Annotated in this window: 57 protein-coding genes and 2 tRNA genes (1 of these 59 only partly in view); 34 read left to right on the forward strand and 25 right to left on the reverse strand. The window is 59.8% G+C overall.

Features of this window, described 5'->3' with window-relative positions; all coding sequences use genetic code 11:
• Nucleotides 1-101, reverse strand: the start of a protein-coding gene (gene dinG / locus ACI77H_RS12335; protein ID WP_407012154.1) for an ATP-dependent DNA helicase DinG. The gene continues 2,044 nt to the left of window position 1, outside the view; 101 of the gene's 2,145 nt are visible here — the first part of the coding sequence; its start codon is at nucleotides 99-101; its stop codon lies off the left edge, out of view.
• 99 nt (nucleotides 102-200) lie between these two features.
• Between dinG and ACI77H_RS12340 the strand changes: the two genes are divergently transcribed.
• Nucleotides 201-665 (forward strand): CopD family protein, encoded by a 465-nt coding sequence (locus ACI77H_RS12340; RefSeq protein ID WP_407012155.1) that lies wholly within the window; start codon nucleotides 201-203, stop codon nucleotides 663-665.
• A gap of 119 nt (nucleotides 666-784) precedes the next feature.
• On the opposite strand, the gene ACI77H_RS12345 is transcribed toward ACI77H_RS12340, so the two are convergent.
• The 4 genes from ACI77H_RS12345 to ACI77H_RS12360 form a co-directional block, all read right to left on the reverse strand.
• Nucleotides 785-1,543, reverse strand: a complete 759-nt coding sequence (locus ACI77H_RS12345) for a collagen-like protein (RefSeq protein WP_407012156.1) — start codon at nucleotides 1,541-1,543, stop codon at nucleotides 785-787.
• Nucleotides 1,536-1,814 (reverse strand): DUF1145 domain-containing protein, encoded by a 279-nt coding sequence (locus ACI77H_RS12350; RefSeq protein WP_407012157.1) that lies wholly within the window; start codon nucleotides 1,812-1,814, stop codon nucleotides 1,536-1,538. Before ACI77H_RS12350 ends, ACI77H_RS12345 begins: the two co-directional genes overlap by 8 nt.
• A 148-nt stretch (nucleotides 1,815-1,962) precedes the next feature.
• Entirely contained in the window at nucleotides 1,963-2,673 is a 711-nt protein-coding gene (locus tag ACI77H_RS12355) for an OmpA family protein (RefSeq protein ID WP_407012158.1), read from the reverse strand.
• 90 nt (nucleotides 2,674-2,763) lie between these two features.
• Nucleotides 2,764-3,459 carry an OmpA family protein gene (locus tag ACI77H_RS12360; protein ID WP_407012159.1) on the reverse strand — a complete coding sequence of 232 codons (696 nt, stop codon included), beginning with the start codon at nucleotides 3,457-3,459 and terminating at the stop codon, nucleotides 2,764-2,766.
• Nucleotides 3,460-3,648: 189 nt separating this feature from the next.
• On the opposite strand from ACI77H_RS12360, the gene ACI77H_RS12365 reads away from it, so the two are divergent.
• The 4 genes from ACI77H_RS12365 to ACI77H_RS12380 are packed head-to-tail and all read left to right on the forward strand — an operon-like array spanning nucleotide 3,649 to nucleotide 5,369.
• A complete protein-coding gene (locus ACI77H_RS12365; protein ID WP_407012160.1) occupies nucleotides 3,649-4,146 on the forward strand; it encodes a DUF6231 family protein in 498 nt (165 codons plus the stop codon).
• 4 nt (nucleotides 4,147-4,150) lie between these two features.
• Nucleotides 4,151-4,627, forward strand: coding sequence for a YchJ family protein (locus ACI77H_RS12370; RefSeq protein WP_407012161.1), 477 nt, complete (start codon nucleotides 4,151-4,153; stop codon nucleotides 4,625-4,627).
• A gap of 47 nt (nucleotides 4,628-4,674) precedes the next feature.
• Nucleotides 4,675-5,169 (forward strand): LEA type 2 family protein, encoded by a 495-nt coding sequence (locus ACI77H_RS12375; RefSeq protein WP_407012162.1) that lies wholly within the window; start codon nucleotides 4,675-4,677, stop codon nucleotides 5,167-5,169.
• Nucleotides 5,166-5,369, forward strand: coding sequence for an SEC-C metal-binding domain-containing protein (locus ACI77H_RS12380; RefSeq protein WP_407012163.1), 204 nt, complete (start codon nucleotides 5,166-5,168; stop codon nucleotides 5,367-5,369). Before ACI77H_RS12375 ends, ACI77H_RS12380 begins: the two co-directional genes overlap by 4 nt.
• Nucleotides 5,370-5,545: 176 nt before the next feature.
• Here ACI77H_RS12380 and ACI77H_RS12385 read toward each other — a convergent pair whose 3' ends face one another.
• Nucleotides 5,546-6,103: a cysteine hydrolase family protein gene (locus ACI77H_RS12385; RefSeq protein ID WP_407012164.1), complete on the reverse strand. Its 558-nt coding sequence runs from the start codon at nucleotides 6,101-6,103 to the stop codon at nucleotides 5,546-5,548.
• A gap of 146 nt (nucleotides 6,104-6,249) precedes the next feature.
• Here ACI77H_RS12385 and ACI77H_RS12390 point away from each other — a divergent pair, with 146 nt between their 5' ends.
• The 11 genes from ACI77H_RS12390 to pdeM all read left to right on the forward strand — a co-directional run bounded on the left by ACI77H_RS12390 (nucleotide 6,250) and on the right by pdeM (nucleotide 20,218).
• Nucleotides 6,250-6,894, forward strand: coding sequence for a glutathione binding-like protein (locus tag ACI77H_RS12390; RefSeq protein ID WP_407012165.1), 645 nt, complete (start codon nucleotides 6,250-6,252; stop codon nucleotides 6,892-6,894).
• A 232-nt stretch (nucleotides 6,895-7,126) separates the two neighbouring features.
• Nucleotides 7,127-9,577, forward strand: coding sequence for a penicillin acylase family protein (locus tag ACI77H_RS12395; RefSeq protein WP_407012166.1), 2,451 nt, complete (start codon nucleotides 7,127-7,129; stop codon nucleotides 9,575-9,577).
• A 155-nt stretch (nucleotides 9,578-9,732) separates the two neighbouring features.
• Nucleotides 9,733-10,767, forward strand: coding sequence for a ligase-associated DNA damage response exonuclease (locus ACI77H_RS12400; RefSeq protein ID WP_407012167.1), 1,035 nt, complete (start codon nucleotides 9,733-9,735; stop codon nucleotides 10,765-10,767).
• Nucleotides 10,764-12,452, forward strand: coding sequence for an ATP-dependent DNA ligase (locus ACI77H_RS12405; RefSeq protein WP_407012168.1), 1,689 nt, complete (start codon nucleotides 10,764-10,766; stop codon nucleotides 12,450-12,452). Before ACI77H_RS12400 ends, ACI77H_RS12405 begins: the two co-directional genes overlap by 4 nt.
• A 307-nt stretch (nucleotides 12,453-12,759) precedes the next feature.
• The gene (locus ACI77H_RS12410) at nucleotides 12,760-13,542 is read left to right on the forward strand and encodes a transporter substrate-binding domain-containing protein (RefSeq protein ID WP_407012169.1); all 783 of its coding nucleotides are present in this window, start codon (nucleotides 12,760-12,762) and stop codon (nucleotides 13,540-13,542) included.
• 56 nt (nucleotides 13,543-13,598) lie between these two features.
• Complete coding sequence (locus ACI77H_RS12415; protein ID WP_407012170.1) at nucleotides 13,599-14,327, forward strand: ABC transporter permease; 729 nt, start codon at nucleotides 13,599-13,601, stop codon at nucleotides 14,325-14,327.
• Complete coding sequence (locus ACI77H_RS12420; protein ID WP_008030066.1) at nucleotides 14,324-15,034, forward strand: ABC transporter permease; 711 nt, start codon at nucleotides 14,324-14,326, stop codon at nucleotides 15,032-15,034. Before ACI77H_RS12415 ends, ACI77H_RS12420 begins: the two co-directional genes overlap by 4 nt.
• Before the next feature lie 12 nt (nucleotides 15,035-15,046).
• Nucleotides 15,047-16,165 carry a succinylglutamate desuccinylase/aspartoacylase family protein gene (locus tag ACI77H_RS12425; protein ID WP_407012171.1) on the forward strand — a complete coding sequence of 373 codons (1,119 nt, stop codon included), beginning with the start codon at nucleotides 15,047-15,049 and terminating at the stop codon, nucleotides 16,163-16,165.
• A gap of 13 nt (nucleotides 16,166-16,178) precedes the next feature.
• Nucleotides 16,179-16,943, forward strand: coding sequence for an ABC transporter ATP-binding protein (locus tag ACI77H_RS12430; RefSeq protein WP_150639900.1), 765 nt, complete (start codon nucleotides 16,179-16,181; stop codon nucleotides 16,941-16,943).
• A 141-nt stretch (nucleotides 16,944-17,084) separates the two neighbouring features.
• Entirely contained in the window at nucleotides 17,085-19,562 is a 2,478-nt protein-coding gene (locus ACI77H_RS12435; RefSeq protein ID WP_407012172.1) for a ligase-associated DNA damage response DEXH box helicase, read from the forward strand.
• Nucleotides 19,562-20,218: a ligase-associated DNA damage response endonuclease PdeM gene (pdeM, locus tag ACI77H_RS12440; protein WP_407012173.1), complete on the forward strand. Its 657-nt coding sequence runs from the start codon at nucleotides 19,562-19,564 to the stop codon at nucleotides 20,216-20,218. The genes ACI77H_RS12435 and pdeM overlap by 1 nt, the downstream gene beginning before the upstream one ends.
• Before the next feature lie 26 nt (nucleotides 20,219-20,244).
• Here pdeM and ACI77H_RS12445 read toward each other — a convergent pair whose 3' ends face one another.
• On the reverse strand, nucleotides 20,245-20,454 hold the full coding sequence (locus tag ACI77H_RS12445) for a hypothetical protein (protein WP_407012174.1): 210 nt from the start codon (nucleotides 20,452-20,454) through the stop codon (nucleotides 20,245-20,247).
• Nucleotides 20,455-20,560: 106 nt separating this feature from the next.
• Complete coding sequence (dcd, locus tag ACI77H_RS12450) at nucleotides 20,561-21,127, reverse strand: dCTP deaminase (protein ID WP_007904652.1); 567 nt, start codon at nucleotides 21,125-21,127, stop codon at nucleotides 20,561-20,563.
• Between the two features lie 354 nt (nucleotides 21,128-21,481).
• Here dcd and ACI77H_RS12455 point away from each other — a divergent pair, with 354 nt between their 5' ends.
• Entirely contained in the window at nucleotides 21,482-21,691 is a 210-nt protein-coding gene (locus tag ACI77H_RS12455; protein ID WP_002554837.1) for a cold-shock protein, read from the forward strand.
• A gap of 110 nt (nucleotides 21,692-21,801) precedes the next feature.
• On the opposite strand, the gene ACI77H_RS12460 is transcribed toward ACI77H_RS12455, so the two are convergent.
• On the reverse strand, nucleotides 21,802-22,809 hold the full coding sequence (locus ACI77H_RS12460; RefSeq protein WP_407012175.1) for a DUF481 domain-containing protein: 1,008 nt from the start codon (nucleotides 22,807-22,809) through the stop codon (nucleotides 21,802-21,804).
• A 220-nt stretch (nucleotides 22,810-23,029) separates the two neighbouring features.
• Here ACI77H_RS12460 and ACI77H_RS12465 point away from each other — a divergent pair, with 220 nt between their 5' ends.
• The 4 genes from ACI77H_RS12465 (at nucleotide 23,030) to ACI77H_RS12480 (ending at nucleotide 27,803) form a co-directional block, all read left to right on the forward strand.
• Complete coding sequence (locus ACI77H_RS12465) at nucleotides 23,030-23,383, forward strand: MGMT family protein (RefSeq protein WP_407012176.1); 354 nt, start codon at nucleotides 23,030-23,032, stop codon at nucleotides 23,381-23,383.
• A 43-nt stretch (nucleotides 23,384-23,426) separates the two neighbouring features.
• Nucleotides 23,427-24,986, forward strand: coding sequence for an AmpG family muropeptide MFS transporter (locus tag ACI77H_RS12470; protein ID WP_407012177.1), 1,560 nt, complete (start codon nucleotides 23,427-23,429; stop codon nucleotides 24,984-24,986).
• 130 nt (nucleotides 24,987-25,116) lie between these two features.
• Complete coding sequence (locus ACI77H_RS12475) at nucleotides 25,117-26,832, forward strand: proline--tRNA ligase (protein WP_407012178.1); 1,716 nt, start codon at nucleotides 25,117-25,119, stop codon at nucleotides 26,830-26,832.
• A 17-nt stretch (nucleotides 26,833-26,849) separates the two neighbouring features.
• Nucleotides 26,850-27,803 (forward strand): hypothetical protein, encoded by a 954-nt coding sequence (locus ACI77H_RS12480; RefSeq protein ID WP_407012179.1) that lies wholly within the window; start codon nucleotides 26,850-26,852, stop codon nucleotides 27,801-27,803.
• Between the two features lie 62 nt (nucleotides 27,804-27,865).
• Here ACI77H_RS12480 and dinB read toward each other — a convergent pair whose 3' ends face one another.
• Nucleotides 27,866-28,927 carry a DNA polymerase IV gene (gene dinB / locus ACI77H_RS12485; RefSeq protein WP_407012180.1) on the reverse strand — a complete coding sequence of 354 codons (1,062 nt, stop codon included), beginning with the start codon at nucleotides 28,925-28,927 and terminating at the stop codon, nucleotides 27,866-27,868.
• Between the two features lie 298 nt (nucleotides 28,928-29,225).
• On the opposite strand from dinB, the gene ACI77H_RS12490 reads away from it, so the two are divergent.
• The 4 genes from ACI77H_RS12490 (at nucleotide 29,226) to ACI77H_RS12505 (ending at nucleotide 33,917) form a co-directional block, all read left to right on the forward strand.
• Nucleotides 29,226-29,302: transfer RNA gene (locus ACI77H_RS12490), tRNA-Met, on the forward strand.
• A 324-nt stretch (nucleotides 29,303-29,626) separates the two neighbouring features.
• Nucleotides 29,627-29,703: transfer RNA gene (locus ACI77H_RS12495), tRNA-Met, on the forward strand.
• Nucleotides 29,704-29,979: 276 nt separating this feature from the next.
• Nucleotides 29,980-32,622 carry a bifunctional lysylphosphatidylglycerol flippase/synthetase MprF gene (gene mprF, locus ACI77H_RS12500; protein WP_407012181.1) on the forward strand — a complete coding sequence of 881 codons (2,643 nt, stop codon included), beginning with the start codon at nucleotides 29,980-29,982 and terminating at the stop codon, nucleotides 32,620-32,622.
• The gene (locus ACI77H_RS12505; protein ID WP_407012182.1) at nucleotides 32,622-33,917 is read left to right on the forward strand and encodes an AcvB/VirJ family lysyl-phosphatidylglycerol hydrolase; all 1,296 of its coding nucleotides are present in this window, start codon (nucleotides 32,622-32,624) and stop codon (nucleotides 33,915-33,917) included. The genes mprF and ACI77H_RS12505 overlap by 1 nt, the downstream gene beginning before the upstream one ends.
• A gap of 251 nt (nucleotides 33,918-34,168) precedes the next feature.
• Here the strand turns inward: ACI77H_RS12505 and ACI77H_RS12510 are convergent, their stop codons facing one another.
• A complete protein-coding gene (locus tag ACI77H_RS12510; protein WP_407012183.1) occupies nucleotides 34,169-36,070 on the reverse strand; it encodes a potassium transporter Kup in 1,902 nt (633 codons plus the stop codon).
• Nucleotides 36,071-36,359: 289 nt separating this feature from the next.
• Between ACI77H_RS12510 and rimO the strand changes: the two genes are divergently transcribed.
• From rimO to tsaA, 6 genes are all read left to right on the forward strand, one after another.
• The gene (gene rimO, locus ACI77H_RS12515) at nucleotides 36,360-37,697 is read left to right on the forward strand and encodes a 30S ribosomal protein S12 methylthiotransferase RimO (protein ID WP_010462684.1); all 1,338 of its coding nucleotides are present in this window, start codon (nucleotides 36,360-36,362) and stop codon (nucleotides 37,695-37,697) included.
• A 110-nt stretch (nucleotides 37,698-37,807) separates the two neighbouring features.
• Nucleotides 37,808-38,281, forward strand: a complete 474-nt coding sequence (locus ACI77H_RS12520; protein WP_407012184.1) for an acetyltransferase — start codon at nucleotides 37,808-37,810, stop codon at nucleotides 38,279-38,281.
• A gap of 192 nt (nucleotides 38,282-38,473) precedes the next feature.
• Nucleotides 38,474-39,184 (forward strand): rRNA pseudouridine synthase, encoded by a 711-nt coding sequence (locus ACI77H_RS12525; RefSeq protein ID WP_150630761.1) that lies wholly within the window; start codon nucleotides 38,474-38,476, stop codon nucleotides 39,182-39,184.
• 75 nt (nucleotides 39,185-39,259) lie between these two features.
• Nucleotides 39,260-39,736: a DUF1456 family protein gene (locus ACI77H_RS12530; protein ID WP_407012185.1), complete on the forward strand. Its 477-nt coding sequence runs from the start codon at nucleotides 39,260-39,262 to the stop codon at nucleotides 39,734-39,736.
• A gap of 189 nt (nucleotides 39,737-39,925) precedes the next feature.
• Nucleotides 39,926-40,696 carry an SDR family oxidoreductase gene (locus tag ACI77H_RS12535; RefSeq protein WP_407012186.1) on the forward strand — a complete coding sequence of 257 codons (771 nt, stop codon included), beginning with the start codon at nucleotides 39,926-39,928 and terminating at the stop codon, nucleotides 40,694-40,696.
• 183 nt (nucleotides 40,697-40,879) lie between these two features.
• Nucleotides 40,880-41,578, forward strand: coding sequence for a tRNA (N6-threonylcarbamoyladenosine(37)-N6)-methyltransferase TrmO (tsaA, locus tag ACI77H_RS12540; RefSeq protein ID WP_407012187.1), 699 nt, complete (start codon nucleotides 40,880-40,882; stop codon nucleotides 41,576-41,578).
• Nucleotides 41,579-41,765: 187 nt separating this feature from the next.
• On the opposite strand, the gene fpr is transcribed toward tsaA, so the two are convergent.
• On the reverse strand, nucleotides 41,766-42,545 hold the full coding sequence (fpr, locus tag ACI77H_RS12545; RefSeq protein WP_003443014.1) for a ferredoxin-NADP reductase: 780 nt from the start codon (nucleotides 42,543-42,545) through the stop codon (nucleotides 41,766-41,768).
• Nucleotides 42,546-42,667: 122 nt separating this feature from the next.
• Here fpr and ACI77H_RS12550 point away from each other — a divergent pair, with 122 nt between their 5' ends.
• Complete coding sequence (locus tag ACI77H_RS12550; protein WP_407012188.1) at nucleotides 42,668-43,594, forward strand: LysR family transcriptional regulator; 927 nt, start codon at nucleotides 42,668-42,670, stop codon at nucleotides 43,592-43,594.
• Here the strand turns inward: ACI77H_RS12550 and ACI77H_RS12555 are convergent.
• From ACI77H_RS12555 to ACI77H_RS12565, 3 genes are all read right to left on the reverse strand, one after another.
• Nucleotides 43,591-43,953 (reverse strand): diacylglycerol kinase, encoded by a 363-nt coding sequence (locus ACI77H_RS12555; RefSeq protein WP_407012189.1) that lies wholly within the window; start codon nucleotides 43,951-43,953, stop codon nucleotides 43,591-43,593. The genes ACI77H_RS12550 and ACI77H_RS12555 overlap by 4 nt on opposite strands.
• A gap of 75 nt (nucleotides 43,954-44,028) precedes the next feature.
• Nucleotides 44,029-44,679 (reverse strand): response regulator transcription factor ErdR, encoded by a 651-nt coding sequence (gene erdR, locus ACI77H_RS12560; protein ID WP_407012190.1) that lies wholly within the window; start codon nucleotides 44,677-44,679, stop codon nucleotides 44,029-44,031.
• Between the two features lie 210 nt (nucleotides 44,680-44,889).
• Nucleotides 44,890-45,633, reverse strand: a complete 744-nt coding sequence (locus ACI77H_RS12565; RefSeq protein WP_407012191.1) for a tRNA-uridine aminocarboxypropyltransferase — start codon at nucleotides 45,631-45,633, stop codon at nucleotides 44,890-44,892.
• A 186-nt stretch (nucleotides 45,634-45,819) separates the two neighbouring features.
• On the opposite strand from ACI77H_RS12565, the gene ACI77H_RS12570 reads away from it, so the two are divergent.
• Complete coding sequence (locus ACI77H_RS12570) at nucleotides 45,820-46,248, forward strand: PA3611 family quorum-sensing-regulated virulence factor (protein WP_407012192.1); 429 nt, start codon at nucleotides 45,820-45,822, stop codon at nucleotides 46,246-46,248.
• Here the strand turns inward: ACI77H_RS12570 and ACI77H_RS12575 are convergent, their stop codons facing one another.
• Nucleotides 46,249-46,443, reverse strand: coding sequence for a hypothetical protein (locus ACI77H_RS12575; protein WP_407012193.1), 195 nt, complete (start codon nucleotides 46,441-46,443; stop codon nucleotides 46,249-46,251).
• Between the two features lie 366 nt (nucleotides 46,444-46,809).
• On the opposite strand from ACI77H_RS12575, the gene ACI77H_RS12580 reads away from it, so the two are divergent.
• The gene (locus ACI77H_RS12580; protein WP_407012194.1) at nucleotides 46,810-47,928 is read left to right on the forward strand and encodes a TIGR00730 family Rossman fold protein; all 1,119 of its coding nucleotides are present in this window, start codon (nucleotides 46,810-46,812) and stop codon (nucleotides 47,926-47,928) included.
• Between the two features lie 44 nt (nucleotides 47,929-47,972).
• Here the strand turns inward: ACI77H_RS12580 and recX are convergent, their stop codons facing one another.
• From recX to ACI77H_RS12625, 9 genes are all read right to left on the reverse strand, one after another.
• The gene (recX, locus tag ACI77H_RS12585) at nucleotides 47,973-48,440 is read right to left on the reverse strand and encodes a recombination regulator RecX (protein ID WP_150630771.1); all 468 of its coding nucleotides are present in this window, start codon (nucleotides 48,438-48,440) and stop codon (nucleotides 47,973-47,975) included.
• 8 nt (nucleotides 48,441-48,448) lie between these two features.
• Nucleotides 48,449-49,501, reverse strand: coding sequence for a recombinase RecA (gene recA / locus ACI77H_RS12590; protein WP_007907270.1), 1,053 nt, complete (start codon nucleotides 49,499-49,501; stop codon nucleotides 48,449-48,451).
• An 83-nt stretch (nucleotides 49,502-49,584) separates the two neighbouring features.
• Nucleotides 49,585-50,085, reverse strand: coding sequence for a CinA family protein (locus ACI77H_RS12595; protein ID WP_407012195.1), 501 nt, complete (start codon nucleotides 50,083-50,085; stop codon nucleotides 49,585-49,587).
• Nucleotides 50,086-50,165: 80 nt separating this feature from the next.
• Nucleotides 50,166-50,699 (reverse strand): lysis protein, encoded by a 534-nt coding sequence (locus tag ACI77H_RS12600; RefSeq protein ID WP_407012196.1) that lies wholly within the window; start codon nucleotides 50,697-50,699, stop codon nucleotides 50,166-50,168.
• The gene (locus ACI77H_RS12605) at nucleotides 50,681-51,244 is read right to left on the reverse strand and encodes a glycoside hydrolase family 19 protein (protein WP_407012197.1); all 564 of its coding nucleotides are present in this window, start codon (nucleotides 51,242-51,244) and stop codon (nucleotides 50,681-50,683) included. The genes ACI77H_RS12600 and ACI77H_RS12605 overlap by 19 nt, the downstream gene beginning before the upstream one ends.
• 49 nt (nucleotides 51,245-51,293) lie before the next feature.
• Nucleotides 51,294-52,310, reverse strand: coding sequence for a phage late control D family protein (locus ACI77H_RS12610; RefSeq protein WP_407012198.1), 1,017 nt, complete (start codon nucleotides 52,308-52,310; stop codon nucleotides 51,294-51,296).
• Nucleotides 52,311-52,319: 9 nt separating this feature from the next.
• Nucleotides 52,320-52,532, reverse strand: coding sequence for a tail protein X (locus ACI77H_RS12615; RefSeq protein WP_407012199.1), 213 nt, complete (start codon nucleotides 52,530-52,532; stop codon nucleotides 52,320-52,322).
• Nucleotides 52,525-52,908 carry a phage tail protein gene (locus ACI77H_RS12620; protein ID WP_407012200.1) on the reverse strand — a complete coding sequence of 128 codons (384 nt, stop codon included), beginning with the start codon at nucleotides 52,906-52,908 and terminating at the stop codon, nucleotides 52,525-52,527. Before ACI77H_RS12620 ends, ACI77H_RS12615 begins: the two co-directional genes overlap by 8 nt.
• Nucleotides 52,908-54,509, reverse strand: a complete 1,602-nt coding sequence (locus ACI77H_RS12625) for a glycine zipper domain-containing protein (RefSeq protein ID WP_407012201.1) — start codon at nucleotides 54,507-54,509, stop codon at nucleotides 52,908-52,910. The genes ACI77H_RS12620 and ACI77H_RS12625 overlap by 1 nt, the downstream gene beginning before the upstream one ends.
• Between the last annotated feature and the right edge of the window lie 58 nt (nucleotides 54,510-54,567).

Consider the following 54,567-nt stretch of genomic DNA (forward strand, 5'->3'; position numbering starts at 1 on the left):
GCGATCATCAGGCGTTGGCCGTAGCGCGGTTTGAGGCTCTTGGCTTCGAGAAAACGCGAGTAGGCGCCCTGGATCGTGGTTTTGAGTTCGGTGCTGATCATGGATTGTCGGGCGCAAAAAACGCTGGATAAATTTTCAGTGGTTCGGTTCGGCCGCTATCATACCCCGCTAATTAATCCCGCGCAGAACGGAGTACCCCAATGACACCTTTTGGCATCGTTTACACCCTGCATGTCCTGTCCGCCCTCGTGTGGGTCGGCGGCATGTTTTTCGCCTGGATGGTCCTGCGCCCCGCCGCGATGAAGGCGCTGGAAGGCCCGGCTCGGTTGAAGCTGTGGGTCGCGGTGTTTCAAGGTTTTTTCCGCTGGGTCTGGGTCGCGGTCGTGCTGTTGCCGATCAGCGGCGTCGGCATGATTCATCTGCAATACGCCGGTTTTGAAACCGCACCGCGTTACGTGCAGGTGATGATGGGGTTGTACGTGGTGATGACCGCGCTGTTTATCCGGATTCAGGCGTTGCTGTTGCCGCAATTGCGCACGGCGGTGACGGCACAGGATTGGCCGACGGGGGCTGCGGTGCTGGGGAAGATTCGCAAATTGGTGGGAATTAATCTGATAGTGGGGTTGGGGTTGGTGGCGATCGCCTCAGCGCGGCCGATGTTTTAAAAGCATCGTCGGAACGCCGCCCGGAGCCGGCTCGCTTCCACAGAGACTGGTGTGATCCCTGTGGGCGCGAGCCGGCTCGCGATGGCAATCGATCAGACGACGAAATTTTCCGAAACGACTTACAACCGCTGAACCGTCACCGCCCCCGCCGCACCCGCAGGCCCCGGCTGGCCGTCAACCCCAGGTTTGCCGCTCTTGCCGCCATCGGCCTTGTAGACGAAGCAACCCTTGGCCTTGCCGCCCGCCCCCGGTTTACCGCCAGGACCGGCCAAACCACCCGCGCCGCCAGCGACCTGAACCTTGATCTGCTCTGCCGGATAGTCACGCGGCACTTCCAGCCTGACCAGCGCCCCCGGCGCACCCGGCTGACCGTCGCTGCCATTGCTGCCATCGGCCCCGCGACCAGCCTGGCCCCAGGTGCAACCCGGCGCCTGGCCGTTGGCGCCATCGAGGCCGACAAACCCCGGAGCGCCTGCACCACCGCGTGCGTCGACCAACAACTGCGGTGCGTTCAGTGCCTTGATCTGCACATTCAGGTTGCGTCCCGAGCGGGCCGCCTTGAGGTAGGTACCCGGCGCGCCGCGAGCGGTGATCTGACTGCCTTCGGACAATTGGGCACGGCTGACCTTCAATTCCAGCGCTGTTTCGCCGGGCACGATGGCAATCCGCGCTTCACGCCCCAGGTGCAATTCGCCGACGGTGACCTCGGTCACGTTCGAGGGAATCAGCAACGTGCCGTAATCGGCCACTTCCAGGCGTTCCAGCTGCAAGGTGCTGGCGGTATTGGGCAAGCGCATCAGCGAGTTGGTTTCAACGCTGACCACTTGGGCACAGGCGAATGGGCTGACGAGTGCGGCGAGCAGACAGAGTTTACGCATGGGAAGCCTTCGGTACGGCAGGAGCCGGAATGGTTTGCAGGTGGAAAACACCGAAAAAGAGAACTTTCAAGCGATCACGCCACGGGTGGGCGCGACCTCTGAGACTGCGGAAACAGAACACCGCCTCAAGCAGATGAAGGCACCCCAACAGACCGCCGGCCAGATTGACCAGCAGGTGCAGCGGATGGACAAACGGCGTCATCAGATTGACCAGCACCACCAGCCAGAACAGCAGGGTCAACAGCTTCCCCAGCCCCCAAAACACCTTCATACGCTCCCCCGTTGAGAATTATTCTTTGGGCGCACAGTAACGGCTTCCACGCGGGATAAGCCAGAGGGCAACGGAAAATTCTTCATGAAGACCGCCGAATGGCCGTCGGTGCCACTGCAATCATTGGCCGACGGCTCTATCACGCGGCTCAGCGGTTGATGTGCAACTCCACGCGACGGTTTTTCGCGCGGCCTTCTTCTGTTTCGTTATCGGCCAAGGGCTGGCCTTCGCCCCGGCCTTCGCTGGTGAGTTTGTTCGGCGCCAGGCCCATGCCCAGCAAGTAGGCCGCCACACTGCTGGCGCGTCGTTCCGAGAGTGCCTGGTTATAGGCGTCGGAACCCACGCTGTCGGTATGGCCGATCACTTTGATGCTGACCACATCGGCGCTTTGCAATTTGGGCATGAACGAATCGAGCTGACTTTGCGCCGAGGGCGTCAGGTCGGACTGGTTGAACGCAAACAACACGTCGCCTGCATCGCTCAGGGTGATGACTTCGGATTCGGCTGGTTTCACGCTGGCCGGGTACTGCGGCAGTGGACAACCATGATGTTCGACCGGGGTATTGGCCGGTGTATCCGGGCAGCGATCACGTCGATCGAAGACCCCATCTTCGTCTTCGTCGCCATCCTGGGCGTAACAGATCAAGCCACCGGTCAAGATACCAAGCGCCGCTCCGCCGGCCGCCCAACCGCTACTTTCGATAGCGCCCAGGCCTCCACCGACCAGGCCGCCGATGACGCTGCAGATTGGCCAGGTGCGTTGATTGAGGGGGGCGGTGCCATCGCTGTGAGTAGCGCAACCGGTCAACAGGCTGCCCAGCAGCAGAACCGGCAAGACGGTCCTTGTGAGAACGCTCATGGTGAAAGCTCCTGTGTTACCGGCCGATGCCGGTTACACAGGAGTAAAGACCCGCATCCGCGACTGCACAAGCCGCGGAGCATGAGGGGATCAGCGGTTGATTTTGATTTCCGTGCGACGGTTCAGCGCACGGCCGTCGGCGGTTTTGTTATCGGCCACCGGCTGGCTTTCACCGGCACCCGTCACAGACACGAAGCTGCTGCGTGGCACACCACTTTGGACCAGGTAGTCCACGACCGAGTGAGCGCGGCGATCCGACAGTTTCTGGTTGTAGGCATCACTGCCCACGCTGTCGGTGTGACCGGACACGGTCAACTGAGCGGTGGAAGATTCCTGTTTCAGGCGCGTGGCGATTTTGTTGAGTACATCTTTGTCAGAAGCGGTGAGTGTGGCTTTGTCGAACTGGAAGTGAACATCGCGGATGACGATGGTTTCTTCCTTGACCACAACCGCCTGCTCAACCACTGGCGCAGGGACTGGTGGAGGGCAGCCATCGGCATCGACCTGCACGCCTTTAGGTGTACCCGGGCACTTGTCGCGACTGTCCCGCACGCCATCGCCGTCTTCGTCGCCATCACCATGCACCCAGCAATAGGCTGCGGCCAAACCGCCGACTGCCAAAGCGCCATACCCCGCCCATGCCGAACTCTCGGTCGCGCCGAGGCCTGCACCGACTACACCACCGACTGCCGCACAGGTCGGCCAGTCGGTTTTCTGCAAACCTGCGCAACCAGTCAACACACTGGTTAGCAGAACCAAGGGTAATGCTGTCCGAACTATGCTCATCTAGTTTTCTCCTGAGGGATCGGCTTAGAACCGATTCAGGGAGTAAAGACCCGAGTTTTAATCTCCGCCAGCATTAGGCCACTGCCGTTTTGTCCCGTGTTCGCGGCTGATCGAGACTTTTGGCGCTATGGCGCTCTATGTCTGGACCTTCGGGCAGGCTAGTCTTGGCGCTCTGATTGAGGATTTTCGATGATTGCAGGTATTTCTTCGCGCACGCCCCAGCAGGCGCTGGCCGCTTTGCTGGATCGTTATGCCCCGCCGCGCCTGTTGCTGATCGGCGCGAGCGAATTCCCGGCGCTGGAAGCGTTCAGACTGGCGCACCCGGACAGTTGCGTCGCCCACGCCGCGCCCGGCCCGTTGCCGGCCGAACTGGCAGCGCGCCGCTTTGATCTGGCGCTGGTGGTCGACTGCCTCGAACACTTGCCCAAGCGCGATGGCCTGAATTTGCTCGGCGGTATCCGCAATCTCAATGCCAGTCGCATTGCGGTGCTGGCGGATTTGCCGGCCAGTGGCTGGCAGGAAACGGATTTTTTCTCCCTGGCCCTGCAAGCCAGCGAACGTTTCCAGCGCGAGGAGCAAGTACTGACTCTGTTCACCTACGATCTGCTTGACTACAAACAAGTCCCCGACTGGCTCAACTCACGGTTCTGGGCCAATCCGGAAAACTTCGGGAAATACTGGTGGTAACGCAATGATTACATCCATTTGCCCTTGCGGCAGCGGCACCCTGCTCGACGCCTGCTGCGGTCATTACCATGCCGGGCATCCGGCGCCTTGTGCCGAAGCGTTGATGCGTTCGCGCTACAGCGCTTACGTGTTGGGCCTGATCGATTACCTGGTTACGACCACCCTGCCCGCACAGCAGGACGGCCTTGATCGTCAGTCCATCAGCGACTGGAGCGCGCAAAGCACCTGGCTCGGCCTGGAAGTGGAAAGTGCCGAGGTGTTCGGCGGTCAACCGGAACACGCGTTCGTCACCTTCACCGCGCGCTGGCACGACGGCAGTGGCGAACACAGCCACCGCGAGCGCTCGTCGTTCGTGCAGAACACCGGCCACTGGTACTTCATCGACCCCACCGTGCCACTCAAGGTCGGGCGCAACGACGCCTGCCCGTGTGCCAGCGGGCAGAAGTTCAAGAAGTGTTGTGCGGGGTATTTCACCAGTTGAGGTGATCAGTGAAGGGTTAGACTGGGGGTCAAGGGAGAAACACCACCATGATTACCCGGCGACTCGCACTTTTCCTACTTACCCTGCTCCTGTGTCTCGGGCTCGGCGGCTGTGCGTCCTGGTTCAGCGACGATGAGCCGGAACCGCAAGTGCATCTGGTCAAGGTCGAAGTAGTCCGGGCGAAACTGATGGAGCAACGCTTTCTGTTGTTCTTTCGCGTCGACAACCCTCGCGACAGCGACCTGACGGTGCGCGGCCTCGAATACCGGATTCACCTGGGCGACATGCTGCTGACCGAAGGCGAGCACGAACACTGGTTTACCGTCAGCCCCAAGCGCAGCGCGTATTTCAAAGTGCCGATCCGCACCAACCTGTGGCCGAAGGTGCGGGATCTGGTGAAACTGTTGAAAAAACCCGAGCGACCTATCCCCTATCGCCTGGAAGGTGAGCTGGAAACCGGTGTGTTCATCGCGCATTACGTGCACCTGGCACGTAAAGGCGTGATAATCCCCGCCGATTTAATTCCGGAGCACACCCGATGACTCAGCAACCCCACGTCCATGGCCCTGACTGCAACCACGATCATGACCATCACGACCACCATGATCACGACCACGGCCACGGCCCGAACTGCGGCCACGCTCACCAGGAGCCGGTGCGCAACGCCCTGAAGGACGTCGGCCGCAACGACCCTTGCCCATGCGGCAACGGCAAGAAATTCAAGAAGTGCCACGGCGCTTGATGCTTCGGGCGAAAAAATTCTTCGCCTGTTGAATCGCTATCGCGGGCAAGCCCGCTCCCACAGGGTCCGTTTTGTACACAGTACCTGTGCCTGACGCGGATCAATTGTGGGAGCGGGCTTGCCCGCGATGGCGGCCGTACGTTCACCCTCCATTTGTCAGTTAACGCACGTGCTTTTCAGTTTGCGTTCAATACCTGCACCGTGCTGACGACCGTCGCATATTCCCCCTGCAGATTGCCCAGCGACATGGCATGCACGTCTTCGGCAGAACGGGCATTACCAAAGTAATCAGCCTTGTCGAAGGTGAAGCACGCATCCTCCGCCACCCACGTATCAAACCCCAGATTACCGGCCGTACGCGCCGTGGACTCCACCGAGTTGTGGGTCGCGACGCCCACGATGACCAACTGATCGATCCCCGCCTCGCGCAATTTCGCCTCCAGCGCCGTTGCACAGAACGCATCCGGCACCTGTTTCTGAATCAGTCGCTCGCCGGCCAATGGCTGGAACCGCTCCTGAAACTCCACCCCCGATTGCTGCGGCCAGAACACCGAGGCCGGTGAACGGGACAGGTGTTGCACATGAACGACCGGTCGCCCGGTTCGACGCCAGAGCCCCAGCAAATCCACAATCCGCGCTTCGGCCTGAGGATTATTTCGCCGGCCAAGCCTTGGTTCCAAAATGCCTTTTTGTTGATCGATGATGATCAGTGCCGCGTTGGTCTTGAGCTCCATGCCGACTTTTCTCACGCAAGGTCATTGAATTTCACTCACTTGAGCATCACCTCCTCCTACAGGCAAGCCCTCGATCGCAAACAGGACGACCTGATGCCCGCGGTTGCTGTCCGAACCTCACGATGCCTCTTGATGTGGAGCACTTCATGATCGACCTGTATTACTGGACGACCCCCAATGGCCACAAAATCTCGATTTTCCTGGAAGAAGCCGGCCTGCCCTACACCGTGCACCCGATCAACATCAGCCAGAACGAGCAGTTCCAGCCGCACTTTCTGAAAATCGCGCCGAACAACAGAATCCCGGCCATCGTTGACCATCAGCCCGTCGACGGCGGCGAACCTCTGTCGCTGTTCGAATCCGGGGCGATCCTGTTGTACCTGGCGGAAAAGACCGGCCAGTTCCTGCCCAAAGACTTGCACGGTCGCCAGCAGGCGCTGCAATGGTTGTTCTGGCAGATGGGCGGCCTGGGGCCGATGGCCGGGCAAAATCATCACTTCAGCCAGTTCGCCCCGGAAAAAATCCCTTACGCGATCAAACGCTACATCGACGAGACCGCGCGCCTTTATGGCGTACTCGACAAACAACTGGCGAACAACGCGTTTGTCGCCGGTAACGAATACAGCATTGCCGACATGGCGATCTATCCGTGGATCGTTTCCCACAAGTGGCAGAGCCAGAACCTCGAAGATTTCCCGAATGTGCTGCGCTGGTTCAACCACATTCAGAATCGGCCGGCGACGGTGAAGGCGTATGCGCTGGCGGCGAAGGTCAACCCGCCTAAATCCTGAGCGGTTGACGCAAGTCCTCTGTAGGAGCTGGCTTGCCGGCGATGGCGATTTCAAGGACGCCATCGCTGGCAAGCCAGCTCCTACAGATGTTCGGTGTTCACGTGGCAAAGGGTGCGATGTTTGTTCGTTCGGCAGACAAATCCGGAAATAACCCCAACCCCCGCTTGCGCGGCCACCTCCTGCTCTCTAACGTAGCGCCTTTACTGACGCTACCCCCCGCAGGAGCTTTGCCATGGCCTCGCCAGCCCTTACACATTTTCTTCCCCGGTTCGGCGTTGCCGCAGCAGTGGCCGGTGTTTTGAGCCTGTCCGGTTGTCAGACCTGGAGCGCCCAAGACACGCTCCCGCCAACCATCGGCGTGCAGCCGCTCAAAGGTCTGGCGCAAAACGTTTCGGTGCGCCGCAACGCCATGGGCGTACCGTTGATCGAAAGCAGCAGTTTCCACGATGCGCTGTTCACCCTCGGTTACGTGCACGCGAGCGACCGCATCACGCAAATGGTCACTCTGCGCCTGCTCGCCCAAGGGCGGTTATCGGAGATGTCCGGTTCGGACCTGCTGGACGCCGACCGCTACATGCGTGCCGTCAACCTGAAGAAAAGCGCCGGCGAGTTGTACAAGGCCTCTTCGCCGCGCCTCAAACGCTTCTTCGAAGTCTATGCGCGCGGGGTCAACGCCTACTTGTTCCGCTACCGCGACAAGTTGCCCGCCGACCTCGCCGCCACCGGCTACAAGCCCGAATATTGGAAACCGGAAGATTCGGCGCTGATTTTCTGCCTGCTGAACTTCAGCCAATCGGCGAACCTGCCCGAGGAGATTTCCTCACTGGTGCTCGCCCAATCGGTCACCACCGACAAACTCGCGTGGCTGACACCGTCCGCCCCCGACGAAAAGCTGCCGGTGGCCGAAACCGAAAAACTTCAAGGCATCAAGCTCAACGGGGCGATTGCGGGTCTTGCCGAAATCAGTAAAGCGACCAACCAACTGTCCGATCTGAATCTGCTGGGCGCCACGTCATCGAACAACTGGGCGATCGCCCCGCAACGCAGCCGCAGCGGCAAAAGCCTGTTGGCCAGCGACAGCCATGGGCCGCTGGGCGTGCCGTCGTTATTCAGTTACGTGCAGATTCGTGCGCCGAAATACCAGGCGTCCGGCGTGACCATCGCCGGTTTGCCGATGGTGCTGGGCGGTTTCAACGGCAAAGTGGCGTGGAGCATGACCTCCGTCATGGGCGACAACCAGGACCTGTTCCTGGAAAAAATCCAACGCCAGGGCAACGGAATTTCCTACGAAGTCGGCGGCAAATGGCAGCCGGTTATCGTTCGCAACGAAACCTATTTCGTCAAAGGCCAGCGACCGATCCGCGAAGCGGTGTACGAAACGCGCCACGGGCCGCTGCTCAACAGCGCCCAAGGCACCGCACTGGGCAACGGTTTGGGTCTGGCGTTGCAAACACCGAACTTCACCGATGACAAATCGCTGGACGCATTTTTTGACCTGTCTCGCGCGCAGACCGTGGAAAAAGCCTCGGACGCCAGCCGTGAAATCCGTGCGATCACGCTGAACCTGGTCTTCGCCGACGCCAGCAATATTGGCTGGCAAGTCACCGGTCGTTACCCGAACCGCCGCGAAGGCGAAGGCCTGCTGCCATCGCCGGGTTGGGAAGGTCGTTACGACTGGGACGGTTACGCCGACCCGATGCTGCACCCGTACGATCAGGACCCGGCGCAAGGCTGGCTCGGCACCGCCAACCAGCGGGTCATCCCCCACGGTTACGGCATGCAGCTGTCCAATTCCTGGTCGGCACCGGAGCGTGGCGAGCGCATGGCCGAATTGGCCGGCGTGGGCAAACACGACACGCGCAGTGTGATCGCCATGCAATACGACCAGACCACCACGTTCGCCGCCAAATTGAAGAAGATGTTTGCCGCGCCGGGCATGGCCCAGCCGCTCAAGCAGGCCATTGAAGCCCTGCCGGTGGCTGATCGCGGCAAGGCGCGCGAAGCGTTTACCCGGCTGATGGCGTTCGACGGCAAACTCGCCGCGACCTCCGCCGATGCGGCGATTTACGAGTTGTTCCTGCAGGAAAGCGCCAAGCAAACCTTCCTCGACGAACTGGGCCCGGAAAGCAGCCCGGCTTGGAAAGCCTTTATCGCCAACGGTAAGTTGTCCTACGCGGCGCAGGCCGATCACCTGCTGGGTCGCGAAGACAGCCCGTTCTGGGATGACGTGCGCACGCCGCAGAAAGAGGATAAGCCGGCGATTCTCGCCCGCAGCCTTGCAGCCGCCATGACCGCCGGCGACAGCCAGTTGGGTGGCGATCACAAAGCCTGGCAGTGGGGCAAACTGCACCGCTATGAATGGAAGAACGCCAGTGGCCAGACCGTGCGCGGCCCGCTCGCGGCCGGCGGCGATCACACCACGCTGAACACTGCGGCGTTCGCCTGGGGCCAGGACTTCAACACCACGCTGGCACCGGCCATGCGCTTCATCGTCGATTTCGGCCAGGCCGAACCGCTGATGGGCCAGATCGGCACTGGCCAATCCGGCAACCCGGCCAGCCGGAATTACCTCGACAGCGTCGATCCGTGGCTCAAGGGGCAATACGTGAGTTTGCCGATGCAGTCGCAGAACTACGACAAGGTGTACGGGACCAAGCGGTTGACGCTGACGCCCGGAAAATAAGGGCCACCACCGTCAAAAATGTGGGAGCGGGCTTGCTCACTTTCGCGAGCAAGCCCGCTCCCACATTGGGACGTCACATCGCAATGAGGTTTCGATAGAACTTCTGACCTCGCCCAAACCTCATAGCTAACAAGTCCCTCCATTTTGGTAACAACATGGATCTTGTTATCGCGCGTCCCGAAGGTTTGTACTGCCCGGCCGGGGATTTCTACATCGACCCGTGGCGGCCCGTCGAGCGTTCGGTCATCACCCACGCCCACGGCGACCATGCCCGTGGCGGCAACCAGCATTACCTGGCGGCCGCGCCCGGTGAAGGCATCCTGCGTGCGCGACTGGGTCAGGACATCAATCTGCAAACCCTGGCCTATGGCGAACGGTTGCTGCACCACGGCGTCACCCTGAGTTTCCATCCCGCCGGCCATGTGCTCGGCTCGTCACAGGTGCGCCTGGAGTACGGCGGCGAAGTCTGGGTCGCCTCCGGGGATTACAAAATCGAAGCCGACGGCACTTGTGCGCCGTTCGAACCGGTGCGCTGCCACACCTTCATCACCGAATCGACCTTCGGCCTGCCGATCTATCGCTGGCAACCCCAGGCGCAGGTGTTTGCCGAGATCAATCAGTGGTGGCAAGCCAATGCCGCTGAAGACAAGGCCAGCGTGCTGTTCTGCTATTCCTTCGGCAAGGCGCAGCGGATTCTCCATGGCATCGACGCCAGCCTTGGCCCCATTCTGGTGCATGGTGCCGTGGAACCGCTGAACCGGGTGTATCGCGAGAGCGGCGTATATTTGCCGCCGACTCTCTACGCCGGCGAGGTCAAAAAGAGTGACCCGATCATGCGCAAGGCACTGGTGCTGGCCCCGCCCTCGGCGGGCGGTACGACCTGGATGCGCCGTTTCGGTGACTACAGTGACGGTTTTGCCAGTGGCTGGATGCGCTTGCGCGGCACGCGGCGGCGACGCGGTGTGGACCGCGGCTTCGTGTTGTCCGACCATGCCGACTGGCCGGGCCTGCTCTGGGCCATCGAGCAGACTGGCGCCGAGCGCGTGCTGGTCACCCATGGCTCGGTCGCGGTCCTGGTGCGCCATTTGCGCGAGCAAGGTCTCGATGCCCAGGGATTCACCACCGAGTACGGCGACGACGAAGAAGACATCACCGCCACCGAACCGGAAAGCGCCGAGGTGCTGCCATGAAGGCCTTTGCCGAGTTGTACGCCGAGCTCGATGCCACGACCTCCAGCAACGCCAAACTGGCGGCGATGCAACATTACTTCGCTCAGGCCGCACCGGAAGACGCCGCGTGGGCGGTGTACTTTTTGTCCGGCGGACGACCTCGCCAACTGGTCCCGGTGCGCATCTTGCGTGAACTCGCCGTGGCGTATTCCGGCCTGGCGCCGTGGTTGTTCGAGGAGAGTTATCAGGCGGTCGGCGATCTGGCGGAAACCATCTCGCTGGTGCTGCCCGAAGCGCCGCACAGCTCCACCGACGGACTGGCGGTGTGGATCGAAGACAAACTGCTGCCCTTGCGCGGCGAATCTCCCCATGTGCTCGCCGAACAATTGCCCAGACTCTGGTCGCAACTGGACCGCCCGGGCCTGATGCTCTGCATCAAACTGATCACCGGCAGTTTCCGCGTCGGTGTCTCCAAGTTACTGGTGACCCGCGCCCTGGCAGCGATGGCGCAGCTCGACAGCAAACGCGTGGCCCAGCGCCTGGTGGGTTACACCGACCTGTCCAACCGCCCGAGCGCGGCCAGTTACCTGAAACTGATCGCCGCCGAATCGGCCGATGAACACTCGCAACGAGGCGGTCAGCCGTATCCGTTTTTTCTCGCCCACGCGTTGTCGCAACCCGTGGAGCAATTCGAAACCCTGCTCGGCCCCCCCGGCAACTGGCAGGTGGAATGGAAGTGGGACGGCATCCGCGCCCAAGTGGTCAAGCGCGATGGACGGCTGTGGATCTGGTCGCGTGGCGAAGAATTGGTCACCGAGCGTTTTCCCGAACTCGACAGCCTGGTTCACGGCCTGCCCGACGGCACGGTGATCGACGGTGAAATCGTTGCGTGGAAAACCGCCCAACCGAACACCGAAGATGCCTTCGATCCACGGGCACCCACGCCGCCCGCAGTGCAACCGTTCGCCCTGCTGCAACAGCGGATCGGCCGTAAAACCCTGGGCAAGAAAATCCTCGATGAAGTGCCGGTGGTCGTACTCGCCTACGACTTGCTGGAATGGCAGGGTGCAGACTGGCGCAACCAGCCTCAAGCGGTGCGGCGCAACCAACTGGAACAGGTCATCGCACAGTGCAATAACCCGGTGTTACTGCCCTCGCCCGTGTTGACCGGAGAAGACTGGCTTGACCTCGCCCGCCAACGCGAAGCCTCCCGCAGCCTCGGTGTCGAAGGCATGATGCTCAAGGCTCGGGACGCGCTGTATGGCGTCGGTCGGACCAAGGACATAGGCGTCTGGTGGAAGTGGAAAGTCGACCCGTTCAGCATCGATGCGGTGCTGATTTACGCGCAACGCGGCCATGGTCGCCGGGCCAGTCTCTACAGCGATTACACCTTCGCCGTGTGGGACGGCCCGCCCGACGCCAGCGAACGCACGCTGGTGCCGTTCGCCAAGGCGTACTCGGGGCTCACCGATGAAGAAATGCGCCAGGTCGACAGCATCGTGCGCAAGACCACGGTCGAGAAATTCGGCCCGGTCAGCAGTGTCAAACCGAGCCTGGTGTTTGAATTGGGGTTTGAAGGGATTGCTTTGTCCAAGCGGCACAAGAGCGGGATTGCGGTGCGGTTTCCACGGATGCTGCGGTGGCGGCAGGATAAGTCGGTGGATGAGGCTGACAATCTTGCAACCTTGCAGAATTTACTAGGTTAACTCGATCCCCTGCAGGAGCGGGCTTGCCGGCGATGAACGATAACTCGATCATTCTGGGTCAGCGCGTTGAACCGATCGCCAGCAAGCCGGCTCCTACAAAAGCAGAGGTTCATGCTCAATAATGGTGCAGCCATTTACCGGCGCCCGTTTCCGTGCATAAATCCCGCCCAGCCATTTCCTGAATCACCTTTTAAAACGCTTGTTCGGCACTCTGGTTCGGAAATTGCTACTTTCATTAGGTCTTACGCTTTCCAGTAACAATAATTCTGCGCCACAAGCGCTCATATTGGTTCTTAGGGATTGAATAATGAAAAAAGCATTGCTGACCCTTTCTGCACTGGCGTTGTGCATGGCTGCCGGCTCCGCGCTGGCCAAGGAATACAAAGAACTGCGTTTTGGCGTTGACCCTTCCTATGCACCGTTCGAGTCGAAAGCGGCCGACGGTAGCCTGGTGGGCTTTGATATCGATCTGGGCAACGCCATCTGCGCCGAGCTGAAGGTCAAGTGCAAATGGGTCGAAAGCGATTTCGACGGCATGATTCCGGGCCTGAAGGCCAACAAATTCGACGGTGTGATCTCTTCGATGACCGTCACCCCGGCCCGCGAAAAAGTCATCGACTTCTCCAGCGAGCTGTTCTCCGGCCCAACCGCATACGTGTTCAAAAAAGGTTCCGGCCTGACCGAAGACGCCGCGTCCCTGAAGGGCAAGACCGTCGGCTACGAGCAAGGCACCATTCAGGAAGCCTACGCCAAAGCCGTACTGGACAAGGCCGGCGTGAAAACCCAGGCCTATCAGAACCAGGACCAAGTGTATTCGGACCTGAAGTCCGGTCGTCTCGACGCCGCGATCCAGGACATGCTGCAAGCCGAACTGGGCTTTTTGAAGTCGCCTCAAGGCGAGGGTTTCGAAATCAGCAAGCCAGTTGACAGCGAATTGCTGCCAGCCAAAACCGCTGTCGGTATCTCTAAAGGTAACAAAGACCTCAAGGCACTTTTGGATAAAGGTATCAAAGCGTTACACGACGATGGCACCTACGCCACCATTCAGAAGAAACACTTTGGCGATCTGAATCTGTACAGCGGCAAATAATGCCCGGCGCCCATCTCGCGATGGGCGCTTTTTTCATCCGATCAGGTTGCTGATTTATGTTCGAAAACCTCTTACAAAATCTGGGGCTCTCAGCCTTCAGCCTCAAGGGCTTCGGTCCGTTGCTGATGGAAGGCACCTGGATGACCATCAAATTATCGGCGTTGTCGCTGCTGGTGGCCGTGTTGCTCGGCTTGCTCGGCGCCAGTGCCAAACTGTCAAAAGTAAAACTGGTGCGCGTCCCGGCGCAGATTTACACCACGCTGATTCGCGGTGTGCCGGACCTGGTGCTGATGCTGCTGATTTTCTACAGCCTGCAAACCTGGTTGACGTCGTTCACCGATTTCATGGAATGGGAATACATCGAGATCAACCCGTTCAGCGCCGGGGTCATTACCCTGGGCTTCATTTACGGCGCGTACTTCACCGAAACCTTTCGTGGCGCGATTCTCGCGGTGCCACGGGGCCAGGTCGAAGCCGCTACCGCCTATGGCCTCAAGCGTGGCCAGCGGTTCTGGATCGTGGTGTTCCCGCAGATGATGCGTTTCGCCCTGCCGGGCATCGGTAACAACTGGATGGTGATGCTCAAGGCCACCGCGCTGGTGTCGATCATCGGCCTCGCCGACCTGGTCAAGGCTGCCCAGGACGCCGGCAAAAGCAGCTATCAACTGTTCTATTTCCTGGTGCTGGCCGCGGTGATTTACCTGCTGATCACCAGCGCCTCGAACTTCATCCTGCGCTGGCTGGAACGCCGCTACGCCGCCGGCTCCCGGGAGGCCGTACGATGATCGAACTCCTGCAGGAATACTGGAAACCTTTCCTCTACACCGACGGCTACAACATCACCGGCCTGGCCATGACCCTGTGGCTGCTCAGCGCGTCGATCTTCATCGGTTTTCTGGTGTCGATCCCGCTGTCCATCGCCCGGGTGTCGCCGCACTTCTACATTCGCTGGCCGGTGCAGTTCTACACTTACCTGTTTCGCGGTACGCCGCTGTATATCCAGCTGCTGATTTGCTACACGGGGATCTACAGCCTGGCCGCCGTGCGCGAGCAACCGATTCTCGATGCGTTCTTTCGCGACGCGATGAACTGCACCATCCTCGCCTTCGCCCTGAACACCTGCGCGTACACCACGGAGATTTTCGCCGGGGCGATTCGCAGCATGGCCCACGGTGAAGTCGAAGCGGCCAAAGCCTATGGCCTGACCGGCTGGAAGCTGTATGCCTACGTGATCATGCCGTCCGCCCTGCGTCGCTCGTTGCCTTATTACAGCAACGAAGTGATCCTGATGCTGCACTCGACCACCGTGGCGTTCACCGCGACCATCCCGGACATCCTGAAAGTCGCGCGGGACGCCAACTCGGCGACCTTCCTGACCTTCCAGTCGTTCGGCATCGCCGCGCTGATCTACCTGACCGTCACCTTTGCGCTGGTCGGCCTGTTCCGCCTCGCCGAACGCCGATGGCTGGCGTTTCTCGGGCCGACCCACTAGGACTCTTCGCACATGCGCCACCAGATACATGACCTGCTGGCCCCGCTGCCGGGGACCGCGCGACAGATTCATAGCTTCCACTTCGGCCCCACGTCGGCCCAAGGCAAGATCTACATTCAGGCGTCCCTGCACGCCGATGAAATGCCCGGCATGCTGGTCGCCTGGCACCTCAAGCAGCGCCTCGCCGAGCTGGAAGCCGCCGGCCACCTGCGCAGCGAAATCGTGCTGGTGCCGATTGCCAACCCGGTCGGCCTCGAACAAGTGCTGATGGATGTGCCGCTGGGCCGCTACGAGCTCGAAAGCGGGCAGAACTTCAACCGCTGGTTCGTCGACTTGAGTGAGGAAGTCGGCAATGAAATCGAAGGTCAGCTCGGCAATGATCCGCAGCGCAACCTCGAACTGATCCGCAGCAGCCTGCGTCGTGCACTGGCGCGCCAGACCGCCAGTACTCAACTGCAATCCCAGCGCCTGATCCTGCAACGCCTGGCCTGTGACGCGGACATGGTGCTCGACCTGCATTGCGATTTCGAAGCCGTCGCGCACCTCTACACCACGCCCGAAGCCTGGCCACAGGTCGAGCCGCTGGCCCGCTACATCGGTGCCGAAGCGAGTCTGCTGGCCACCGATTCCGGCGGTCAGTCGTTCGACGAATGTTTCACCCTGCTCTGGTGGCAGTTGAAAGAGCGTTTCGGCGAACACTTCGCCATTCCGCTGGGCAGCTTCTCGGTCACCGTCGAATTGCGCGGCCAGGGCGACGTCAATCACCCGCTGGCCAGCCTCGACTGCCAGGCGTTGATCGACTACCTGATTCACTTCGGCGCGATTGCGGGCGAACCGGCGCCACTGCCGGAACTGCCGTATCCCGCCACGCCGCTGGCCGCCGTCGAACCGGTGGCGACACCCGTGGGCGGTTTGCTGGTGTTCACCGCACTGCCGGGGGAATACCTGGAGGCCGGGCAACTGATCGCCGAAATCATTGACCCGATCAACGATCTCGTCACCCCCGTTCACTGCACCGTCGCCGGGCTGATGTACGCCCGCTCGCTGCGGCGCATGGCCACTGCTGGCATGGTGATCGCCCATGTCGCGGGCACCGAAGCCTATCGCAGCGGCTACCTACTTTCGCCTTGAGGATGCATGCCCCATGTACAAACTGACCATCGAAGGCCTGCATAAAAGCTATGGCGATCATCATGTGCTCAAAGGCGTGTCACTCAAGGCCAACACCGGCGACGTCATCAGCCTGATCGGCGCCAGCGGCTCGGGCAAAAGTACCTTTCTGCGCTGCATCAACTTTCTCGAACAACCCAACGACGGCGCCATGACCCTGGACGGTCAGAACATCCGCATGATCAAGGATCGCCATGGCATGCACGTGGCCGACGCCGATGAACTGCAAAAGATCCGCACCCGCCTGGCCATGGTGTTCCAGCACTTCAACCTGTGGAGCCACATGACCGTGCTGGAAAACATCACCATGGCGCCGCGCCGGGTGCTGGGTTGCAGCAAGCAGGAAGCCGAAGATCGCGCACGTCGTTATCTCGACAAGGTTGGCCTGGCTGCACGCGTGGCGGACCAGTACCCGGCGTTTCTTTCCGGGGGGCAGCAGCAACGGGTGGCCATTGCCCGTGCATTGGCCATGGAACCGGAAGTCATGCTGTTCGACGAACCGACCTCGGCACTCGACCCGGAGCTGGTGGGTGAAGTGCTCAGGGTGATTCAGGGCCTCGCCGAAGAAGGCCGGACCATGATCATGGTCACCCACGAAATGAGCTTCGCCCGCAAAGTGTCGAGCCAGGTGCTGTTTCTGCACCAAGGCCTGGTCGAGGAAGAAGGCGCGCCGGAAGACGTGCTGGGCAATCCGAAGAGCGAGCGGTTGAAGCAGTTCCTCAGTGGCAATCTCAAGTAACACGCACCCCTTGCCGGCGATGGCGCCCTTGAGATCGCCATCGCCGGCAAGCCGGCTCCTACAGGACCGTATTTCGTCACTAAACCTTTCGCCTGCTGGCGTGGTCACTGAAAGAACACTTTCAGAGCGCACACCGCCGGCATGGGAACCTCCCCCGACTTCGCAAAGCACTGGTTCACCGCCCGCGGCTGGAAACCGTTCGCCTTTCAGAAACAGGTATGGGCGGCCGTCAAACAAGGACAGTCCGGGTTGCTGCACGCGAGTACCGGTGCCGGTAAAACCTATGCGGTGTGGTTTGCCGCACTCAACCGCTTCGCCGCTTCAGTAGAACAACCTCAAAAACGCAAACCGGTGGCCCAACCGCTGACTGTGCTATGGATCACGCCTATGCGTGCCTTGGCCGCAGACACTGCGCGTGCACTGGAGGCACCGCTGCTCGACTTGCAGATCCCGTGGAGCGTCGGCCTGCGCACCGGCGACACCCGCAGCAGCGAACGCGCGCGGCAGAGTCGACGCCTGCCCACCACGCTGATCACCACCCCGGAAAGCCTCACCCTGATGCTCGCCCGGGCCGATGCGCAAACCGCGCTGTCGACCTTGCGCATGGTGGTGGTCGACGAGTGGCACGAGTTACTCGGCAATAAGCGCGGCGTACAACTGCAACTGGCCCTCGCCCGCCTGCGTCGGTGGAATCCTGAACTGATCGTGTGGGGCGTTTCCGCGACGCTGGGTAATCAGGCCCACGCAGAACAGGTCTTAATCCCACAGGGCGCTGGCGTCAGTGTGCAAGGGCAAAGCACCAAGGAATTGCGCGTCGACACGCTGCTACCGCCCGCCATCGACCGTTTCCCATGGGCCGGGCACATGGGTCTGAAGATGTTGCCGCAAGTCGTCACAGAGATTGAGTCCAGCCCCAGCAGCCTGGTGTTCACCAATACCCGTGCGCAATCGGAGATCTGGTATCAGGCGCTGCTGGAAGCGCGTCCTGACTGGGCCGGCTTGATTGCCTTGCATCACAGCTCGCTGTCACGCGACACCCGCGATTGGGTCGAGCGCGCCCTCAAGGACGGTCAACTCAAAGCGGTGGTCTGCACCTCCAGCCTGGACCTGGGCGTGGACTTTCTGCCCGTGGAGCGGGTGCTGCAAATTGGCTCGGCCAAAGGCGTGGCGCGCCTGATGCAGCGGGCGGGGCGTTCCGGTCACGCGCCGGGACGCGTCTCGCGGGTAACGCTGGTGCCGACTCACAGTCTGGAACTGATCGAAGCCGCCGCAGCCCGGGACGCCGTGGCGCAACGCCGGATCGAACCGCGTGAATCACCGCATAAACCGCTGGATGTGCTGGTACAGCATCTGGTCAGCATGGCGTTGGGCGGTGGGTTTATTCCTGACGAGCTGTACGAAGAAGTACGCGGTGCCTGGGCTTATCGCGACCTCACCGTGGCCGATTGGACCTGGGCGCTGGCGTTCGTACGTCACGGCGGACTTTCCCTGACCGCTTATCCGGATTACCGCCGGGTTGAACCGGATGAACAGGGCATCTGGCGCGTACCGGATGCGCGATTGGCTCGCCGCCATCGCATGAGCATCGGCACCATCGTCAGCGACGCGAGCATTCAGCTCAAGTTCTGGAGCAAGGGCGGCGGTGGAAAGCAGCTGGGCAGCGTTGAAGAGGGTTTTATCGCGCGGCTCAAACCCGGCGACGGATTTCTGTTTGCCGGCCGCTTGCTGGAATTGGTTCGGGTGGAAAACATGACCGCTTATGTCAAACGCAGCGCCGTGAAAAAAGCCGCCGTGCCGCGCTGGAATGGCGGGCGGATGCCCCTATCCAACGAACTCGCCCAAGCGCTGGTCGCGCGTTTCAGTGCCGCCGCGCAGGGCGAGTTCATCGGCCCGGAAATGCGGGCGCTGCGTCCATTGCTGGAAGTGCAGCAACGCTGGTCCGGACTGCCGACCTCGGAAACCCTGCTGGCCGAAGCGTTAAAATCCCGTGAAGGCTGGCATCTGTTCCTCTACCCCTTCGCCGGCCGCCAGGTGCACTTGGGATTGGCGAGTTTGCTGGCATGGCGGGTCAGTCAACAGCAGGCGGTGACGTTTTCCATTGCGGTCAACGATTACGGTCTGGAATTGCACAGCGCCACTGAAGTGGATTGGTTGCAGGTGTTGAACCCTGGGTTGTTGAGTGCTGAGCATTTGCTGCGGGACGTACTCGCCAGTCTGAATGCCGGAGAGCTTGCGCTGCGGCGCTTTCGGGAAATCGCGCGAATTGCCGGGCTGGTGTTTGCCGGTTATCCAGGTGCGCCTAAAAGCACACGTCAGGTTCAAGCCTCGAGCGGGTTGTTTTTTGAAGTGTTTAAACAGTACGACGCGGAGAATCTGCTGCTGGCCCAAGCTGGGGAAGAAGTCCTACGAGAGGAACTGGATATTCAACGCTTGGAGCAGATGTTGACGCACATCAGCCGCCTCAGACTCGACCTGCATCGGGTCAAACGTCCTACGCCCCTCGGCTTCCCACTGCTGGTGGAGCGCATGCGCGAGAGCATGAGTTCGGAAAAACTCGCGGACCGTATCAGACGCATGGTCGGTGACCTCGAGAAAACCGCCGAATCCGGGAAAGCCTGATGAGCACGCCCTATCCCGTGCGACTGGCTGGCGAAGAATTGTGGCTGCTGCCGGAAAAAGCCATCTACTGGCCGGCGCAACAAGCCTTGCTGATCGCCGATGTGCATTTTGGCAAAGCGGCGGCGTATCGCAGGCTTGGTCAACCGGTCCCGCAAGGCACTACGTCCCGAAACATCGCCGTGCTGGACGGCTTGCTGACGGCGCTGCCCTGTCGCCAACTGATTTTCCTCGGGGACTTCCTTCACGGGCCAGGTTCCCATGCGCCCCCCACGTTGAAGGCTCTGGCTGAGTGGCGGGCTCGGCACCCTGATCTGCCGATGACGCTGATTCGCGGCAACCACGACAAACGCGCCGGGGATCCGCCAACCTCGTTAGACATCCGTGTGGTGCCCGAACCGCTGCTCATAGGGCCATTCGCGTTGCAGCACGAACCTGACCCGCATCCGGAGCGACATGTGCTCGCCGGGCATGTGCATCCGGTTTATCGGCTGAATGGCAGAGGGCGACAAAGCTTGCGACTGGCGTGTTTCAGACTGGGAGAGCGCATCAGCCTGCTACCGGCTTTCGGTGCGTTTACCGGTGGGTGCCCGGTAGAACGGGATGAGATCTGCAGGATTTTCGTAATAGGCGACAACGAAATATGGCCAGTCGGCTGACTGGCCATTCGTCCAAAACCTGAAAATCACGCAACCGGAGCGGGAGGCGCTTCATCCGGCAGGGTCGGCTCACCGGGTTCGGTGGGTTGTTCGTTGGGGGTATCGGGATCAGGCTGACCGGGGATGCCCCCCGCCATGCTGATTGGCGGATGTGCCAACAAGGACCAGGCCAAAACGCCAACCTGATTGGGCTCAAGCCTTGCCAGTTCGGCACTTATTCGCGGATCGATCTTCATAGAGCACTCCTGAGCGATGGCCCCGTCCGCTGTGCGCGAACCGGGCAGTACACCCAATAGAGTGTCTACCCGCTCAGGAATTCCCGCGACCTGCCAGATGAATGGATCAGGTGCGTGGCAGGGTCACGCCGCGCTGGCCCTGGTACTTGCCGCCACGGTCCTTGTAGGACACTTCGCACTCTTCGTCGGATTCAAGGAACAGCATCTGCGCCACGCCTTCGTTGGCGTAGATTTTCGCTGGCAAGTTGGTGGTGTTGGAGAATTCGAGGGTCACATGACCCTCCCACTCAGGCTCAAGCGGGGTGACGTTGACGATGATGCCGCAGCGGGCGTAGGTGCTTTTGCCCAGGCAAATGGTCAATACGTTACGCGGAATACGGAAGTATTCGACAGTACTGGCCAGGGCGAAAGAGTTCGGCGGGATGATGCAGACGTCGCTGTGGATGTCGACAAAGCTGCCGGCATCGAAATTTTTCGGATCGACGATTGCCGAATTGATGTTGGTGAACACCTTGAAATGATTAGTGCAACGAACGTCGTAGCCGTAGCTCGACACGCCGTAGGAGATCACACGGCTATCGTCGCTGCCGCGCACCTGACGCTCGACGAACGGTTCGATCATGCCGTGCTCTTGCGCCATGCGGCGAATCCACTTGTCCGATTTGATGCTCATGGCGGGTGTCCTGAATAGCGAGGTGGAAAAAATCTGTCCGGCATCTTACCGGGCGCGCGCTTCGGGTTCAAAGACCGCGGCGCAATTCGCGTCGATCCCTCATAAATTCCGGCGTTTCACCGCAATACCATGCACCGTCAGTCACGAAATTAGAGAAACCTTTGCAGGAAGCATTGGCACGTTCCGGAAAAAGGGTTAAGGTGGCGCCACTGTGCTGCTTGTGTCACTGAGAATCTCTACACGATATGTTGAATTTCGATCCAACCATCTACAAGAATTTTTCCTGCTCTTTGCACTCAGTCTCGGCCAGGGTTCTTCCTGTGTCGCAGTTATCTTTGTTCAAGGAGTTACACCATGTCTAATCGCCAAACTGGTACCGTTAAGTGGTTCAACGATGAAAAAGGCTTCGGCTTCATCACTCCACAATCCGGTGACGACCTGTTCGTTCACTTCAAAGCTATCCAATCCGACGGCTTCAAAAGCCTGAAAGAAGGCCAACAGGTTTCTTTCATCGCTACCCGCGGTCAGAAAGGCATGCAAGCTGAAGAAGTTCAAGTTATCTAACTTGTACTTGCTTTAGTAAAAAGCCCCGCCCTCAAAAGCGGGGCTTTTTTGTGCCTGTGTGTTTTGCAGGCAAAAAAAATCGCAGCCCCATGGCTGCGATTTTTTGCGTCTTACCAGGCCACACCGAACCCTGCGGTGTAGCGAGTCTTGTCCAGATCGGCATCGTCAGTGCCGCTGATGATGTCTCGCTCGGCCTTCAGGTTAAGCGACGCCCACTCGGTCACTTTGTAGCGCAAGCCCATTTCGGCATCGAGTGCATAATCCGCCACGCCCGACAACGGCTTGCCCACTTCGCCATTGGTGAAGAACTCCACCTTCTTGCCGATCAGGTAGCGGTTGTAGTCCCACTTCATCGCCAGGGAATAGAAGTTGTCCTTGCTGCCATCGTCGAACTGGTAGTCCGTGTGATTGACCAGCGAGCCCAGCGAGAATGCGCCTAGCTCGTCATCCCAGAACTGGTAACCCGGACCGGTACCGACGGTGCGCTGACGAGAGAGTTCTTCAACCTTGTCACGCTTATAGACAGCGCGGCCCTGCCAGAACCATTTCTCGGTGAGGAAGCGGTCGAGTGAATATTCGCCCCGCCAGTTGTCGCTGGTGACCACGTCATCCTGGAATTCACGGTTGTACTCGCCTTCCGCGATATGCCGCCATCTGCCATGGCGCGCAGTGGTCTTGAAGTCGATGTCGTAGTCATCGGTGTCCTTTTCCGCCCGCTGGTAATCCAGCGCCGCATCGATATTCCCTTTCCAGACCAGATCTTCGACGACCGGCTTGGGTTTGAGAATTTGCTGGATACTCGCCAGCTCGACCGTCTTCGGCGCCTCGCCGTTTTCCAGCATCACCTTGCCGTCATCCGCAGCGTGCAGCGACTTGGCTTTCTCGCCGTTGTAGGCATCCTGCTTGACCAGCAACTCCTGATCGCTCTCCAGGGTTTTGACCTGTTTCCAGTCGATCGGAACCGCACCGGCGTATTCGGTCTGGATCAACAGTTTGCCGCCGTCGAACAGCGTGATCTTGCCGCTCAGCTTGTCACCGTTCTTTAACCATACGGTGTCGGCGAGCAAGGGCGTGGATGCACTCAGGACAGCAAGGCACAGCAGGGTTCTGGACACCATAAGCAAATACAGGCTCAAGTTTGCGAAAAAAGTTGGCATTATCCGGAAGAATAAGACCCTAGCATTGAGTGACACGTCTATTTCCATTGAGTTCATTCCTGCAGGAGCAGCCAGTCGACGCTAAATTGCTGCGATAAACCTGAGATTGACGCGCTTTCCAGGCTATCCCGTCATCGCTAACGCCCATCGCGAGCAAGCTCGCCCCTAAAGGACTCCGGACGTGACCGACCCAACCATCGAAACAGAAAGCGCTGCGCAAATCCGACGCACGGCGCTTTATCTGACCCTGGCGCAGGTGCCCGAGGGCAAAGTCGTGAGTTATGGTCAATTGGCCGAGCTGGCGGGATTGGGTCGCGCCGCGCGCTGGGTCGGTCGTACGCTCAGCCAGTTGCCCGGCGACACGAAACTGCCCTGGCACCGGGTGCTCGGTGCCGGCGGGCGGATCAGCCTGCCCGTAGGCAGTCCCTCAGGGGACGAGCAACGCGCGCGATTGCGCTCCGAAGGCATCAGTGTCCTGAATAATCGTGTTGATATTCAGCGCCATGGCTGGCGCCCGGTAGAGCACAGCGGTTAGAGTGCGCGCTTTGTTTCCGTAATCTTGAGGCAGACTTCAGCCCATGCCCCGTAAAACCTGGCGCGCCGCGCTCGCCGCCTATGCCAGCCCATCGACACTTGTGCTGTTGTTGCTTGGTTTCGCCGCCGGCCTGCCCTATATGCTGGTGTTTTCAACACTGTCAGTCTGGTTGCGTGAAGCCGGTGTGGCTCGCGAAACCATTGGCTATGCAAGCCTGATCGGTCTGGCCTACGCCTTTAAATGGGTCTGGTCACCGTTGCTGGACCAATGGCGCCTGCCATTGCTCGGCAAGCTCGGTCGCCGTCGCTCATGGCTGGTGCTTTCACAGGCACTGGTGATCCTCGGCCTGATCGGGATGGGTTTCTGCGACCCGCAAAAACATTTGTCCTGGCTGATCGCCATCGCGGTAGTCGTTGCCTTCGCCTCGGCGACGCAAGACATCGCGGTCGATGCCTATCGCCTGGAAATCGCCGACGACACCCGTCAGGCCGCCCTCGCCGCCAGTTACATGTCCGGCTACCGGATCGCGGCGCTGCTGGCGACCGCTGGCGCCCTGTTCTTCGCCGAAGGTTTTGGCTCCACCGGTTTCAACTACAAGCATTCGGCATGGGCCGGCACTTACCTGCTGTTCGGCGCCCTGATGGTTCCGGCGTTGCTCACCTCTTTCTTCATGCGCGAACCGCCGGTGCCGTTGCGCACGCAACTGCAGGCCGGGCGCTACAGCTTTGCGCATCAGCTGGCTTCGGTGTTCGTGCTGATCGTGCTGCTGGTTTCCGTGCCGGCCATGTTCACCCAGCTCTACAACACCGACTTCGCCAGCGTGCTGTTTGACGGCGTGAGCCTGCTCAATCTGCTGCTGGAAGACCGCGCATTTCTGCGGGCGATCCTCTACACCTCGCTCACCGCGCTGTGCCTCTCGGCCATGGGGCGTCGCGGTCTCGCACCGGTGCTGACGCCGGTCAACGACTTCATTTTGCGTTACCGCTGGCAAGCGCTGCTGCTGCTCGGGCTGATCGCCACGTATCGGATGTCGGATACGGTGATGGGCGTCATGGCCAACGTGTTCTATATCGACCAGGGCTTCACCAAGGATCAGATTGCCAGCGTCAGCAAAATCTTCGGCCTGATCATGACGCTGGTCGGCGCCGGCATGGGCGGCCTGCTGATCGTGCGTTTCGGCATCCTGCCGATCCTGTTCATCGGCGGTGTGGCGTCAGCGGGCACCAATTTGCTGTTCCTGATGCTCGCCGACATGGGCGCCAACCTGAACATGCTGATCCTGACCATATCCCTGGACAACTTCAGCTCCGGCCTGGCGACCTCGGCATTTGTCGCCTACTTGTCGAGCCTGACCAACCTCAAGTTCTCCGCCACCCAATACGCCCTGCTCAGCTCGATCATGCTCCTGCTGCCGCGCCTGATCGGCGGCTATTCCGGGGTCATGGTGGAAAAATTCGGCTACCACAATTTCTTCCTGATCACTGCCCTGCTGGGCGTTCCGACGCTGCTGTTGATCGCCTTGCACTGGTTCCAGGAGAGCCGCCGCGAAGGCCCAACACCGAAGCCGGAACCGGTTCCGACCCAGGTCGCGGAAGAATCGTAGGAAGCATCGCAAAGGGCGTGGAGATTCCCGCCCTCCTGCCATACCACCGACCGCGCGCCTGTACGCCAGCAGATCTCGCCCGTACAATGCTCCGTCATTTCTCGTCATCAGCAACCGACAACGGCCAACCATGCGCACCAGTCAATTTTTGCTCGCCACACAGAAAGAAACGCCTTCCGACGCGGTCGTGATCAGCCATCAGCTGATGCTGCGCGCCGGCATGATCCGCAAACTCGCCTCGGGCCTGTACACCTGGCTGCCGATGGGCTTGCGAGTGATGCGCAAGGTCGAAGCCGTCGTTCGTGAAGAAATGAACGCCGCAGGCTCTCTTGAAGTGTTGATGCCGAGCACGCAACCGGCTGAGTTGTGGCAGGAATCCGGTCGCTGGGAAGAATACGGCCCTGAATTGCTGCGCTTCAAGGATCGCCACGGTCGCGATTTCTGCGCTGGTCCGACCCACGAAGAAGTGATCACCGACCTGATGCGCAACGAGTTGAGCAGCTACAAACAGCTGCCGATCAACCTGTATCAGATCCAGACCAAATTCCGTGACGAAATCCGTCCACGCTTCGGCTTGATGCGCGGCCGCGAATTCATCATGAAGGACGCCTACTCGTTCCACGCTGACCAGCCTTCGCTGCAGGTCACCTACGACCGCATGCACCAGGCGTACTGCAACGTGTTCACCCGCCTGGGCCTGAAGTTCCGCCCGGTTGAAGCCGACAACGGCTCCATCGGTGGCGCCGGTTCCCACGAATTCCACGTCCTGGCCGAATCCGGCGAAGACGATATCGTCTTCAGTAACGGTTCCGACTACGCCGCGAACATCGAGAAAGCCGAAGCCGTGCCGCGCGAAACTTCCCGCCCTGCACCGGCCGAAGAGCTGCGCCTGGTCGACACACCGAACGCCAAGACCATCGCGCAACTGGTCGAAGGCTTCAACCTGCCGATCGAGAAGACCATCAAGACCCTCGTGGTTCACGCTGAAGAGCAAGGCAAACTGATTGCCCTGATCATCCGTGGCGACCACGAGCTGAACGAAATCAAGGCCGCCAACCAGCCTGGCGTTGCCAGCCCGCTGGTCATGGCGTCCGAAAGCGAACTGCGCGACGCCATTGGCGCCGGCGCCGGTTCCCTCGGCCCATTGAACCTGCCACTGCCGATCATCATCGACCGTTCCGTCGAGCTCATGAGCGACTTCGGTATCGGTGCGAACATCGACGACAAGCACTATTTCGGCGTGAACTGGGAGCGTGACCTGCCGGTTCCGACCGTGGCCGACCTGCGTAACGTCGTGGCCGGTGATCCGAGCCCGGACGGCAAAGGCACCCTGGAAATCAAGCGCGGCATCGAAGTCGGGCATATCTTCCAGCTGGGCAACAAATACAGCAAAGCGATGAAGTGCGAAGTGCTGGGCGAGAACGGCAAGCCGGTCACCCTGGAAATGGGTTGCTACGGCATCGGCGTTTCCCGCGTGGTGGCTGCGGCCATCGAGCAGGGCAACGACGACAAGGGGATCATCTGGAGCGACACACTGGCGCCATTCCAGATCGCGCTGGTGCCGCTGCGCTATGAAACCGAACAGGTTCGCGAAGCCACCGACAAGCTTTATGCGGAACTGACCGCGGCCGGCTTCGAGGTGCTGCTGGACGATCGCGACAAGAAAACCAGCCCGGGCATCAAGTTCGCGGACATGGAGCTGATCGGCATTCCTCACCGGATCGTGGTCAGTGACCGCGGCCTCGCCGAAGGCAATCTGGAATACAAGAGCCGCACCGAGTCCGAGGCGCAAGCGCTGCCGGTCGCTGACGTGCTGTCCTTCCTCCAGGCCCGTATCCGCCGCTGACACCAGATAGAGAAGTCATGTTCAAGCGAAACACCTTAGGCCTCGGTGGTGCCGCCCTGTGCGGCACCCTGCTGGTCAGCGGCTGCGCCAATCATATGTCGCAACGCAGCGAGCACGAGGCACGTATCGAGCGCAAATTGCTCGATCACAGCCTGCAGATCGATGTCGGCGAGCCCAAGGTGCTTGAGCTGCCGCAACGTCGGGTGAAGATCCACGAGCAGAAAACCTTCGAAGTCACCGAGTTCGAAGTCACGCGGCATTACGATCGCTACACGCCTTACCAACCCTGGCGGGAGATCTACGAGATACCGCTGGGCGCGGTGGCCGTGGTGGCCGGTGTCGGCGCGAACGTGGTCAACGTGTTCGCCCTCGGCAACTTGCCGGATAGCGTGACCAAGGACTGGTTCAGTTACGGTTTCGCCGGGCTCAACCCGTTCATGAACGCGCCGTCTCACGGTCGTGCGCAGCAGAATCTCGCCGGTATCGACGAGGTCCAACTCGACAAACGCACGGAATACTCGAGCCTGCCCTGGAGCGAGCGTCCGGTGGAGGTCAAGGCCGGCAAGGAAACGTTCGAGCTGAGCACTGACAAAAACGGTGTCTTGCGCCTGAACCTGCTCGACAGCCCGTTCGCCGAACATGACATCAATCACCTGAGCCGGTTGCTGATCAAGGTCGAAGACAGTCAGGACGACGTGCACACAGACTCGTCCCTGGCGGTCAGCAGTTCCTTGCGCGGCAAGCTGCTCGAAGCCCACGGGCTGATTTACGACGACCTTGAAGACGATGAAGTGAGCCAGTGGGTACACCGAGTCAAACGTTTATCGGAACTGGGCCTGGAAGAAGAAGCCAGTGAGTTGGAACAAAGCCTGATTGAGCTGACTCGCAACGATCCAGAGTTGCAGACCGAATTCCTCAAATCGCTGACCAAGGATGCCGGGCGACTGGTCGCGGATCCGGGACCGAATTGAGATTTTGCAGGAGCGAGCTTGCTCGCTCCTGCAAAGGGTGCTGACCTGCAATTCGCGGCAGACTAGCGCTCAAACAACTCCATCTGCTCAAACCCTCCGCGCAAATCCTCCAGCCTCACCCCAACCCCCAACAATCGCACTGGCTTCCCACCGCGATTGAACGCCTGGGTCAGCAACAGCTGATAACTCCCCAGATCCCGCCCTGCCCCGGCCTGCTCCAGCGTGGTCTGGGTGAAATCATGGAATTTCACTTTGACGAACGGTTTGCCCGGCCGATAGCTGCTGTCAATCCGCGCCATGCGGCCCGCCAGGGTTTCCAGCAACTCGGGTAATTTATCCAGGCAGCTCAGCAGATCCGGCAGATCCACGTCATACGTGTTTTCGACACTGATCGATTGCCGCCGACTGTCGTTGTGCACCAGCCGGTCATCAATCCCACGGGCCAGACTCCAAAGTCGCTCGCCAAAACTGCCGAATTCGCGCACCAGCGCCAACTTGTCCCATTCACGCAAATGCGAGCAATCGACAATGCCGAGCCTGCCCAGTTTGTCGGCAGTCACTTTGCCAACGCCGTGCAGCTTGCTGACAGGCAAACCGCTGACGAAATCCTCGACCTGATCCGGCGTAATGACAAACAAACCGTTGGGCTTCTTCCAGTCGCTGGCGATCTTGGCCAGAAACTTGTTCGGTGCCACGCCGGCCGAGACCGTGATGTGCAACTGATTGGACACACGACGACGGATGTCCTGAGCAATTCGCGTGGCGCTGCCGCCGAAGTGCGCGCTATCGGACACGTCGAGGTAAGCCTCATCGAGGGAAAGCGGCTCGATCAGGTCGGTGTAATCGCGAAAGATCGTGTGAATTTCCTTCGACGCCTCTCGGTAGGCGTCCATGCGCGGCTTGACGATGGTCAGGTCGGGGCACAACTTCAAGGCGTGCCCCGACGACATCGCCGATCGCACGCCATACGCCCGCGCTTCATAGTTACAGGTGGCAATCACCCCGCGTCGATCCGCCGAACCGCCCACCGCCAAGGGTTTTCCGGCCAGGCGCGGGTCGTCACGCATCTCGATGGCCGCGTAGAAGCAGTCACAATCGACGTGGATGATTTTTCGCTGGGTCATATGAAAACGGTGTTCATGGCAAAGAAAAGCAGATTTGGCAGGCCGGATCGGCAGTATCTCACTGACACCTGTATATAGCACCAGTAGTCTGAATGTTCTTTCCTGCTCGTAGGAAAAGTTGCAGATGAATTTTTCTCAATCGAAAAGCTCTGCCCGATAGAGCCGCAAGCCTTGCCACACCTGACCCGCAGCCCGTTTCACCATCGTATTTTCAAGCTAAGCGATTGAACCAGAACAGGTTTTATCCCGATTGAAGGTTGACAGCCCGACGATCCTCTGTAGAATGCCGACACACAGACGCGGGATGGAGCAGTCTGGTAGCTCGTCGGGCTCATAACCCGAAGGTCGTCGGTTCAAATCCGGCTCCCGCAACCAAACATCAAAAAAGGCTACTCGAAAGAGTGGCCTTTTTTGTGCGCGCCGAAAACACCCAATGCAGGAACGGGCTTGCTCGCGAAAAACTCAAGGCCGCCATTGGCATCTGGTTTTACGCGCCTTCGTTCACGACCATCGTCGGAACGCCGCCCGGAGCAAGCTCGCTCCTATAAGTGTCTGTTTTTGCCAAAAGCGAGAAATCGTTCTGATTCCGAAACTTAGTGCTCGCCTGCGACCGTTCGCCGCTTATTTACGCTTATTTGACCCAGTTCCAGATTAACGGTTGACACTCAAGCGGATCTCTATAGAATGCCGCCACACAGACGCGGGATGGAGCAGTCTGGTAGCTCGTCGGGCTCATAACCCGAAGGTCGTCGGTTCAAATCCGGCTCCCGCAACCAAACATCAAAAAAGGCTACTCGAAAGAGTGGCCTTTTTTGTATCTGTTGAAAAAGTCCTTTCGCAACAAAGACCTGTCACCGTGTAGAGACGCGTTCGGGATCACCAGAGTTCTGAGTTCAGACTATGCTGAATCACAGACCGCCCCCTACGACGGATGACATGCCATCGCCGACAATCGGTGATAGGCGTTAATATTTGTGATTATTTTTTTCTACAGGGATTGGTAACTTGGCTGGATACCCCCATCCTGTCGCGCACAATCCAAGAGGTGATTGATGCGCGCCAACTCGTCTGATTCACAAGACACCGTCACAGCGACACAACCGATCAAGCCCGAGCGTCTGCGCTTACTTGATCTGGTCAGCAAGTACCGTCAGCCCATTGGTCTGGCGGTCACCCTGCTGTTGTTCGCTATCGCGCTGATTGCCTGTCGCCACCTGCTGAGCGAACTCGATCTGTACGCTCTGCACGACTCGATTCTCGACGTACCGAAACCGGCATTGCTCGGCGCATTGGCCGCGACCGTGGTCGGCTTCATCATTTTGCTTGGTTACGAATGGTCGGCCAGCCGCTATGCCGGCGTGACTCTGGCGCCGCGGATTCTGGCCCTGGGCGGGTTCACGGCATTCGCCATCGGTAATGCGATCGGTCTGTCGATGCTCTCGGGAGGCTCGGTTCGCTACCGTTTATATGCACGTCATGGCCTCGGGGCTTCCGAAGTCGCGCACATGACGCTGTTTGCCAGTCTTTCGCTCGGCTGCGCCCTGCCCCCACTGGCCGCCCTCGCCACGCTCAGCAACCTGCCCGCTGCCACTGCCGCTCTGGGCCTCTCGCAGATGCTGCTGGGTGCGATTGCCACCGCTGTACTGCTGTTGTTTAGCGTATTGGCCGTTGGCATCTATCGCCGGCGCCTGCCGGAGCAGCCCTATCCGGACAACCTGCTGGTCAAGGTCGGTCGTCGCACGTTGCGCCTTCCCGGCCGCCGCCTGACGTTTCTGCAACTGATCATTACCGCCCTCGACGTCGCCGCCGCCGCGACCGTGCTGTATCTGTTGCTGCCGGAAGCCCCGCCCTTCGGTGCGTTCCTCCTGGTGTACCTGCTGGCCTTGGCCGCGGGCGTGCTCAGTCATGTTCCCGGCGGTGTCGGGGTGTTCGAAGCAATTCTGCTGGCCGCCTTCGCCGACAAACTTGGCGCCGCGCCATTGGCTGCTGCGCTGTTGCTTTATCGCCTGATCTACGTGGTGTTGCCGCTGCTGGTCGCGTGCTTGCTGCTGTTGATCAACGAAGGCCAGCGCCTGTTTCAGACGCGTCAGTCCTTGCGCGCCGCGTCCGGTCTGGCCGCGCCGATTCTGGCGGTTCTGGTGTTCCTGTCCGGCGTGGTGCTGCTGTTCTCGGGGGTGACCCCGGAAATCGATACGCGCCTGGAACACATCGGCTTTCTGATTCCCCATCGACTGGTCGACGCCTCGCACTTCGGCGCCAGCCTGGTCGGCGTGCTCTGCCTGCTGCTGGCTCAAGGCCTGCGACGGCGCCTGTCCGCCGCGTGGATGCTGACCACCATCCTATTGCTGGTCGGTGCCGTACTCTCGCTGCTCAAGGGTTTCGACTGGGAAGAAGCGTGCCTGATGACGCTGACGGCGTCTCTGCTGGGGGTTTTCCGGCGCTCGTTCTATCGCCCGAGCCGTCTGACCGAACTGCCGTTTTCGCCGCTGTATCTGGTGTCGAGTCTTTGTGTACTCGGTGCGTCGATCTGGCTGCTGTTGTTCGCCTATCAGGACGTGCCTTACAGCCATCAACTCTGGTGGCAGTTCACCCTCGACGCCGACGCCCCGCGTGGCTTGCGCTCGCTGCTCGGCGCCGCCGTATTGCTGGTGGTGGTGTCGCTGACCTGGCTGCTGCGTACCGCACGCCCGGTGATCCACCTGCCCACGCCGGACGAACTGGACCGCGCGGTAAAAATCCTGATGGCGTCGTCGCAACCGGACGGTGGCCTCGCGCTGACCGGTGACAAGGCGCTGCTGTTTCACCCTAACGACGAGGCGTTCCTGATGTACGCCCGCCGTGGGCGCAGCCTGGTGGCCTTGTACGACCCGATTGGCCCGACCCTGCAACGCGCCGAGATGATCTGGCAGTTCCGCGACCTCTGCGACATCCACCACGCTCGCCCTGTGTTCTATCAAGTCCGCGCGGAGAACCTGCCGTACTACATGGACATCGGCCTGACCGCGATCAAGCTCGGCGAAGAAGCCCGGGTCGATCTGCAGCGCTTTGATCTCGAAGCCAAAGGCAAAGAGATGAAAGACCTGCGCTACACCTGGAACCGTGGCACCCGTGATGGCCTGTCGCTGGAGATCCATGAGCCGGGGCACGCGCCGATGGACGAGCTCAAGGTGATTTCCGATGCCTGGCTGACCGGCAAGAATGTGCGCGAGAAAGGCTTCTCGCTCGGTCGCTTCAGTGATAACTACCTCAAGCATTTCCGCGTCGCGGTGATTCGTTTCGAAGGACGCCCGGTGGCGTTCGCCAATTTGCTCGAGACTTACGGCCACGACCTGGCCAGCCTCGACCTGATGCGCGCGCACCCGGACGCCCCGAAGCTGACCATGGAATTCATGATGGTCGGCCTGATTCAGCATTACAAAAATCATGGATACGCGCGTTTCAGCCTGGGCATGGTGCCGTTGTCGGGGTTGCAACCCCGGCGTGGCGCACCGCTGACCCAGCGTCTGGGCTCGATGGTATTCCGCCGTGGTGAGCAGCTTTACAACTTCCAAGGTTTGCGCCGCTTTAAAGACAAGTTCCAGCCTGACTGGGAACCCCGTTATATGGCCGTGCCCGCCGGACTCGATCCGCTGGTTGCCCTGGCCGACACTGCTGCCCTGATTGCGGGCGGCTTGACTGGATTGGTGAAACGCTGATGATTCAACGCTCCTTGCGGTACGTACTGGGCACACTGGTAGTGCTGGCCCTGATTCTCGGTGGCGGTTACTGGTACCTCAAACGCCCGGCGCCAGAACCGATCCTCGAACAGCTGACACCGGCCGACGGCGCCGTGATGACCCGCGTCATCCCCGGCAACACGCCACGCGCCCAGGTGCTGGTGGCGGTCAATGAAGACCAGAAGCTCAGCGACAAGCAATTGATGACCCTGAGCCGCAGCGGTTCGGCGCAGATTGTTCAGGTGATCCTGCCCAAGGAATGCCTGCTGCAAAGCCGCGCCCTGCAAGCCGGCCTGAGAGAACTCAAAGGCCCGGCGACCCTGGTCAGCGGCATCGGCCCCGGCGCCGTGCTGGCCTGGCGCTGGTTGTCCGAGCAGAAGGACGACAAGTCCCAGGCCGTTTCGGTCGACCTGGCCCTGGAAAAACCCGGCTGCACCCACCTGCTGCCGAAAAGCGCCGCTCACGGTCACTGGCTGGTGGCGTGGAACGACAACCCGGACGACACCAGCGCCGGTTTCGTACGCGACCAACCCAACGCCGAAACCAGCATCAGCGACTACGACATCAACCTGCCGCAAGTGCTGAACAACGAACTGCGCAAGCTCCTCGTCGGTGGCGACAAAGCCGCTGGTGGTATTCAGATTCCGGTGGTTGAAGTGCCGGCCGGCCAAGCCAAGGACACTGTCACCCTGTTCCTCTCCGGTGACGGCGGCTGGCGCGACCTCGACCGCGATGTCGCGGGCGAAATGGCCAAGATCGGTTATCCGGTGGTCGGCATCGACACCCTGCGCTATTACTGGCAGCACAAAAGCCCAGAGCAAAGCGCGCTGGACCTCGCCGAACTGATGCAGCACTACCGGCAGAAATGGGGCACCAAGCGCTTCATCCTGACCGGTTACTCGTTCGGCGCCGACGTCTTGCCAGCAATCTACAACCGCCTGGCAGAGTCGGAGCAGCAACGCGTCGACGCAATCATCCTGCTGGCCTTCGCCCGCACCGGCAGCTTCGAAATCGAAGTCGAAGGCTGGCTCGGCAACGCCGGTAAAGAAGCCGCCACCGGCCCGGAAATGGCCAAGCTGCCACCGGAGAAAGTGGTGTGCATCTTCGGTGAAGAAGAAATCGACGAAAGCGGCTGCACCGACAAGACCGCCGTGGGCGAAGCCATCAAGCTGCCTGGCGGCCACCACTTCGACGAGAACTACCCGAAACTGGCCCAGCGGTTGGTGGATGTGATCGAGAAGCGTCAAGCGAAGGAGACGGCGACTCAGGAGTGATCTGATCTCGCCCACAAAGAGCCCTCGCTGCCTCACGGTAGCGGGGGCTTTTACATTGGGCTAACACCAAAAATCCCCTGTGGGAGCGGGCTTGCCCGCGATAGCGATATGCCTGTCACCTAAATGCTGGAACTGCCGCCGTCATCGCGGGCAAGCCCGCTCCCACAGGGTTCTTCGTTGGGTTGGGATCAGGTGTGCACAAAAAAGCCCCGCTGCCTGCATGGCAACGGGGGCTTTTTGATTTCGCGGAATTACATCTCGACCTGCGTCCCCAACTCAATCACCCGGTTCAGCGGCAGATTGAAGAAGCGCAAATTGCCATTGGCGTTCTTCAACATGAACGCAAACAACGCCTCGCGCCAACGGGCCATGCCTTCAAGCTTGGAGGCGATGACCGTCTCACGACTGAGGAAGTAAGTGGTGCGCATCGGGCTGAAATCCAGGTCATCGAGATGACACAGCTTCAGCGCTTGCGGCACGTCCGGCTCGTCGACGAAGCCAAAGTGCAGGATCACCCGGAAGAAACCTTCGCCGTAGGAATCGACCTCGAAGCGCCGTGTCGAAGGCACCCGCGGGATATCTTCGTACACCACCGTCAGCAGCACCACTTGCTCGTGCAGCACCTGGTTATGCAACAGGTTGTGCAACAGCGCGTGGGGCACGGCGTCCGGGCGCGCAGTGAGGAACACCGCAGTTCCCTGGACGCGATGCGGCGGTTGCACGGCGATACTGCTGATGAAAATCGGCAGTGGCAGCCCGCCCTCGTCCAGACGATCCACGAGCAGCTCTTTACCGCGTTTCCAGGTGGTCATCAGAACAAACAGCACAATACCCGCCAATACCGGGAAGGCACCGCCCTGAACAATTTTCGGCACGTTGGCCGCGAAGAACAGTCCGTCTACCAGCAAGAAACCGATCAATATCGGCACTGCCAGCACCGGTGGCCATTTCCACAGCAGCAGCATCACCGCCGAGACCAGAATGCTGGTAATCAGCATGGTTCCGGTCACGGCAACACCGTAGGCCGAAGCCAGCGCACCGGAGGATTCGAAGCCCAGCACCAGCAGAATCACGCCGACCATCAACGCCCAATTCACTGCGCCAATGTAAATTTGCCCTTGTTCGGCACTTGAGGTGTGCTGAATGTGCATGCGCGGGATGTAGCCCAACTGAATCGCCTGCCGGGTCAACGAGAACGCACCCGAGATCACCGCTTGCGAGGCGATAACGGTGGCCAGCGTCGACAGAATCACCAAAGGAATCAACGCCCAGCTCGGCGCCAACAGGTAGAAAGGGTTACGTGCCGCTTCCGGGTCCTCTAACAGCAAGGCGCCCTGACCGAAGTAATTCAGCACCAGCGCGGGCAGCACAAGCGCAAACCAGGCACGTGCAATCGGCTTGCGACCAAAGTGGCCCATGTCGGCGTAAAGCGCTTCAGCACCGGTCAATGCCAACACGACCGCGCCAAGAATCGCCACCCCCATGCCCGGATGCACAATGAAGAAACGCACTCCCCAGACCGGGTTAAGCGCACTGAGGACTTCAGGGTGCTTGATGATCCCGTTGATACCGAGTACACCCAGCACCACAAACCACGACACCATCACGGGACCGAACAACTTGCCAATTCGGTCCGTGCCATGTTTCTGGATCAGGAACAACCCAACCAGCACGATCAGTGACAACGGTACGACCCAGCGTTCCAGCCCGTCGAAGGCCAACTCAAGCCCTTCCACCGCAGAGAGTACGGAAATGGCCGGGGTGATCATGCTGTCGCCATAGAACAGCGCGGCACCGATCAGCCCGAGTATTACCAGTACGGCGCGCAACTTTGGATAAGGCGTCGAAGCACGCCGGGCCAGGGCCGTCAGCGCCATGATCCCGCCTTCACTTTGGTTGTCGGCGCGCAGAATGAACAACACGTACTTGATCGAAACCACCCAAATCAGCGACCAGAAGATCAGCGCAAGAATCCCGAACACTCCGTCATGATTGACGGGGACGCCGTAATGTCCAGAGAAAACCTCTTTAAGGGTGTACAGCGGGCTCGTGCCGATATCGCCATAAACCACCCCGACCGCCGCGACCAGCATGCCGATCGGCTTAGCCGCCGAATGCCCGGCGCTCGCTGCCTGACTACTTGCCTGACCCATCCAACACTCCTACTACCCAGACCGGGCTTCTTTTGAAGAAGCACTATGCTTTTATCGTGCAGCATGCGCTGTTTTACTTCACGTTACAGACGTTTTGTTGACTGTAAAAAATCGGTAAAGCGTAACGGCGCGAAGCATAGCGCAGCACTCGTCGTATTTCCCTCCATAAAGCTGGTCAAGTGAACGTCTCATCGCTAGAATTGCGCACTTTTTGATCAGAGGCACACCAAGTGCCCGTTTGTCGCCTTGCCGTCTTCGGCTGGAGGCGTCACAAATACCGAGGTTAGACATGTCCACCACTCCTGCGCCGGCCAATCCAAAGGTTGGCTTTGTATCCCTGGGTTGCCCCAAAGCACTGGTCGACTCCGAGCGCATCCTTACCCAGCTGCGCATGGAAGGTTATGACGTTGTGTCCACTTACGAGGACGCCGATGTCGTGGTGGTCAACACCTGCGGTTTCATCGACTCGGCCAAGGCTGAATCGCTGGAAGTGATTGGCGAAGCCATCAAGGAAAACGGCAAGGTCATCGTGACCGGCTGCATGGGCGTCGAAGAAGGCAACATTCGCAAAGTGCACCCAAGCGTGCTGGCCGTGACCGGTCCGCAGCAGTACGAGCAAGTGGTCAATGCTGTGCACGATGCCGTGCCGCCACGTCAGGATCACAACCCGCTGATCGATCTGGTGCCGCCGCAAGGCATCAAGCTGACCCCGCGCCACTACGCCTACCTGAAGATTTCCGAAGGCTGCAACCACAGCTGCAGTTTCTGCATCATCCCGTCGATGCGTGGCAAGCTGGTCAGCCGTCCGGTCGGCGACGTGCTCGACGAGGCCCAGCGCCTGGTCAAGGCCGGCGTCAAAGAGCTGTTGGTGATTTCCCAAGACACCAGCGCCTACGGCGTTGACGTGAAGTACCGCACCGGTTTCTGGAACGGCGCGCCGGTGAAAACCCGCATGACCGAACTCTGCGAAGCCCTGAGCACCCTCGGTGTCTGGGTGCGTTTGCACTACGTTTACCCGTACCCGCACGTCGACGAACTGATCCCGCTGATGGCCGCCGGGAAAATCCTGCCGTACCTGGACATCCCGTTCCAGCACGCCAGCCCGAAAGTCCTGAAAGCCATGAAACGCCCAGCCTTCGAAGACAAGACCCTGGCGCGCATCAAGAACTGGCGCGAGATCTGCCCGGACCTGATCATCCGTTCAACCTTCATCGTCGGCTTCCCCGGCGAAACCGAAGAAGACTTCCAGTACCTGCTGAACTGGCTGACCGAAGCGCAGCTCGACCGCGTCGGCTGCTTCCAGTACTCGCCAGTCGAAGGCGCACCGGCCAACCTGCTGGACGCGGCCATCGTGCCGGATGACGTCAAGCAAGACCGCTGGGATCGTTTCATGGCGCACCAGCAAGCCATCAGCTCGGCTCGCCTGCAAATGCGTGTTGGCCGTGAAATCGAAGTGCTGGTCGATGAAGTCGACGAGCAAGGCGCGGTCGGCCGCTGCTTCTTCGATGCCCCGGAAATCGACGGCAACGTGTTTATCGACAACGGTAGCAACCTGAAGCCGGGCGACAAAGTCTGGTGCAAAGTGACTGACGCCGACGAATACGACCTGTGGGCTGAACAGATCTAAACGCAAAAAATACGCAAAGCCCCGCTCTCTTGACGAGATTCGGGGCTTTTTTACGTCTATCGTTTGGAGTACGAAAGGACTCTCATCAAACGGGCAGAAGAGGCACGGCCATGCGCCAACATTCGGTCATCCACACGCCGAAACAGAGCGACTATCAAGAACTGACACAAGTCTGGGAAGCCTCGGTGCGCGCCACCCATGATTTTCTGCCTGAGAGTTACATCGAACTGCTGAAGAATCTGGTGCTGACGCGGTACCTCGACGCAGTGATGCTGATCTGCACCAAAGACTCGCGCCAGCGCATCACCGGGTTCGCCGGTGTCGCGGCGGGCAAGATTGAAATGCTCTTCATCGACCCCGCTCACCGCGGCCAGGGCCTGGGTAAACAGTTGCTGCGTTATGCCTTGGAGCACCTGAACGCCGATGAACTGGACGTCAATGAACAGAACCCGCAGGCGCTGGGGTTCTATTTCAAGCAGGGCTTCGAAGTGATCGGCCGCTCGGAAGTCGATGGCATGGGCCAACCTTATCCGCTGCTGCACATGCGCATGCGCCAAAATCAGCAACATTCGCGGCATGGCTGACACAACACCGAACACCTGTGGGAGCGGGCTTGCTCGCGAATGCGGTATGTCATTCAACAGATGTTTTGACTGATCCACCGCATTCGCGAGCAAGCCCGCTCCCACATTAAAAGCCACATGAGGTAAATGGACCCGCGATTAACCGGCGCCCAGCAGGTACAATGCCCACCCTTTTTTTGTTACGGCCCTGTCATGACTGACCCGATTCGTCTCTCCAAACGCCTCATCGAACTCGTCGGCTGTTCCCGTCGGGAGGCTGAGCTGTTCATCGAGGGCGGCTGGGTCACCGTGGACGGTGAAGTCATCGACGAGCCGCAGTTCAAGGTCGAGAACCAGAAAGTCGAGCTCGACCCGCAGGCCCAGGCCACCGCGCCAGAACCGGTGACCATCCTGTTCAACGTCGCGGCCGGCATGGACGCGGAAACCGCGATGGCGACCATCAGCGCCGAAACCCTGAGCGAAGAGCACCGCTTCAGCAAACGTCCGCTCAAGGGCCACTTCCTGCGCCTGACCGCCAGCACTGACCTGCAGGCCAACGCCAGCGGTCTGCTGGTGTTCACCCAGGACTGGAAGATCCTGCGCAAACTCACCGCCGACTCCGCGAAAATCGAGCAAGAGTATGTGGTCGAAGTTGAAGGCGAGATGGTGGCTCACGGCCTCAACCGCCTGAACCATGGCCTCACCTACAAAGGCAAGGAACTGCCGCCGGTCAAAGCCAGCTGGCAGAACGAAAACCGCCTGCGTTTTGCGATGAAGAACCCACAACCGGGCGTTATTGCCCTGTTCTGCCAGGCCGTCGGCCTGAAGGTAGTCGCCATCCGCCGCATCCGCATCGGCGGCGTGTCCATCGGCAAAGTGCCGCTGGGCCAATGGCGCTACCTGTCCGGCAAAGAGAAGTTCTAAGACTTTTCACGCCGCCACACATTCTGGTGCCGCTGCTTATGCGGCGCCCACTGCTGAATATCAGGATTGCACACCATGATTCATAACGACGTACTGCGCAGCGTGCGCTACATGCTCGACATCAGCGACAAGAAAGTCATCGAGATCATCAAGCTCGGCGGCATGGACGTGTCCCTGGAAGACCTGTTGACCTACCTCGACAAGAAAGAGGAAGACGAGGAAGGCTTCGTACGCTGCCCGGACGAAGTCATGGCGCACTTCCTCGATGGCCTGGTGATCTTCAAGCGTGGCAAGGACGAAAGCCGTCCGCCACAGCCGATCGAAGTGCCGGTGACCAACAACATCATTTTGAAAAAACTGCGTGTGGCCTTCGAACTGAAAGAAGACGACATGCACGCGATCCTCAAGGCCTCTGAGTTCCCAGTGTCCAAGCCTGAGCTGAGCGCGCTGTTCCGCAAGTTCGGCCACACCAACTACCGTCCTTGCGGCGACCAGTTGCTGCGCAACTTCCTCAAGGGCCTGACCCTGCGCGTTCGCCCGCAGCAAGCCTAACGCGCGTTGACCTGTAGGAGCCGGCTGGCTGGCGATAGCGTTTTGAAGATCGCCATCGCCAGCAAGCCGGCTCCTACAAAAGCGCTCGCAGTCCAATCTGTATAGATGTTCATTCCGCGCAAAAATAGTGGCTCCGCTTCGGGCGGCTGACGACTAGGGTGTATTGACCCTCAGCTCTCAGGATTCGCCATGCACCCGTACTTTTCCCTGCAAGGCCGCACCGCTCTGGTGACCGGCGGCACCCGTGGTATCGGCAAAATGATCGCCAAGGCCTATGTCGAGGCCGGGGCTACCGTGTACGTCTGCGCGCGGGATGCCGAAGCGTGTCGGCAGACGGCTGAAGAGTTGCGCACATTCGGCGTATGCCATGGCGTGGTCGCCAACCTGGCCACTGAAGAAGGCGTACTGCAACTGGCCACTCGGTTAGGCGAGCAGATCAGCCACCTGGATATTCTGGTGAACAACGCCGGCACCACTTGGGGCGCGCCGCTGGAAAGCTACCCGGTCAAGGGCTGGGAAAAGGTCATGCAGCTCAACGTGACGTCGGTGTTCAACTGCATTCAGCAGTTCTTGCCTCTGCTGCGCAAGGCCGGTTCAGAAGCCAATCCGGCGCGGATCATCAACATCGGCTCGGTGGCGGGGATTTCTTCCTTCGGCGAACAGGCTTATGCCTACGGGCCGAGTAAAGCGGCCCTGCATCAATTGTCGCGGATTCTGGCGCGGGAATTGGTGAGCCAGCACATCAATGTCAACGTGATTGCGCCAGGACGTTTTCCGAGCAAGATGACCCAGCACATTGGCAATGATGAACAGGCACTGGCGCAGGATACGGCGTTGATTCCGATGAAGCGCTGGGGGCGAGAGGAAGAGATGGCGGCGCTGGCGATCAGTCTGGCGAGTACGGCCGGGGCTTACATGACCGGGAATATTATTCCTCTGGATGGTGGGTTCAGCCTCTAATCCACGGCGCGACCATCGCGGATAAGCCCACTCCCACAGGGTTCTCGAGCGAACACGTATTTTGTGTACGACAGAAAACCTGTGGGCGCGTGGCTTGCCCGCGAAGAGGCCGCCCGAGCCACCACCAGACTTGAGGTCCGCCGGGTTATCATGCCCGCCCCCATCCCGCCTCGACCCCAAACCATGACCTACAGCGTTTCCCCCATCGGCTTCGTGCGCTCCTGTTTCAAGGAGAAGTTCGCCATCCCGCGCCAGCCGCAACTGGCCCCCGCCGCTCGCGGCGTGCTGGAACTGGTGGCGCCGTTCGATCAGGGCGATGCGGTGCAAGGTCTGGAACAGGTCAGCCACGTCTGGCTGCTGTTCCTGTTCCATCAGGCCCTGGAAGATAAGCCACGCCTGAAAGTCCGCCCGCCTCGCCTCGGCGGCAACAAATCCATGGGCGTGTTCGCCACCCGCGCGACGCATCGGCCCAATGGTATCGGCCAATCCGTGGTGAAGCTGGACAAGGTTGAAGCCAATCGCCTGTGGATCTCCGGTATCGACTTGCTGGATGGCACGCCGATTCTCGACATAAAACCCTACGTGCCTTATGCCGACATCATCAACACGGCGTCCAACAGCATCGCCAGCGCTGCGCCGCAACTGATTCCCGTGCAGTGGACGGATTCGGCACTGCAACAGGCTCATGGGCACGGTCAGCGTCTTGAAGAGCCACTGGTTGAGCTGATTGAACAGTGTTTGGCGCAAGATCCACGGCCGGCGTACCAAACGCCTGCGCCGGAGCGGGAATATGGCGTGCAGTTCTGGGATGTGGATGTGCGGTGGCATTATCCCGAAGCCGGAATCATCCGCGTCCTTGAAGTCATCCCGGCGAAGATTTAAACGCCAGAAACGGAAAAAGCCCGCATGACCTTTTCAAGGCATGCGGGCTTTTCTGTGCACGGCACATCTACTGTAGGAGCTGGCTTGCCAGCGATGGACGTTAACGATAACGCGCTTCTTGCTGGTTAAACGCGGTGAGCTCAAGTCCATCGCTGGCAAGCCAGCGCCTACCAGTGACCTGCGGTCACTACTTCTCGACGAACGCACGCTCGATCAGGTAATCACCCGGCTCGCGCATCCGCGGCGAAACTTTCAGGCCGAAGCTGTTCAACACTTCGCTGGTTTCGTCGAGCATGCTCGGGCTGCCGCACAGCATGGCGCGGTCGTCCTGCGGGTTGATCGGTGGCAGGCCGATGTCGCTGAACAGCTTGCCGCTGCGCATCAGGTCGGTCAGACGACCTTCGTTCTCGAACGGCTCGCGGGTCACGGTCGGGTAGTAGATCAACTTGTCACGCAGGGCCTCACCGAAGAACTCGTTCTGCGGCAGGTGCTCGGTGATGAACTCGCGGTAAGCGACTTCGTTGACGTAACGCACGCCGTGGCACAGGATCACTTTTTCGAAACGCTCGTAGGTTTCCGGGTCCTGAATGACGCTCATGAACGGCGCCAGACCGGTACCGGTGCTGAGCAGGTACAGATGTTTGCCAGGCTTCAAGTCGTCCAGCACCAGCGTGCCGGTAGGCTTCTTGCTGATGATGATCTCGTCGCCTTCCTTCAGATGCTGCAACTGGGAAGTCAGCGGGCCATCAGGCACCTTGATGCTGAAGAACTCCAGATGCTCTTCCCAGTTCGGGCTGGCAATCGAGTAAGCGCGCATGAGCGGCCGGCCGTTGGGCTGTTGCAGGCCGATCATCACGAACTGACCGTTCTCGAAGCGCAGGCCCGGATCGCGGGTGCACTTGAAGCTGAACAGAGTGTCGTTCCAGTGATGAACACTGAGGACACGCTCGTGGTTCATGTTGCTCATGTACGTGGGACTCCTGGAGATTTTGCCTGCGCCGGTGATCTGCGCAATTGCATCGCATTCTAATGGCAGCGACAATATCTGTTAAATGGATTATTAAGATAAGGGTTATCGGTTATATAGATATGCGATTTACTCTCCGTCAACTGCAAGTCTTCGTCGCCGTCGCCCAGCAGGAAAGCGTATCCCGCGCTGCGGGCCTGCTCAACCTGTCGCAATCGGCGGCGAGCACCTCGATCACCGAACTGGAGCGCCAGTCCAGCTGCCAGCTGTTCGACCGCGCCGGTAAACGGCTGAGCCTCAACGCCCTCGGCAAACAGCTGTTGCCGCAAGCGGTGGCGCTGCTCGACCAGGCCAAGGAAATCGAGGACCTGCTCAACGGCAAGTCCGGTTTCGGCTCGTTGGCGGTCGGCGCGACCCTTACCATCGGCAACTATCTGGCCACGTTGCTGATCGGCAGCTTCATGCAGCGTCACCCGGAAAGCCAGGTGAAGCTGCACGTGCAAAACACTGCCAACATCGTGCAACAAGTTGCCCACTATGAAATTGATCTGGGTCTAATCGAAGGCGACTGCAGCCATCCGGACATCGAAGTGCAGAGTTGGGTCGAGGATGAGCTGGTGGTGTTCTGTGCGCCGCAGCATCCGCTGGCCATCCGCGGCACGGCGAGCATGGAAGAATTGAGCCATGAGGCGTGGATTTTGCGTGAACAAGGCTCGGGCACACGCCTGACTTTTGATCAGGCCATGCGTCACCATCGCAGCGCGTTGAATATCCGCCTGGAGCTGGAACACACCGAAGCGATCAAGCGCGCGGTAGAGTCAGGATTGGGCATTGGCTGCATTTCGCGGCTGGCGCTGCGGGATGCGTTCCGACGCGGCAGCCTGGTGCCGGTGGAAACGCCAGATCTGGACTTGGCGCGACAGTTCTATTTCATCTGGCACAAACAGAAATATCAGACCTCGGCGATGCGCGAATTCCTCGATCTGTGCCGCGCCTTCACCGCCGGGGTGCAGCGCAGCGACGAGATCGTGCTGCCCACCATCGCTTAAAGCAGAATCACCGCCCACACCAGCGCGATCATGGTCAACGCCACCAGTTGCGCGGCGCTGCCCATGTCCTTGGCGTTCTTGGACAGCGGGTGCAGTTCAAGGGAAATGCGGTCGATGGCCGCCTCCACTGCCGAGTTGAGCAACTCGACGATCAAAGCCAACAGACAGACGGCAATCAACAGCGCCTGCTCGACGCGGCTGACGTTCAAAAAGAACGAAATCGGAATCAGGATGACATTGAGGAACACCAGTTGCCGGAAAGCCGCTTCACCGGTGAAGGCTGCGCGCAGGCCGTCCAGCGAGTAACCGGAAGCGTTGAGGATGCGTTTCAGGCCGGTCTGGCCTTTGAAAGGGGACATAAGCGTGGCAACTGACCAAAAAGGAGTGGGGAAGCTAGATCAACCAAAGTCAAAAAAGCGTGAAGACGCCAACACTTAGTGACTCGAAGTTGACTCAAGTTGTTGCAGAAGCAACGCCGCTTGAGTCCGGGTCCGCACATTCAGCTTACGGAAAATCGCCGTGACGTGGGCCTTGATCGTGGCCTCGGACACGCTCAGTTCGTAGGCAATCTGCTTGTTCAGCAGGCCTTCGCAGACCATCGTCAGCACCCGGAATTGTTGGGGAGTCAGGCTGGCAAGCCCTTCACTGGCAGCCTTCGCTTCAACGGAAACGCTGACGGCTTCGAACGCCTGAGGCGGCCAGAACACATCACCATCCAGTACTGCCCGCACGGCTTTCTGGATCACGCTCAGGTCACTCGACTTGGGAATGAAGCCGCTGGCACCGAATTCACGGGATTTGACCATGATCGAGGCTTCTTCCTGGGCCGACACCATCACCACCGGAATTTGCGGATATTGGCCACGCAGCAGCACCAGCCCGGAAAAACCGTAGGCCCCCGGCATGTTCAGGTCCAGCAACACCAGATCCCAGTCGGATTTTTCGTCGAGGCGGGTTTCCAGTTCGGCAATGCTCGCCACTTCCACCAGTCGGACGTCCGGGCCAAGGCCCAGAGTCAACGCTTGATGCAGGGCGCTGCGAAAAAGAGGGTGGTCATCGGCAATCAGGATTTCGTATGTGGCCATTTTTCAAATGATCCTGTTCTTCTAACAACTCGAGGTACAGCCACGGAGCTGCACCAACAGGGCACGTTCAACGCCAATCACGTGGCTATTCACGTAAAGAATTCGGCGTATCAAACTTTGGCCGCGCCCCAATCGGCGCCAAGCATGCCCAGCGAAACCAGGGTGGTCAAGGTGCCTGGCCGCTACAGATCTTTGCAGTATGGGCGACAATCAGCCGGTTACAGGCACGGTGTTCTGCACGAACGGCATCAACTCCGCATGTGCCGGCGTTACAACGTTCATTTCCAGCTGATGTTTAGCGTCGAGGTAATGTTGGCTGAACACGTCAAAATAAGCGTCCAGTGCCGAAGCGGCCTCAACGTCACCCGCCAGATCAAGGCACAGCGCCGCCACTTCGGCCGTGCACAAATGCTCGCTGCGAGTCGACCGGCGCAGCCGATAACGTGACAGTTTCTCGGGCAGCAGGCTCAGGATTGGCAGCGCATCGAAATTCGGACTTTTGCGGAAAATCTTCCGGGCTTCGGTCCAGGTCGCGTCCAGCAGAATGAACAGCGGTCGCTTGCTGCTATCGACTTCGACGGTGTTGGTCACGCGCTCAGGCTCGACGTACTCGCCCGGAAATACCAGATACGGTTGCCATTGCGGATCGGCGAGCAATGCCAGCAACTGCGGGTCGGTTTCCGTACGCGACCAGATGAACGCATGGTTGTCGCGCACCACATCGGCGATCAGCCAACCGGTGTTGCTCGGTTTGAACACTTCCTTGTTGGTCATGATCAGGCAAACGCCCGAGCGGGTCTCGACCTGTGGGCGCCAGGCACACAGGCAATGGCTCTCGATCACGCGACAGGCACGGCAACGCGCCGCCCTCCAGCCTCGGGCCTGAATCGGCTTGATGCCCTCCTCTTCGCGTTGATCGCGCAAGCGGGCTACGGCGTTGGGGGCGTGGTTCATCGTGGGTAACACCGGCAGACAGAAAGACTCGACACGAACGGCACTCAGGGCGATAAAGGCCCGCAGTTTACCAGAGCGGCCGGCGCAAGCCTGTACCGTCCAGACGGGCTCCCCTATAATTCGCCACCACTGAACGCACAGTCATGTGACGGGTCGAAGCACCAGTCACTGAACCAGGAGAGTTTCATGCTGCGCCTTATCGTTCCTACCGCTGCCATTCTGCTGGCGTCGTCCTTCAGCGCTCAGGCTGCGTCCTTGAGTGAGCAGAATCTCAACCGAGAGCTGCGAAACGTCGCCGCGCAGAGCAGCGTCGGCACGCCACGGGCGATCAACGAAGACATTCTCGATCAGGGCTATACCGCCGAAGGCAATGTGTTGATCAACCACCTGAGCGTGCAAAGCAGCCACGCCAACAAGATGCGCGAAGACCCCAAAGCGGTGTACTTCCAGCTTGGCGCCTCGGTATGCAGAAACGAGGGGTTCCGCAAGCTGATGAAGAAGGGTGCGGTCATGCGTTACGACTTCACCGAGGTGAAAACCAATCGCGCGGTCGGCTCCGCCAGCTTCCAGGAATCGGATTGCCCGAAAGCCACGCCGCCGGCAAAGAAAAAGTAATCAATGGGAATTGGCGCGCCGCTGTTCATCCTCGGCGCGCAGTTCGGCCAACAGCGCCTGTAAATACCGCGAGCGCCGGTCGGCTCCCTCCAGGCGCCGGCAGCACTCTTCTTCGAGACTCAAGTGATTGGTCTCGGCCGATGATTTCAATAATCGATACAGTTGCGTATCGATCTCCAGAATGACTCTGGCCATAGCATCCCGCCTCCTTGCACTTCGCCCTTGCTTGAGCGACAAAATCCTTGAACCGCTTGTACCGTGCGCCCTGCCATTGACGCAAAGCTGTCGTGTCACGCCTGTCATTTAGTAAATCAGAGTGCCGGGCACTCGGCGCAGGTTCAGACGAGCGGCGAAATCACTTTGCAAATCGTCAATAAGCGGTTGCCAGGAAAGACTTTGCAGCGCAATGATCAAGTCAGCGAAAACCAACGAGAGGGTCTAGATTCATAGTGTTCCCGTTCACTTTTCAGGGCAGAAAAGGGGCTGCCTGGTTTGCGTTTTCTGATGCGCATGTGTCCTTCATCCAAAGGAACAACAGAGCCTGTATGGAAGGAGAAGTTGATGCCTTACCAACCGAATGACCTCCTCAGCCGTCATTTCGAAGAAAGCGGCCACGACCTCATCAGCAAGGTCGAAGAGCAACTCAATCTGGTTTCACCCAACAGCCCGAACATCCCGATCTACCGCGACATGATCCTGACTGTGCTGCGTATGGCCCAGGATGATCACAACCGCTGGAATGCCAAGATCACCCTGCAAGCCCTGCGCGAACTCGAACAGGCCTTCCGTGTGCTCGAACAGTTCCGGGGGCGGCGTAAAGTCACGGTATTCGGCTCGGCCCGCACACCGATAGAACACCCGCTGTACGGCCTGGCCAGAGAACTCGGCGCCGCGCTGGCGCGCTCCGACCTGATGGTGATCACCGGTGCCGGCGGCGGCATCATGGCGGCTGCCCACGAAGGTGCCGGCCTTGAACACAGCCTGGGATTCAACATCACCCTGCCCTTCGAGCAGCACGCCAATCCCACTGTGAACGGCACCACCAACTTGCTGCCATTCCACTTTTTCTTTACCCGCAAGCTGTTCTTCGTCAAGGAGGCCGATGCGCTGGTTTTGTGCCCTGGCGGTTTCGGCACCCTCGATGAAGCGCTGGAAGTACTGACGCTGATTCAGACCGGGAAAAGCCCGCTGGTGCCGGTGGTGTTGCTGGATGCTCCGGGCGGCAAGTTCTGGCAAGGCGCACTGGACTTCATCCGCAATCAACTGGAGGAGAATCGCTACATCCTGCCGACCGATATGAAACTGGTGAGTCTGGTCTACAGCGCCGAGGAGGCGGTGGAACAGATCAATCAGTTCTACAGCAACTTCCACTCCAGCCGCTGGCTCAAGCATCAGTTCGTGATTCGCATGAACCACAAACTCAGTGACACTGCGCTGGAACACATGCAGAAGGCATTCGCCGATCTGTGCCTGAGCGATCACTTTCATCAGCATGCCTACAGCGGTGAGGAGCACGACGAACCGCAGTTCAGCCACCTCGCTCGCCTGGCCTTCACCTTTAACGCCCGTGATCATGGGCGCCTGCGGGAATTGGTGGATTACATCAACCTGCCTGAAAACTGGGCGCAGTCCAAACCCCAGGCGCAACAACGCACGCGGGAACCGTCAAAGGTTACGTGAGGCAAAAAAAAACGGCCCGCTATCAATATAGCGAGCCGTTCCAGTTAATCGTCCATCCCTCGACCGCTGAACAAGCGGCTGATCATTTCCATGGAGTAGCCCCGATAACTCAGGAACCGCCCTTGCTTGGCGCGTTCCCGGGCGTCTATCGGCAAATGCCCGGCAAACTTGCGTCGCCAGGTATCGTCCAGTTGCTCCTGCCAGTTGATACCGCTCTCGCGCAACGCAAGCTCGATGTCGCTACGTTGCAGGCCACGCTGGCTCAACTCTTCGCGAATACGCAAAGGGCCATAGCCGGATCGGGCACGGTAGGAAACAAAGCTTTCGAGGTAACGGGATTCGGACAACAGGCCCTCTTCCGTCAAGCGGTCGAGTGCTGTGTCGATCATTTCAGGAAGAGCGCCGCGCTGACGCAGCTTACGCGTCAGCTCGACTCGACCGTGCTCGCGTCGCGCGAGCAGGTCCATTGCGGTTCGCCGCACCGCGACGAGTGTATCGAGTACGGCGGTCATCGGATCAATCAGATATCAGCGTCAGCCAGGTCATCAGCAGTCTCTTTGACTGGCGATGCTTTAACGTCCGGCGCAGGGGTCAGCAGTTTGTCACGCAGCTGCTTCTCAAGTTTAGCGGCGATCTCCGGGTTGTCCGCCAGGAACTTGGCCGAGTTGGCCTTGCCCTGACCGATCTTGGTGCCTTCGTAGGCATACCAGGCACCGGACTTCTCGACGAAACCGTGCAGAACACCCAGGTCGATCATCTCACCGTTCAGATAGATGCCCTTGCCGTAAAGAATCTGGAACTCGGCCTGACGGAACGGCGAAGCCACCTTGTTCTTCACAACCTTGACGCGGGTTTCGCTACCGACGACTTCATCACCTTCTTTCACCGCGCCAGTACGGCGGATGTCCAGACGAACCGAAGCGTAGAACTTCAGCGCGTTACCACCGGTAGTGGTTTCCGGGCTGCCGAACATCACGCCGATTTTCATCCGGATCTGGTTGATGAAGATCACCAGGCAGTTGGCGTTCTTGATGTTACCGGTGATTTTACGCAGCGCCTGGGACATCAGACGGGCTTGCAGGCCCACGTGCATGTCACCCATTTCGCCTTCGATTTCAGCCTTCGGCACCAGGGCGGCTACGGAGTCGACGATGATCACGTCTACCGCGTTGGAACGCACCAGCATGTCGGTGATTTCCAGGGCCTGCTCACCGGTGTCCGGCTGGGAAACCAGCAGGTCGTCGACGTTGACGCCGAGCTTGCCGGCGTATTCAGGATCGAGGGCGTGTTCGGCGTCGACGAATGCGCAGGTCGCACCGGCTTTTTGCGCCTGGGCGATCACCGACAGTGTCAGCGTGGTTTTACCGGAGGATTCAGGACCGTAGATTTCAACGATACGGCCTTTTGGCAGACCGCCAATGCCGAGCGCGATGTCCAGACCCAGAGAGCCAGTGGAAATAGCCGGGATCGCCTGACGGTCCTGATCGCCCATACGCATTACGGCACCCTTGCCGAATTGACGTTCGATCTGACCCAGGGCCGCAGCCAAGGCTTTCTTCTTGTTGTCGTCCATTAAAGTCCTCACGTAATCAATAAGGCCTGACGGCCAACACCTGTATAAGTAGCCAGTATTATTCCACAGCGATTCAGGATCGCCTACCCCTGATTTGAGATTTCTCCAGCGGCATGGTGCAGCAGCCCCTCTAGCGCGGCCTTCACCGTTTGTCGGCGAACTTCATCGCGGTTACCGGGGAAGTGCTGCACTTCGCTGAACACCCGCTCACCCACGCCCCAGGCCAGCCAGACCGTGCCGACCGGCTTGTTCGGCGAACCGCCGTCCGGACCGGCCACACCGCTGACTGCCACGGCAAAATACGCCCGGCTTTTTTCCTGCGCGCCGCGAACCATGGCTTCGACCACTTCGCGACTGACCGCCCCCACCGTCGCGAACAACTCGACCGGGACATTCAATTGCTCGGTCTTCTGACGGTTGGAGTACGTCACATAACCGGCCTCGAACCACGCCGAACTCCCCGGGATCCGGGTGATCGCCTCGCAAATGCCGCCGCCGGTACAGGACTCGGCTGCCGTGACGTGAGCATTGAGAACCTGCAGGCGTCTGCCCAGTTCAGCGGCCAGTTGGGTGATTTCTTTCACGGTCATCTCCTGAGCGGGCGGAATGGGAACTACCGTACACGAGCGGATCACGCTTGCAAGTTACAGGATCGATCAAAATGTTAGCGACCGAGCGCTCTGATGTAGGCCTGACAGGCCTGCAACGCAATCAGTGCACGGTCGCCTGCGTCGGTGATGGCGATAATTCGTTGAGCATGCGCCGGGTCAAGTCGGGCGCGTATGGCGCCATGATCCACGCTGCCGGCGGCGGCGGTTGGCATTGCGCAGGTTGAGGCAGCGTCATGGGCATCGAGGAGGACTGACAGGCGCACATCAGCAGTGGCAAGACGATCGCGCAGGCGACCTTGATCACGTTGGGCATCGCTCAGCGCTCGGTAATGGGATTGTTCACTGGCCGAAAGCCGCTGCTCCAGCGCCAGCCGTTTATCTTGCTCGGCCTGCTGTCGAGTAGCGGCCACCGCTGTCAGTTGATTCAGCGTCTCGGCCTGCGCCCTGGCTTGTTCCGCCAATTGCCGCCCGTAACGCTCCTCCTGAAATCGCCAGGCCAGCGTCGCCGAACCGCCGGCCAACACGGCCAGTAACACAACAGCGCCAATGACTCGCCAGGACGCGGGCATCAAACCGAAGGCTGGCATAACACCGCCCTCGCCCGCGCCCAGAGCTGCAAACGATCCTGCAACCCGTTCAGGCCACCGTTGATCCGACGGGTGATGCTGTTGAACTGGCCGCGGTCGGCCAGTTCGTTGAGGCCGTTTTGCGCCCAGAACCACGCGGCGGATTCAGCGGCCCATTGCGGCTGTTCGAGCAGCTCCGGCGAGGCCAGCAATCGCTCGTCGCCGAACAATCCGAGGCTGCATTGTCGGTAGTTATGACGGCCAGTCACCTGGATGAGCCCACGTCCCCGGTACCTTTGCCCGTCGCCATCGAGCGCGGGTGTATTGCCCAGACGAGCAGCCAAAGTGCCGGTGTCGTATTTGCTCAAATACTGATCACCGCCGAGTTCGCGCACGTAGTGCAACTGCCCGGATTCGTGACCGACTTGCGCCAGGAAAGCCGCGCTGCGTTTGGGCGTGTTGATGTCATGGCCGTCCATGGCGCTATTGAGGGCAGAAATGAAAACGCCCGCTTGGCTGCGGGCGTTGGGAAATATTTGCTGTAGTTGCAGGACAGTCAGCGGCATGAGTGATGTTCCGTTCGCCATTGATCCGGCGCCAGTGTGTTTGATTGCGTTATTGCGTGGCGTCCAGACAGGTCGCATCGATCACACAGCGATAGCTTTGATATTTGTCACCGCTGGCAGTGACCTTTTTGATGGACCAGTGCCCGCGCATGAAGTCTGGCCAGGAAGGGTCGAGCAGCAAGACTCCTTCGGCGGACAGCGCCGGATTACCCGGGCAGCTGATTTTCAACTTGAGATTTTCACGCAGTAATTTGCGCACTTCACCCTCACCGATGTCTCTGGCCTCCGCTTCATTCTGGTAGAGCCGGCCTATGACCTTGAACGGCGCGCTACCGGTTTCAATCACCCGTACCACCCCGGCTGCCGCGTCCCACCAACTCGTCCTGCAACCCTGGTTTTTTGCCCGGGCGGTGTCATCGAGCGTGGCGGAGATGAAGGCGCGATCGCCCGGACGATTGTCAGTGGTCACCGACAGTTTCACCTGCGGCAAGGCCTTGCCCGACAGCGAGTTGAGCTGACCGGGGAGCGCCAGCACATACAGCTTATTCATCGGTTTGGCGATTGCCTGGTACCTGCCGGCGAGGCGAGTCAAAAACGCCATGTCGCTTTCGTTGGACTGATCGATGTGATCGATTTTTTTCAGTGCCAGTTGGGGCGCCACTCGTGGCGAAAAACCGTGCCGTTCAGCGATCTCGCGAAACAGCGCACCCAGAACGGTCGGACCATGACTGGCCGATCGACGCTCCAGGAACCCGGTCTTGTCCGCGGCACTGAACGGTGTCGCAGTGGCCACCAGCGTCAAGCGCAGCGGGAACAGCGTCGGCGTCAGGCGAGACACCATGAACTCGCCCTTGTCCACCAGCCTCGACTCCTCGTAACCGACCTGCAGGCCAATCTTGCCACCCAGGATCGGCAGCCCCTCAAGCCCTTCCAGATCGAGCGTCAACGTCAATTGATCGGACTCGATACCAGCGGTCTCAATGTGCTCCCAGCTGATCAGGCGCTTCTTGATCAAAGCCTCATTAGCCCCAGAAATCTGTATCGCTGGCGTAAAACCCAATGCCATGGAACCTCCTTAATCCCACGCGCTAACCGGCGTGGTCACCACGGGTTGTGAGTCAATTTCCGGCAGGACAACCCAGACACCTGCGGGCAATACCGGCCCTTGTTCCGTCAGTGCTGGGTTCAACCGCCACAGTGCTTCTTCGACGGGATCGTCACAGCGACCCAGCTCGCGGTACAGCAACAGGTTCACCGAATCGCCGGCCACACTTCGAAGTCTACGCATGGATGAACTCCGATAGATCTACTACCCAGCCAGTGACCATCGCCGTGCCGTCATCGATGATCACGCTCTGGGTTTCCGTCACCGTATTGATTCGCCAAAGCCCCCAGTTGCGTCCGATGCCATCCACCAACGGCACCGGCTTACGCAGTTCCTGCAACGTGCGCAGTTCATCGAGCCGCTCCATGGCCACCGCGTACATCGCCGTGCCTGTGATTTTCAGCGTCTGGGCCTTTTGCCCGGTCTGACTGGATTTCGGCTTGCCGGTCACAATGTCCAGCTCCACCCAGCCACCGTCCGATGAGTGCACGATGTTGTGGTAGGCGAAGTGGCGGGACAGGCCGAAAATGAAACTGCCCAGGATCATTTGCTGGCGCATTACAAACCTCCATCGGTCAGGGCCGCAGCGCGGCGAGTGGCGAGGGCGTTGGTGCTCATCAGTGGAACAAACTCACCGTGGAACTGCGTTTGCAGCTGCTGCGCCACGATCATGCGGATGTGCTCGGTGCTCTCCGATCCGGTGCAGGTGACCTGAATCGACGGTGCGTAATTGATCTGCTGGTTGAGGGTCGGGGCGCTGGTCAGCTCTTTACTGACCTGATCAGGAGCACCGAGCTGATCGGAAGGTGTGGCGAGTTTTTCCCCCAGCCAGGAGCCGGTGATACCACCGAGAAATCCCCCGATTGCCGTGCCCACGCCTGGCAATATCAGGGTGCCGAGCGCGGCGCCCACATAGGAACCGGCCATCATCCCGGCGGAGGATGCGATGGCCTTGGTATCACCATTGGCGACCCCTTGCGCGATACCGACTCCGGCGCTGAGCATGTTCAGCCCTGGTGCTTTTTTAGGGAGCAACGTGCGGACCTTGGCGGCTTTTCCGCGCAACGGGCTCGCCTGCCCGGAGCCAGTGAACGGAACCAGCCCCTGAGCCTCGGCAACTGCAGGCCTGACGGTCAGAGGCTGCACAGTGACTTCGATTCGCGATTGATCCTTGGTACTGCTGTGTCCCCCGGTTTTGCCTCGTTTAGCGCTCCGGGATTGCTTACGCGCTTGATCCCCTGTGTACCCAAGACTGTCTTTCGTTTGTTTTTCCGGGGGTGGATCTTTTTTGGCCTGATCGACGTCGCGATTGTCCTCGCTGATCAGCTTGCCCAAACCGAACGGGATTTTCGGCGCACCACGTTTGATAATTTTTTTGGCAACGTTGGTCAGCGCTTCGGTTGCAACGGCAGCGCCCACGACAGAGGCGATAGAACCCAACGTAACCGCAGCGCCTGCTAACACGGTGTCAAGCGTGGAGTGTTGTTCGGCAGCCGAACCGAGCTTGTCGACTTGAACGGAAAGCGACGTCAGCGGACCGGAAATGTCCGGGGTCACTGCGTTGCCCAATCTGCTGAAACTCGCACTCAGCGCATCGATGCCGGTTTTCGAAGGGGTCCCCGTGTCTTGGGCGGATTGTGCTTTCGCGACGTTACCTTCCAGGTAAGACGTCGCAACAGGCGCGTTATCGGACTTCAGATGATCGGCTGCGGTGTTGTCCTGCGTGCTCAACGTTGCGATCTGTTTCGGCGTCATGCCCGTAGCCCTTCCGGCCTCGCCGCTACCGGGAACAATCCCACGGAAGTCTGCTGCACTGACATTCAGGCTTACGGTCCCCAAATGGCCGGCCAAGTCGATCGCCGAGATGCCAGGAAGATTTGATTGTGCCTCACTGCCCGCGACAGATTCCTCTGCGCCTCGCTTGAGGATAGATCGCACGGAAGACAATAGCGCTGTCAGCGACATCAGCACTTCACCCAGCTTGTTCTGCCCCACCGTCAGTAATCGGATGTCCAGGCTGACCGTGTTCAGTGCCTGGTTGAGCTGCGCCAACGGGGCGATGACACCGGCCAGCCCGAGGGTTGCTGACCCGCCGCCCACCGTTGGTGATCCGATGCTATTGATCGTCGCGCTGGCCAGCGAATATTGACTGTCTGCCATCCCGCTCTACTCCTGTTTCACGCCAAGGCGAGTGATCGCGATGTCGTAGCGGCGCAAT

It is taken from the genome of Pseudomonas sp. O230, assembly GCF_045447035.1.
Lineage (GTDB): Bacteria > Pseudomonadota > Gammaproteobacteria > Pseudomonadales > Pseudomonadaceae > Aquipseudomonas.

What these genes read in the sequence shown, in the direction of transcription:
- ACI77H_RS12600 (WP_407012196.1), bottom strand. Translation starts at nt 50,699, where the DNA reads ATGCCAGCCTTCGGTTTGATGCCCGCGTCCTGGCGAGTCATTGGCGCT.
- ACI77H_RS12375 (WP_407012162.1), top strand. Translation starts at nt 4,675, where the DNA reads ATGATTACCCGGCGACTCGCACTTTTCCTACTTACCCTGCTCCTGTGT.
- ACI77H_RS12525 (WP_150630761.1), top strand. Translation starts at nt 38,474, where the DNA reads ATGACTGACCCGATTCGTCTCTCCAAACGCCTCATCGAACTCGTCGGC.
- ACI77H_RS12410 (WP_407012169.1), top strand. Translation starts at nt 12,760, where the DNA reads ATGAAAAAAGCATTGCTGACCCTTTCTGCACTGGCGTTGTGCATGGCT.
- recA (WP_007907270.1), bottom strand. Translation starts at nt 49,501, where the DNA reads ATGGACGACAACAAGAAGAAAGCCTTGGCTGCGGCCCTGGGTCAGATC.
- ACI77H_RS12570 (WP_407012192.1), top strand. Translation starts at nt 45,820, where the DNA reads ATGCTGCGCCTTATCGTTCCTACCGCTGCCATTCTGCTGGCGTCGTCC.
- ACI77H_RS12350 (WP_407012157.1), bottom strand. Translation starts at nt 1,814, where the DNA reads ATGAAGGTGTTTTGGGGGCTGGGGAAGCTGTTGACCCTGCTGTTCTGG.
- ACI77H_RS12470 (WP_407012177.1), top strand. Translation starts at nt 23,427, where the DNA reads ATGCCCCGTAAAACCTGGCGCGCCGCGCTCGCCGCCTATGCCAGCCCA.
- ACI77H_RS12400 (WP_407012167.1), top strand. Translation starts at nt 9,733, where the DNA reads ATGGATCTTGTTATCGCGCGTCCCGAAGGTTTGTACTGCCCGGCCGGG.
- ACI77H_RS12460 (WP_407012175.1), bottom strand. Translation starts at nt 22,809, where the DNA reads ATGGTGTCCAGAACCCTGCTGTGCCTTGCTGTCCTGAGTGCATCCACG.
- ACI77H_RS12430 (WP_150639900.1), top strand. Translation starts at nt 16,179, where the DNA reads ATGTACAAACTGACCATCGAAGGCCTGCATAAAAGCTATGGCGATCAT.
- ACI77H_RS12550 (WP_407012188.1), top strand. Translation starts at nt 42,668, where the DNA reads ATGCGATTTACTCTCCGTCAACTGCAAGTCTTCGTCGCCGTCGCCCAG.
- mprF (WP_407012181.1), top strand. Translation starts at nt 29,980, where the DNA reads ATGCGCGCCAACTCGTCTGATTCACAAGACACCGTCACAGCGACACAA.
- ACI77H_RS12420 (WP_008030066.1), top strand. Translation starts at nt 14,324, where the DNA reads ATGATCGAACTCCTGCAGGAATACTGGAAACCTTTCCTCTACACCGAC.
- ACI77H_RS12615 (WP_407012199.1), bottom strand. Translation starts at nt 52,532, where the DNA reads ATGCGTAGACTTCGAAGTGTGGCCGGCGATTCGGTGAACCTGTTGCTG.
- ACI77H_RS12385 (WP_407012164.1), bottom strand. Translation starts at nt 6,103, where the DNA reads ATGGAGCTCAAGACCAACGCGGCACTGATCATCATCGATCAACAAAAA.
- ACI77H_RS12580 (WP_407012194.1), top strand. Translation starts at nt 46,810, where the DNA reads ATGCCTTACCAACCGAATGACCTCCTCAGCCGTCATTTCGAAGAAAGC.
- recX (WP_150630771.1), bottom strand. Translation starts at nt 48,440, where the DNA reads ATGACCGCCGTACTCGATACACTCGTCGCGGTGCGGCGAACCGCAATG.
- ACI77H_RS12360 (WP_407012159.1), bottom strand. Translation starts at nt 3,459, where the DNA reads ATGAGCATAGTTCGGACAGCATTACCCTTGGTTCTGCTAACCAGTGTG.
- ACI77H_RS12480 (WP_407012179.1), top strand. Translation starts at nt 26,850, where the DNA reads ATGTTCAAGCGAAACACCTTAGGCCTCGGTGGTGCCGCCCTGTGCGGC.
- ACI77H_RS12435 (WP_407012172.1), top strand. Translation starts at nt 17,085, where the DNA reads ATGGGAACCTCCCCCGACTTCGCAAAGCACTGGTTCACCGCCCGCGGC.
- ACI77H_RS12535 (WP_407012186.1), top strand. Translation starts at nt 39,926, where the DNA reads ATGCACCCGTACTTTTCCCTGCAAGGCCGCACCGCTCTGGTGACCGGC.
- ACI77H_RS12365 (WP_407012160.1), top strand. Translation starts at nt 3,649, where the DNA reads ATGATTGCAGGTATTTCTTCGCGCACGCCCCAGCAGGCGCTGGCCGCT.
- ACI77H_RS12395 (WP_407012166.1), top strand. Translation starts at nt 7,127, where the DNA reads ATGGCCTCGCCAGCCCTTACACATTTTCTTCCCCGGTTCGGCGTTGCC.
- dcd (WP_007904652.1), bottom strand. Translation starts at nt 21,127, where the DNA reads ATGAGCATCAAATCGGACAAGTGGATTCGCCGCATGGCGCAAGAGCAC.
- ACI77H_RS12355 (WP_407012158.1), bottom strand. Translation starts at nt 2,673, where the DNA reads ATGAGCGTTCTCACAAGGACCGTCTTGCCGGTTCTGCTGCTGGGCAGC.
- ACI77H_RS12425 (WP_407012171.1), top strand. Translation starts at nt 15,047, where the DNA reads ATGCGCCACCAGATACATGACCTGCTGGCCCCGCTGCCGGGGACCGCG.
- ACI77H_RS12505 (WP_407012182.1), top strand. Translation starts at nt 32,622, where the DNA reads ATGATTCAACGCTCCTTGCGGTACGTACTGGGCACACTGGTAGTGCTG.
- ACI77H_RS12530 (WP_407012185.1), top strand. Translation starts at nt 39,260, where the DNA reads ATGATTCATAACGACGTACTGCGCAGCGTGCGCTACATGCTCGACATC.
- ACI77H_RS12555 (WP_407012189.1), bottom strand. Translation starts at nt 43,953, where the DNA reads ATGTCCCCTTTCAAAGGCCAGACCGGCCTGAAACGCATCCTCAACGCT.
- ACI77H_RS12405 (WP_407012168.1), top strand. Translation starts at nt 10,764, where the DNA reads ATGAAGGCCTTTGCCGAGTTGTACGCCGAGCTCGATGCCACGACCTCC.
- erdR (WP_407012190.1), bottom strand. Translation starts at nt 44,679, where the DNA reads ATGGCCACATACGAAATCCTGATTGCCGATGACCACCCTCTTTTTCGC.
- rimO (WP_010462684.1), top strand. Translation starts at nt 36,360, where the DNA reads ATGTCCACCACTCCTGCGCCGGCCAATCCAAAGGTTGGCTTTGTATCC.
- pdeM (WP_407012173.1), top strand. Translation starts at nt 19,562, where the DNA reads ATGAGCACGCCCTATCCCGTGCGACTGGCTGGCGAAGAATTGTGGCTG.
- ACI77H_RS12380 (WP_407012163.1), top strand. Translation starts at nt 5,166, where the DNA reads ATGACTCAGCAACCCCACGTCCATGGCCCTGACTGCAACCACGATCAT.
- ACI77H_RS12520 (WP_407012184.1), top strand. Translation starts at nt 37,808, where the DNA reads ATGCGCCAACATTCGGTCATCCACACGCCGAAACAGAGCGACTATCAA.
- ACI77H_RS12340 (WP_407012155.1), top strand. Translation starts at nt 201, where the DNA reads ATGACACCTTTTGGCATCGTTTACACCCTGCATGTCCTGTCCGCCCTC.
- fpr (WP_003443014.1), bottom strand. Translation starts at nt 42,545, where the DNA reads ATGAGCAACATGAACCACGAGCGTGTCCTCAGTGTTCATCACTGGAAC.
- ACI77H_RS12610 (WP_407012198.1), bottom strand. Translation starts at nt 52,310, where the DNA reads ATGGCATTGGGTTTTACGCCAGCGATACAGATTTCTGGGGCTAATGAG.
- ACI77H_RS12575 (WP_407012193.1), bottom strand. Translation starts at nt 46,443, where the DNA reads ATGGCCAGAGTCATTCTGGAGATCGATACGCAACTGTATCGATTATTG.
- ACI77H_RS12510 (WP_407012183.1), bottom strand. Translation starts at nt 36,070, where the DNA reads ATGGGTCAGGCAAGTAGTCAGGCAGCGAGCGCCGGGCATTCGGCGGCT.
- ACI77H_RS12565 (WP_407012191.1), bottom strand. Translation starts at nt 45,633, where the DNA reads ATGAACCACGCCCCCAACGCCGTAGCCCGCTTGCGCGATCAACGCGAA.
- ACI77H_RS12415 (WP_407012170.1), top strand. Translation starts at nt 13,599, where the DNA reads ATGTTCGAAAACCTCTTACAAAATCTGGGGCTCTCAGCCTTCAGCCTC.
- dinB (WP_407012180.1), bottom strand. Translation starts at nt 28,927, where the DNA reads ATGACCCAGCGAAAAATCATCCACGTCGATTGTGACTGCTTCTACGCG.
- ACI77H_RS12370 (WP_407012161.1), top strand. Translation starts at nt 4,151, where the DNA reads ATGATTACATCCATTTGCCCTTGCGGCAGCGGCACCCTGCTCGACGCC.
- ACI77H_RS12455 (WP_002554837.1), top strand. Translation starts at nt 21,482, where the DNA reads ATGTCTAATCGCCAAACTGGTACCGTTAAGTGGTTCAACGATGAAAAA.
- ACI77H_RS12390 (WP_407012165.1), top strand. Translation starts at nt 6,250, where the DNA reads ATGATCGACCTGTATTACTGGACGACCCCCAATGGCCACAAAATCTCG.
- ACI77H_RS12475 (WP_407012178.1), top strand. Translation starts at nt 25,117, where the DNA reads ATGCGCACCAGTCAATTTTTGCTCGCCACACAGAAAGAAACGCCTTCC.
- tsaA (WP_407012187.1), top strand. Translation starts at nt 40,880, where the DNA reads ATGACCTACAGCGTTTCCCCCATCGGCTTCGTGCGCTCCTGTTTCAAG.
- ACI77H_RS12620 (WP_407012200.1), bottom strand. Translation starts at nt 52,908, where the DNA reads ATGCGCCAGCAAATGATCCTGGGCAGTTTCATTTTCGGCCTGTCCCGC.
- ACI77H_RS12625 (WP_407012201.1), bottom strand. Translation starts at nt 54,509, where the DNA reads ATGGCAGACAGTCAATATTCGCTGGCCAGCGCGACGATCAATAGCATC.
- ACI77H_RS12445 (WP_407012174.1), bottom strand. Translation starts at nt 20,454, where the DNA reads ATGAAGATCGATCCGCGAATAAGTGCCGAACTGGCAAGGCTTGAGCCC.
- ACI77H_RS12345 (WP_407012156.1), bottom strand. Translation starts at nt 1,543, where the DNA reads ATGCGTAAACTCTGTCTGCTCGCCGCACTCGTCAGCCCATTCGCCTGT.
- ACI77H_RS12605 (WP_407012197.1), bottom strand. Translation starts at nt 51,244, where the DNA reads ATGCCGCTGACTGTCCTGCAACTACAGCAAATATTTCCCAACGCCCGC.